This window comes from Streptomyces sp. NPDC031554, from assembly GCF_055580685.1.
In genome coordinates this window covers 1-57,671 of record NZ_JBVIKX010000005.1, presented here as the reverse complement: position 1 = coordinate 57,671, position 57,671 = coordinate 1, and the positions used below count along the sequence as shown (strand labels likewise).

The following is a 57,671-nucleotide window of genomic DNA, read 5'->3' as shown; positions in this document are numbered from 1 at the left end:
CGAGGCGGCCCTTCTCCAGCTCGATGACGCGCTTGCGCATCTGGTCCACGATGTTCTGGTCGTGCGTCGCCATCACCACGGTCGTGCCCGTCCGGTTGATCCGGTCGAGCAGCTTCATGATGCCGACGGAGGTCTGCGGGTCGAGGTTGCCGGTGGGCTCGTCGGCGATCAGCAGTTTGGGGCGGTTGACGAAGGCCCGGGCGATGGCCACGCGCTGCTGCTCACCGCCGGACAGTTCACCGGGCATCCGGTCCTCCTTGCCGCCGAGCCCGACGAGGTCGAGCACCTGCGGCACGGACTTGCGGATCTCGCCGCGGGACTTGCCGATCACCTCCTGCGCGAAGGCGACGTTCTCGGCGACCGTCTTGTTGGGGAGCAGCCGGAAGTCCTGGAAGACCGTGCCCAGCTGGCGGCGCATCTGCGGCACCTTCCAGTTGGAAAGGCGCGCGAGGTCCTTGCCCAGGACGTGCACCTGACCGTGGCTGCACCGCTCCTCGCGGAGGACCAGCCTCAGGAAGGTGGACTTTCCGGAGCCGGAGGATCCCACGAGGAACACGAACTCGCCCTTCTCCACTTCCAGGGAGACGTCCCTGAGTGCGGGGCGGGTCTGCTTGGGGTAGACCTTGGAGACATTGTCGAATCGGATCACGGATGCACCACGGGTCGCCGGGGGTAGATGAGCGTGACCATACGCGAACCGGGGAGGCGTGCGCAGGCGGCGGTCACGGTTGCGTGCGGCTTGTGCGTTTTTGTACGTCCACCGTGGTGTGAGGCAGCTCCTGCCGGGACCCCGCGCTGAATCCCGCGGAACCTGGCAGAGTGGAGGGGAACGTTCGCGGCACGGCGGGCGTTGTCCACGTGGAAACCGGTGCAAGGAGGGCGAGCGCATGACGTACGACCGGCTGGTGTGCGCCAACTGCGCCGCGCCCGTGAGCGAGGGCCGGTGCTCGGTGTGCCGCGCGAACCGCGAGCGGCTGCAGCAGCAGGAGAACTTCTTCGCGGGACTGAACCCGATGGCGTTGATCGCGCTGCTGGCCGTGCTGGTGGCCGCGTTCGCGCTGCTCGCCCACCAGACCGCGTAGCCCGTACGACGCCGAAGGGCCCGGAGCCGGCAGGCTCCGGGCCCTTCACGCGTACGTCATGTGCCCGTGCGGCTACCTGGCGTCAGGCAGCGGCCGCGCCGCGGCCCTCCACGAGGCGCGGGAGCACGCGGAAGCCGACACCGCCGACGATCATCGTGGCGGCACCGATGATCAGGAAGGTGGTCTGCCCGGCACCGGTCTCGGCCAGCTCCTTGCCGCCGCCCTGGGCGGTGGCGTCGGAGGCGGTGTCCGAGGTGTCGGTCAGCGCGGAGCTGCCGACCTCCTGGGCGGCGGTGCCGTCCGGAGTGGTGCCGGTGCCACCGGAAGTGGAGCCGCCACCGGTGGTCGAGCCGCCGGAGGTCGAGCCGCCGGTGGTCGAGCCGCCGCCGGAGGTGGAACCACCGTCGGACGAACCGCCGCCGGTGGAGCCGCCATTGCCGCCGGAGTTGCCGTTGCCGCCGGAGTTGCCGTTCGAACCGCCGTTGCCGGAAGTCCCGTTGCTGGAGTTGCCGTTCGAACCGCCGTCGGTCGAACCACCGTCGGACGAGCCACCGTCGGTCGAACCACCGTCGGTCGAACCGCCGTCGGTCGAACCGCCATCGGTCGAACCACCGTCGGTCGAACCGCCATCGGTCGAACCACCGTCGGTCGAACCGCCATCGGTCGAACCACCGTCGGTCGAACCACCGTCGGTCGAACCACCGTCGGTCGAACCGCCATCGGTCGAACCGCCATCGGTCGAACCACCGTCGGACGAACCGCCGCTCGACTCCTCACAGTCGGGGTTGGCGACGATGTCACAGATCGGGTCGTCGCCCGTCTGCACGGTGACGTCGCCGGACGTCTCCACCAGGCCGCTGAGGCCGTCCTGGTCGCCGGCGGCCGAAGCCACGCCCGCCACCGTCAGCGAGGCACCCGCGGCGATCACTGCGCCCGCGGCTATGCGCGCGATGCGGACGCGCGTCTTCTTGGTCATAAGGTCGCTACCCCCAGTAGCCGAAATCGTCGATGAGGCCGCGTCGGGGCGGTGATCGACGGGGGGAGCCGGAACTGGCGAGGCCCCCCGGTTCACATGCGCCCCAGAGATACGCATGCCACCGTTCACCCTTACGATTTTCCACAGCATCGTCAAGGCCGTTGCGCACGCAATGTCCCACTCAGGGCACTTTGCCGGACACCGAAGATGTGAGTGTGACGTAAAACCCAGGCATGCCGGGAAACGCGGGCAAACGAAAAGGCAACCACCCCCGGGACGGGGGCAGTTGCCTTGTCGACAAAGTTACTTCTCCTGCTGCTTGCGCCAGCGAATGCCGGCCTCCAGGAACCCGTCGATCTCACCGTTGAAGACGGCCTCGGGGTTGCCGACCTCGAACTCGGTGCGCAGGTCCTTGACCATCTGGTACGGGTGCAGGACGTACGAACGCATCTGGTTGCCCCAGGAACTGCCGCCGTCCTTGAGGGCGTCCATCCGGGCCCGCTCCTCCTGGCGCTGACGCTCCAACAGCTTCGCCTGGAGGACGTTCATCGCGGTCGCCTTGTTCTGGATCTGCGACCGCTCGTTCTGGCAGGAGACGACGATGCCGGTGGGCAGGTGGGTGAGGCGCACCGCGGAGTCGGTGGTGTTCACGCCCTGGCCGCCGGGGCCGGAGGAGCGGTAGACGTCCACGCGCAGCTCGGACTCGTCGATCTCGATGTGGTCGGTCTGCTCGACCACCGGGAGGATCTCGACGCCCGCGAAGGACGTCTGGCGGCGCCCCTGGTTGTCGAAGGGCGAGATGCGCACCAGCCGGTGCGTGCCCTGCTCGACGGAGAGGGTGCCGTAGGCGTACGGGACCTGCACGGCGAAGGTGGTCGACTTGATGCCGGCCTCCTCCGCGTACGACGTCTCGTAGACCTCGGTCTTGTAGCCCTTCTGCTCCGCCCACCGCAGGTACATCCGCTGGAGCTTCTCGGCGAAGTCGGCGGCGTCGACGCCACCGGCCTCGGCGCGGATGTTGACCAGCGCCTCACGGGAGTCGTACTCCCCGCTGAGCAGCGTCCGGACCTCCATCTCGTCCAGCGCCTTCTTGACGGCGACCAGCTCGGACTCGGCCTCGGCACGGGTGTCCGGGTCGTCCTCCTCCTCGGCCATCTCGAACAGCACGGAGAGGTCGTCGATCCGGCCGCGCAGGGTGTCGGCCTTCCTGACCTCGGCCTGGAGGTGGGACAGCTTGCTGGTGATCTTCTGCGCCTCGTCCGGGTTGTCCCACAGGGACGGCGCTGCCGCCTGCTCCTCGAGCACGGCGATGTCTGCCCTCAGCTTGTCGAGGTCCAGAACGGCCTCGATCGACTCCATGGTCGAGGAGAGGGACTTGAGCTCTTCGGATACATCGACGACTGCCACCCCTCCAGCGTAACGGCTCCGCCAAGCGGCGAGCGCCGACGGCCGCGCACTCCCGGTCCGTCCGGCGGCGGGCGGGTCGGTGCCGACCGAGGCGTGTCAGCCCGTCCGGCGGGTGCGGACGGGGCCGTCCGGGCCGACGGCGAAAATCCGGAGGGGGCGGTCCCCGGGGTCGGGAAGGCGGGGAAAGGGGCGGCGGGGGCGGGTCCCCCCCGCTCACGGCGACGCCGGCGCCGAGTTCCCCGGCACCCCGGATCCGGGCCCGCCCTCGTCGTCGTCCCCGGAGGTGACCGCCCACGTCCCCACGCCCGCCGCGGCGACCAGCACCACCGCGGCGGCCCCCACGACGATCCTCCGCCGCCGGGTGGCCGCGCGGTTGCGCGCCGACCCCGGACGCGGCGTCCCCGCCGCGCGGGGGACACGTGCCGTCCCGTACGCGCCGCCCGCCAGCTCGTCCGGTGCCGGCACCCGCATCGAGGTGTGCGTGTCCCGGTTGGAGTCCGGCTCGGCGCCGGGCACCAGGGACACCGACCCCCGCCGGGCCCGCCCGCCGGCGTCGGGGGCGGACGGCGGCTGCGGGGTGTCGGCCCGGCTCGTCCCCGGCTCGTCCTGCGCCGCCTCGGCGTCCGGCTCGTCCACGTCCAGCGGCGGCATCCCCGCCAGCGACGGCAGCTGCTCGCGCAGCCGGGCGGCCAGCTCGGAGGCCCGCAGCCGGGAGGCCGGCGCCTTGGCCAGGCACTGCACGATCAGCTGCCACAGCTCGTCGGGGATGCCCGGCAGCGGGGCGACGGACTCGGTGACGTGCCGGCGCAGCACCGCGCCCGGGTGGCCGCCGCCGAACGGCGTGAAGCCCGCGAGCAGCTCGTACAGCACGGTGGCCAGCGCGTAGATGTCGACCGAGGCCCGCGGCGGGAGACCCTCGACGATCTCGGGGGCGAGGTAGTCCGGCGTGCCGATGATCTTCGTGGCGCGGGTCCGCCTGGGGGTGTCGATCAGTTTCGCGACGCCGAAGTCGGTGAGCAGGGCCCGGTGCGAGCCGCCGGGACCGAGCGGGCCCTGCATGTCGAGGAGGATGTTCTCCGGTTTGACGTCCCGGTGGACGATCCCGGCCGCGTGCGCGGCGGCGAGCCCCTCGGCGACGTCCGCGACGATCGCCACCGCGGCCTCGGGCGCGAGCCGGCGGTCCCGGTCGAGACGGGTCCGCAGATCCGTGCCGCGCACCAGGTCCATGACGAGCGCCAGGTCGCTGCCGTCGACCACCAGGTCCCGTACGGAGACCACGTGCGGGTGTTCCAGACCGAGCAGGGCGGTGCGCTCCTGCACGAAGCGGCCCACCAGTTCCTCGTCGGAGGCGAGGTCCTCGCGCAGCAGCTTGACTGCGACGGGACCGTCCGGTCCCTCGCCCAGCCACACCGTGCCGGCACTGCCCCGCCCCAGGATCTGGTGGGCGGTGTACCGGCTGCCGATCTTCCGTGCCAAGGCTGCTCCTACAGACGCGTGGTGCCGACGCTGCGCCGTCCGGGAGCACTGACGTCGGCGGCCGGGCCGCGGGCCCCCGGCCCTCCGGCCGCCCAACCTACGCGCCCCGCGGGGCGATCCTCACCTCGGGGACGGAAATCACCCTCCAGGAGTCGACAAATCGCCGGACCCGTCGTCGACTCCCCCTGGCCCCCGCGGATCGCCCGGGTCTCCTCGGGTTCCCCGCGGGTTCCCTCGGGCAGGTCCGTCCGCCGGACCCCGTCGTCGGGCCCCGTCGTCGGACCTCACCGACAGACCCCGCGGTCAGACCCCGCGGTCAGACCCCGCCTTCGGAGTTCGCGCCGAGGTCGCCGACCCAGGTGCTCACGCTGTCGAACCAGTCGCCGAGCTGCTGCCAGTAGCCCTTGCCGGTGCCGATCCAGTCCTGGAGCGGGGTCAGTTCCCAGATCAGCCAGCTGGCCACGACGAGGATGACGATCGTGAACAGGCAGCCCTTGAGGCAGCCGAGCCCGGGGATCTTCATCGGGTTGGCGCTTCGCTGCCTCGGCTCGCGCGGCTCACGCGGCTGCCGGGGCTCCGGCGCGGGCCGCTGGGGCTGGGGCTGCTGCTGAGGCTGCGGGGTGTACCGCCGCGGCTGGGGCTGCTGCTGCGGGGCGTACTGCTGCGGCTGCTGCTGCCGGGGCCGGCCGTAGCCCTGCTGGGGCTGCTGGGGCGGCTGTTGCGGGCGGGGCTGCTGCTGCGGGCGGGCGACCTGCCGCTGGGGGCGGCGGCGCAGCGGGTCCTCGTTCGGGTCGAGGTACTGGACCTGGGTCTGTTCGTTGCGGTCGCGGGCGGCGCGCAGCTGGTTCTGCCAGGGGTGCGGCTCCTCCGGCCGCTGTCCCTGCGGACCCTGTCCGCCGCTCTGGTGCGGCGGCACCGGCGGCAGGACGGCCGTCGGGTCGGCGGCACCCGCCGGACCGCCGGTGTGCGGCAGGACGGCGGTCGGGTCGGCGGCGCCCGCCGGACCACCGGGTCCGGTGGTGTGCGGCAGCACGCTGGTCGCGGCGTTCGGGTCGTACCCGCCGGCGGGCGCGCCGGGCACGGGCGCGGGCGCCGGGTCGGGCGCGAGGAGGTGGCCCACGCCCTCGGCGGCGGCGATCTGCATCGAGTCGGCGTGCACGCCGACGCCCTCGGCGACGACGCGCAGTGCGCGCGCGAGGTTCTCGGCGCCGGGACGTTCGTCGGGGTTCTTGCGCAGGCAGCGCTCTATCACCGTCCACAGCGGTTCGGGCACCGTGGAGGGGCGGCGCGGTTCGGCGCTCAGATGCTGGTGGAGGACCTCCAGGGCCGAACTGCCGGAGAACGGCGGGCGGCCGGTGACCAGTTCGTACAGCAGGATGCCGGCGCCGTAGATGTCGACGGCGGAGGTCTGCGGACGGCCCTCGGCGGACTCCGGCGCGACGTACGCGGGCGTGCCGACGAACTCGCTGGTGCGGGTGAGCCCCGGGGAGTCGGCGAGGCGCGCGATGCCGAAGTCGGTGAGCAGCGGGTGCATCTGCCCGCCGTTCTGCAGGAGCAGGACGTTGGCCGGCTTCAGGTCGCGGTGGACCACGCCGTCGGCGTGGCTCGCGGCGAGGGCGTCGGCGATCTGCGCCGTGAGCAGGGCGGCGGCGACGGGCGTGAAGGGGCCGTTCTCGCGCAGGTAGCGGTGCAGGTCGGGGCCTTCGACGAGGTCCATGACCAGGGCCAGCAGATCGCCCTCGACGACCAGGTCGCGGACCCGGACGATGTTGGGGTGGGTCAGCCGGAGCAGCACGGAGCGCTCCCGCAGGAAACGCATCACGATGTCGGGGTCGCTCGCGAGCTCTTCCTTGAGGACCTTGATGGCCACGGTCTCGCCGGGCTGGCCGGCCACGGCCGCCTCGGCGCCCGCGGTCTCGCGCTGGCGGGCTCGCCAGACGGTGCCCGTGGCGCCGCGTCCGAGCGGCTCCTCGAGCAGGTACTTGCTGCCGACTGGCCGCACGTCACGCGCTCCCTGCTGCTTGTTTTCCTCTGTTCCGACTGTTCCGACCCACTGTAGTGCCGCACTCCCGGCGAAGGACCGTCGTCCTCCCACCGTCCCGCGGTCCTTCCGTACGCCCTCGCGTACGGTCGCGCGCCCCTCTCCGCACATGTTCGAAGGAAAGACGCTCACCCCGGTCCGTCGGTTGCCGGAGGCGGACGTGACCGATCTCAAGCGGTCATCCGCGAGTCATCGGCCAGGCATTTTTGCGGGCAGAGCCGACCAATCAAGATCACTTGTCCCTCGATGGCGGGCACATTGTCGGTGACAGGTGCGAGGATGCCTGGAGTACTGGCCGACGCGCTCGTGCGGGGTGGGGGAAGTCCGCGCCCGGGCAGAAGGGATCGCTGACGGCGATGCAGATCCGGCTGACCGTCGTAGACCCGCAGGGCCCGTCCGGGGAGACACGGGGCCGCGCCGCGCGCTGCGACGTGCTGGTCACGGCACCCGGCGGCACGGCTCTGGCCGCGGTGGCGTCCGCCCTGGCCGCAGCGGTCTCCGGGGAGGGGGGCACTGCTCCTTCCGGGGGAGCGCAGCCCGTGCTCTACGCGGGCGCGCAGCGGCTCGACGCCCAGCGCTGCACCCTCGGCGAGCCGCCCCTGATCGACGGCGCCGTGCTCTGCCTCGGCGTCCCGGCCGACCCCGAGCCGCATCCGGAGGTCGACGACGCCCCGGCCCGGCTGCACGTGGTGGCGGGCCCGGACGCGGGCGGGGTCCACCTGCTGCACGGCGGCCGGGTCCGCGTCGGCCGCTCCTCCGAGGCCGACGTCCCGCTCGACGACCCCGACGTCTCCCGCCTGCACTGCGCGGTGACGCTCTCCGCCGACGGCCGGGTCACCGTCGCCGACCTCGGCTCCACCAACGGCACCACCCTGGACGGCACGCGCGTGCAGAGCCGTCCGCTCCGGTTCGCGCCGGGCGCCCTGCTGCGCGTCGGCGAGTCGGCCCTGCGGCTGGCGCCGCCCGGCGGTCCGGGCGCCCGGGTGGCCACCACCCCCGACGGGGAGGGCCACGTCCGGGTGCCGTGCGCCGGCCCGCGGCCCGAGGCCGGCCCCACGCGCGGGCTCCCCGGCCCCACCGGCGGGGCCGGCACCCCCACCGGTCCCACCGGCCACGCGCACGGCACGGTCGCCCGGCACGGCTCCGCGCCCGCCCGCGGCGGGCAGGCGCCGATCTCCCTGGTGCCGGGCCAGGGCGGCGCACCGACCGTCGAAAGCCACGACGCCACCCACGGCGGCCGCTCGGGCCTCGGCGCCTTCGTCGGCCCCTCGGGCACCGACCCCGCGGGAGCAGGTCTCCCGGGGCCGGACGGCCCCCACCGGCCCTTCCCGCACGAGGAGGGCGCGGGCAGCTCCCGCAAGGGCACTCCCCTGCGCGGCACCGAGGTGCCGCAGGGGCTGCGCAGGCGCGGCGGCCTGTCCGCCTGGGCCCGCCGGCTGGGCGGCGGCCGGGGCGGCCCGCAGCAGCCGGACGACCCGACGGCGTACGACGACCGGCCGGCCGTGACGGAGCCGCGGCCGGCCGCCGGGCCGCCGTCCGCCCCGGACACCTGGCCGGACCCGGCCGCCCTGCTGCTGACCGCGCTGGGCCCCGGCCCGCGCCTGTGGGAGCGCGGACCGGGGCACTCCGAGACGCTCGCCGTCCGGCTGGGCACGGCCGACCGGGTGGCGCCCGACGGGTCGCTGCTGCCGGCCGTACCGGTGACGGCGGGTCTGCGCGAGGTCGGCGCCCTGGGCCTGGCCGGACCGCGCCCGAGGCTGGCCGGGCTGGCCCGCGCGGTGCTGGCGCAGCTCGCCGCGCTGCACTCCCCGGACCTGCTGGAGATCGTGCTGATCAGCACGGACCGCGCGCGTCCCGAGCGGGAGCGGGTCGCCGAGTGGTCCTGGCTCGGCTGGCTGCCGCACCTGCGCCCCGGACACGGCCAGGACTGCCGTCTCCTCCTCGCCCACGACCCCGACCAGGCCACCGCCCGCGTCGACGAACTGCTGCGCCGCCTGGACGACCGCCCGGGGGACCGTCCGACGGACGGCGTCGCGGCGCCCGTGCCCGCCCCGGGCGGTACGCCACGGCGCCCCTCGTGGGCGGTGACGGACGGCGCCGGGGACGGCTTCCCGGGCCCGTACACGGTCCTCGTCGTGGACGGCGACCCCGGCGGTGCCGCGCTGCGCGAGGCGACGGCCCGGCTGGCGACGGCCGGCCCACGGGCCGGCATCCACGTCCTCTGCCTGGCCGAGACGGCCGCCGCCTCCCCCGCCGCGCCGGTCACCGACGTGTACGAGGCGGCCTGCGCGGCGGCGCCCGCCTTCCGCGCGTGCGGGGCGGTGGCGCTGCTCAGCGGCGACGTGGCGACCGCGCTGCGGCTGCTGCGGGTCGCCCCCGCCGGGTCGCGGTCCGAGCGGCCGGGCCCGGTCGGCCACGGCACGGTCGGCGCCGTCGACGCGGTCTCCGCCGCCTGGGCGGAGCGGTTCGCGCGGGCCCTCGCGCCCCTGCGCCCGGAGACCGCCGCCGACGGCGATGACCGCCCCGCGCGCGTGTCCGCCCCGCTGCCTCCGTCGGCCCGCCTCCTCGACGAGCTGGGGCTGGCCCGCGCCACCCCGGCCTCCCTGATGGCCCGCTGGGCCGACGCGGCCGACGACGCCGAGGCGCTCGGCGGCCGGACCTCGGCCGTGCTGGGCGCGGGCCCGCGCGGCCCGGTCCCGGTGGACCTGACCGCCGAGGGCCCGCACCTGCTGATAGAGGGGCCGCCCGGCAGCGGACGTACGGAGCTGCTGCGGGCGGTCGTCGCCTCGCTGGCCGCGGCCGAGCGCCCCGACCGGCTCGGCATCGTCCTGCTGGACGGCCGGGACACCGCCGGCAAGGCGGGCGCAGGCCACGGCGAGGGTCTGCGGGTCTGCACGGACGTACCGCACGTCACCACGCACCTCACCGCCAACGACCCGGTGCGCATGCGGGAGTTCGCGCAGTCGCTGGCCGCCGAGCTGAAGCGGCGCGCGGAGCTGCTCGGGCGGTCCGACTTCGCCGAGTGGCACACGCACCGGGCGGTGGCCGGCCGTATCGTCCCGCAGCGCCGCCCGGCCGGCGGCGCGACCGGCGCCGCGGACCTCGACTCCCCGCCCAGCTCGACCCTGCGGCTGCGCCCCGGCGCGGCGGCCCGCCGCCGGGCGGAGGCGGCCCCGCCGCTGCCCCGCCTGGTCGTCGTGGTGGACGACCTGGACGCCCTGGTCTCGCCCGCGCTCGGTTCCCCGGGCCGCCCCGCCGCCGGTTCGGTGATGCGCGCGCTGGAGGCGGTGGCCCGCGAGGGCGAGCGGCTCGGCGTGCACCTGGTGGCCGCCACCGGTCCGGGCGGCCGTACGGCGGAGTCCGAGCCCGCCCGGCGGGCCGGCCTGCGGATCGTCCTCGACGCGCCGGGCTCGGGCCCCGACGAACCGGCCCCCGGCCGCGGCCGGCTCAGGAGCGCGGACGGCCGGCTCACCCCCTTCCAGGGCGGCCGGGTCACCGGCCGCATCCCCCGCACCGCGACCCTGCGCCCCACGGTCGTCCCGCTGGAGTGGCAGCGCATGGGCGACCCGCCGGCCCGCAGACCCGTCCGCGAACTGGGCAACGGCCCCACCGACCTCGCCCTCCTGGCCAGCGCCCTGGAGCGGGCGGCCCGCGAGGTCTCGGCGGCGGAGGTGCCCTCGCTGCTCTGAGCGGTGCTCCCGCCGTTCCCGGGGTGCTCCCGCCCCGATCGGGCCCGTCCGACGTTTGGGAGGGGCGTCACGAGGCGGTCACGATCGTCCGCTTGACACGGCAGGCGTACTTGCCGACCCACGGCGCCCGGCGTAGACCAGTGCAACGGGACAGCGCTCAACGTTCGACGAGGAACGAAGAACGGGGCAGTGATGCGCAGCACGAGCAGCACCATCCGCACACGCAGGACCGTGAAGGCGGCCGCCGGCATCCTCGCGGGAGCACTCGCGCTCTCGCTCACCGCGTGCGGCGGCGACGACGACAAGGGCGACGGTGGCGAGGGCACCGCCACCGGGACGTCCGGCAGCACCCTCACCCTCCCGAAGCTGAACGGCACGACGCTGGAGGTCGCGGCCGTCTGGACGGGCCCGGAGCAGGCCAACTTCAAGAAGGTGCTGGCCGAGTTCGAGAAGCGCACCGGCGCGAAGGTCACCTTCGTGCCGGCGCAGGACCCGATCGTCAACTTCCTCGGGTCGAAGATCGCGGGCGGCCAGCCCCCGGACGTGGCGATGCTGCCGCAGCCGGGCGCCATCAAGCAGGCCGTCGAGAAGAAGTGGGCCAAGCCGCTGGGCGCCGAGGCCCTGAAGGAGCTGAGGAAGAACTACTCGCAGGGCTGGCAGGACATCGGCAAGGTCGGCACGGAGCAGTACGGCGTCTACTACAAGGCCGCCAACAAGTCCCTGGTCTGGTACAACGCCCAGGTCTTCGAGAACGCGGGCGCGAGCGAGCCCAAGACCTGGGACGAGCTGCTGACGACCGCTCAGACCGTCTACGACTCCGGCGTCACCCCGTTCTCGATCCCCGGCGCGGACGGCTGGCCGCTGACCGACTGGTTCGAGAACGTGTACCTCTCCCAGGCGGGCCCGGAGAAGTACGACCAGCTGGCCAAGCACGAGATCAAGTGGACGGACCCTTCCGTGAAGGAGGCGCTGACCACGCTCGCGCAGATCTGGGGCAAGAAGGACTACGTGGCGGGCGGCGCCGACGGCGCCCTCCAGACGCAGTTCCCGAACTCCGTCACCCAGACCTTCACCGGCGGCGACCAGCCCAAGGCCGCGATGGTCTACGAGGGCGACTTCGTGCAGGTCAACATCGCGCAGACGGACGCGAAGATCGGCACGGACGCGAAGGTGTTCCCGTTCCCCAAGGTCGGCGACACCGCCCCGGTGGTCTCCGGCGGCGACGCGGCGGTCGTCCTGAAGGACTCGAAGGGCGCGCAGGCGCTGGCGACCTTCCTGGCCTCGCCGGACGCGGCGGAGATCCAGGCGAAGCTGGGCGGCTACCTCTCGCCGAACAAGAACGTCGACCCGGCGGCGTACCCGAACGACGTGCAGCGCAAGATCGCCGAGGCGCTGGTCGCGGCGGGGGACGACTTCCGGTTCGACATGTCCGACCAGGCCCCGCAGGCGTTCGGCGGCACGCCCGGCAAGGGCGAGTGGAAGGACCTCCAGGACTTCCTGAAGAACCCGACGGACGTGGCCGGCATCCAGGCGAAACTGGAGTCGGACGCGGCGGCGGCGTACGGGAACTGAGCCGGTCATGGCATCGGCCGGTGCGGCGGGGGCTCCCGGAGCCCCCGCCCCTCCTCGTTCGCGTCGCAGCGTGACCGGCACCCGCAGGACGGTGGCAGCCCTCTTCCTGCTGCCCGCCCTGCTGCTGCTGGGCGCGCTCGTGGTCTACCCGATCGGGTACTCGCTCGTGCGCAGTTTCTCCGACCAGTCCGGCGACGGGTTCGCCGGCATCGACAACTACCGGGCCCTCTTCACCGACGACGGCATCCGCACGGCGCTGAGGAACAACGTCCTGTGGGTGGTGTTCGCGCCGACCGTGGCGACCGCCCTCGGGCTGGTCTTCGCGGTGCTGACCGAACGCGTCCGCTGGGGAACGGCGTTCAAGCTCGTCGTCTTCATGCCGATGGCGATCTCGATGCTCGCCGCCGGCATCATCTTCCGCCTGGTGTACGACCAGGACCCGGACAAGGGCGTGGCGAACGCGGTGTGGGTCGGCGTGCACGACACGTTCGCGCAGTCGTCGGCGTTCCCCAAGGCCCACCCGGGCCGGCAGTCTCCGCTGGAGCCCGCCGAGGGCGGCGCGTTCCTGACCCGGGAGCCGGTCCGGGCGGGCGTTCCGGTCCTCCTGCCGCTGGTCGGCGTGGCCCCGGACCGGATGCCGGGCGGCGCGCGGAAGGCCGTGCCGGCCGCGCCCGAACCGGGCGAGGTCACCGGCACGACCTGGCAGGACTTCACCCGCGGCAAGGGCGTCGGCACGCTCGGCGCCCCCGACCCGTCCGAACTGGGCTACGCCGGGATGCGGATCGAGGCCGTCAAGGACGGCGAGGTCGTGGCGTCGGCCACCGCGGCCGGCGACGGCACCTTCACCCTGCCCGCGGCGGCCGACGGGGCACGGCTGCGGCTGCCCGCGAGCAACTTCGCGGAGGCCTACAACGGCCTGGACTGGCTCGGCCCGTCCCTGGTCACCCCGGCCGTCATCGGGTCGTACATCTGGATGTGGGCGGGCTTCGCGATGGTGCTGATCGCGGCCGGGCTGGCGAGCGTGCCGCGGGAGCTGATGGAGGCGGCGCGGGTGGACGGGGCGAACGAGTGGCAGGTGTTCCGCAGGGTCACCGTGCCGCTGCTCGCGCCGGTCCTCGCGGTGGTCGCCGTCACCCTGATGATCAACGTCCTGAAGGTGTTCGACCTGGTCTTCATCATCGCCCCCGGCTCCTCCCAGGACGACGCGAACGTGCTCGCCCTGGAGCTGTACCGCAAGGGCTTCTCCGAGGACCAGCCGGGCATCGCCAGCGCCATCGCGGTGTTCCTGCTGCTGCTGGTGATCCCGGTGATGTGGTTCAACGTGCGACGGCTGCGGCGGGAGGTACGACGATGAAGACACCCGTCGAGACGGCCGGGGCCCCCGTCGGGACCGTGCGGGCGAGGCGTTCGCCGGCCGCGCGGATCGTGGAGAAGCTGGGCGGCGGCGCCGTGCGGGTCTGTCTGGTCCTGGTCGGCCTGTTCTGGCTGGTGCCCACCATCGGTCTGCTGATCTCCTCGCTGCGCGCCCCCGAGGACATGAGCGCGAGCGGCTGGTGGAAGGTGTTCGCCGAGCCCTCGCAGCTCACCGTGGACAGCTACCGCAAGCTGCTGGAGAACGGCGACATCACCGACTCGCTGCTCAACACGGTGCTGATCACCGTCCCGGCGACGGTCCTGGTGGTGGTCATCGGCTCGCTCGCCGGATATGCGTTCGCGTGGATGGAGTTCCCGGGCCGGGACTGGTGGTTCCTGGCGGTGGTCGGCCTGCTGGTGGTGCCCGTGCAGGTGGCGCTGATCCCGATCGCCGAACTGTTCGGCAAGGTCGGCCTGTTCGGCTCCGTCCTCGGCGTGGTCCTCTTCCACGTGGGCTTCGGTCTGCCGTTCGCGGTGTTCCTGCTGCGGAACTTCTTCGCGGAGATCCCCCGTGAGCTGCTGGAGGCGGCCCGCCTGGACGGCGCCGGTGAACTGCGTCTGTTCACCCGGGTGGTGATGCCGCTGGGCGGGCCGGCGATCGCGAGCCTCGGCATCTTCCAGTTCCTGTGGGTGTGGAACGACATGCTGGTGGCACTGGTGTTCACCGACGCCGACAGCCAGCCGATCACGGTCGCCCTCCAGACCCAGGTGCGGCAGTTCGGCAACAACATCGACGTGCTGGCACCCGGCGCGTTCATCTCGATGGTGATCCCGCTGGCCGTGTTCTTCGCCTTCCAGCGGCAGTTCGTGTCCGGCGTGATGGCCGGCGCGGTCAAGTAGGCGCTGCGGAGAGGGGGGTGGGCCGCACCGGCCCGCCCCCCCCGTTCACCCGGTGTCCCCCGGATGCCGTAGGGATACGTAACCAAGTCGCTCCGTCGGCCGTTGCCGGACCAGGCCCTGTCGTCCGCGCCGACCCATGGATGTCCCTTGCCCAGGTTCAGTGTCATCGTCCCCGCGTACAAGGTTCAGGCGTACCTGCACGAGTGCCTCGAATCCGTGCTCTCCCAGTCGTACACCGATCTGGAGCTGATCGCCGTCGACGACCGTTCGCCGGACGCGTGCGGCGAGATCATCGACGAGTTCGCGGCCCGCGACCCCCGCGTGCGGGCCCTGCACCTGCCGGAGAACGCCGGCCTGGGCGGCGCGCGCAACGCGGGCATCGCCCGGGCCCGCGGCGACTACCTGCTGTTCCTCGACTCCGACGACACCCTCACCCCGGGCGCGCTGCGCGCGATCGCCGACCGGCTGGAGGACACCGGCGAGCCGGACGTGCTGGTGTACGACCACGCCACCGCGTTCTGGACGGGCGAGACCGAGCGCAGCGGGTCCGCCGGGCACCTCACCGAGCAGGGCCCGGCGCCCTTCCGGCTGGAGGACCGGCCGGGGCTGCTCAGGGTGCTGATGGTCGCCTGGAACAAGGCCCACCGGCGGGATTTCGTCGAGCGGACCGGTCTGACCTTCCCGCCCGGCTACTATGAGGACACCCCCTGGACCTACCCGGCGCTGATGTCCGCGGGGTCGATCGCGACGCTGGACCGGGTCTGCGTCCACTACCGGCGGCGGCGCACCGGCAACATCCTGTCCACCACCGGCCGCCGCCACTTCGACGTCTTCGACCAGTACGACCGGGTGTTCGCGTTCATCGACCGGCGGCCCGAACTCGCGCACTGGCGGCCGCTGCTGTTCCGCCGCATGATCGACCACCTGACGACCGTGTTCACCCGGCCGGACCGGCTGCCGCGCGGTTCCCGCGGCGAGTTCCTGCGCCGGGCCCGCGCCCACCACCGCCGGCACCGCGCGCCCGGCGCGCCGGTCCCGCCGCGCTCGCGGCTGCGCCACGGCCTGGTCCGCTTCGGCCTGCACCGCACCTACCGCGTGCTCCAGGCCGCCATGATCCTGCGCCGCCGCGCCCGCAGTCTGGCCGCACGACTGGCCCGCGTGCTGCGGGCCGCCTGCCTCCAGGCCCACTACCGCATCCAGCTGCGGCTGCCGCTGCGCGCCGACCGGGCCGTCTTCGCCGCCTACTGGGGCCGCGGTCACGGCTGCAACCCGGGCGCCCTGGAGAGCGCGTTCCGCACCTTCGCCCCGCAGGTGCGCACGGCGTGGATCGCCCGCCCCGAGCACCTGCACACCGTCCCGCCCGGGACGCGGGCGCTGCGTCCCGGCACGGCCGCCTACTGGACGGCCCTGGCGCGCTCCACGTACCTGGTGAACAACGTCAACTTCGACCGCCGGCTGGTCAAGCGCCCCGGCCAGGTCTTCGTGCAGACCCAGCACGGCACCCCGCTCAAGCACATGGGCCTCGACCTGCAGGAGCGTCCCGCGGCGGCCCGCGGCACGGACTTCGCGGAGCTGCTGCGGGGCGTCGACAAGTGGGACTACGTCCTGTCCGCCAACCGCCACACCACCCTCACCTGGGAGCGCGTCTACCCCGGCGGCTACACCACGCTGGAGTACGGCTACCCCCGCAACGACGTCTTCCAGCGGGCCGACGCCGCGGACGTGGCCCGGCTGCGCGAGGAGCTCGGCGTCCCCCGCGACACGGTGGCCGTCCTGTACGCCCCCACCCACCGCGACTACCGCCGCACCCAGCGGCCCGGACTCGACCTGGAACGGTTCCTGGACCGGCTGGGTCCGCGCTTCGTGGTCCTGGCCCGCGCCCACTACGGGCAGCCCGTCGCCCTGCCCGCGCACGGCCGGATCGTCGACGTCAGCGACCACCCGAGCGTGGAGTCCCTCTGCCTGGCCTCGGACGTCCTGGTCACCGACTACTCGTCGATCATGTTCGACTACGCCGACCTGGACCGCCCGATCGTCGTCCACGCCGGCGACTGGGAGGCCTACGAGGCGGCCCGCGGCACCTACTTCGACGTGCGCGCCTTCCCGCCGGGCGCGGTCGCCCGCACCGAGGACGAACTGGCCGACGTCTTCACGACCGGCCGCTGGTGCGACGCCCGTTCGGCCGGGCTGCGCGCCGCGTTCCGCGAGCGGTTCTGCCCCCACGGCGACGGACGCGCCGCCGAGCGCGTCGTACGGCGGGTCGTGCTGGGCGAGACGGAGCTGCCGCCCGTCGTGCCGCTCGCCGAGCGGCGGCCCGTGCCGTCGGCGGCCGGGGCGCACCCGCGGCCCGCGCTGACCACCGTGCCGCAGCCGTCGAGCCCTCGCGTCACCAGCCACTAGCAGCCGGCCGTCGGCGCCGGGACCCCGCCGTCGGCGGCCGGCGCCGACGAGCCAGACACGGAAAGAGCAGCATGCCCCGCTTCAGCATCATCGTCGCGTCCCACGGGACGGCCGGCCGGCTGTCCCTGGCGCTGGACTCCGTCCTCGGCCAGTCGTTCGGCGACTTCGAGCTGATCCCGGTCTGCGACGCGCCCGACGCCCCGGCCGCGGCCGTCGCCGCCGGGTACGCCGGACGGGACGACCGGGTGACGCCGGTGTTCTCACCGCCCGGGGCGGGGCTCGCGGGAGCGCGCAACACCGGCCTGCGGGCGGCCCGCGGCGCGTACCTGCTGTTCCTCGACGGTGACGACACGCTCGCGCCGGGCGCGCTGGACGCGCTGGAGGACCGGCTGGCCGAGACGGGCGAGGTCGACGTCCTGTACGCCGAGCACGAGCGCGTCCCGTGGTGGGAGGGCGAGCCGGCCAACCCGGCGGCCCCGCTGTTCGCCGGGGCGCCCCGCGGCGCCTTCGGCCCCGGCGAGGCCCCCGAGGTGACCGGCGTGCGGCTGCCCGTGTGGAGCGCCGCGCACCGGCGCGACTTCCTCACCGCGCACCGGCTCGTCTTCCCCGAGGGGCACTTCACGGACCTCGGCTTCGGCGGCCTGGCCACCGTGCACGCCGAGCGGGTCGCGGTGCTGCGCCGCGTCGTCGTGCGCCATCTGCTGCGGCGCCAGGGCAGCCGGCTCAACCTGCCGGGCGGGCACCACGCCGACCTGCTGGACCAGACGGACCTGGTGCTCACCGCGGCCGCCGCGCACGGCTCGTGCGGTGCCCTGTTCGCCCAGCTCTTCGCCGTCGTCCTGAGGACGGCCGCCCACCCCGACCGGCTGCCCGCGCCGGGGCGCCGCGCGTTCTTCCGCCGGGCGGCCGCACTCCACCGGCGGCACCGGCCGGCCGGGTTCCGCCTGCCGGGCGGGAGCCTCGGTGTGCAGCACCGGCTGCTGGCGGCGGGCGCGTACACGGCGTTCCGCGCGCTGCGGGGCGCCAACCGGAAGGTGTCGGGCGCCCTTCAGCGCGTCCCGCGCCCCCGCGGACTGCGCACCCGGCTGTACTACCGCCTCCAGCTGCGCCGCCCCCTCGATCCCCACCTGGCGGTGTACTGCGCCTACTGGGGCCGGGGGTACGCGTGCAACCCGGCCGCGATCCACGCCAAGGCCGCCGAACTCGCCCCGCACATCCGCTCGGTGTTCCTCGTCGAGCCCGGCCAGGAGCACGCCGTGCCGCCGGGCGTCGACCACGCCGTGCTCGGCACCCGGCGCGCCTGGCGGCTCCTGGCGCGCGCCACGTACCTCGTCAACAACGCCAACTTCGCGGACGGCGTGGTCAAGCGCGAGGGCAGCGTGCACCTGCAGACGCAGCACGGCACCCCGCTGAAGAAGATGGGCGTCGACCAGGCGACGTACCCGGTGGTGGCGGCGGCGACCGGCAGCTTCACCAAGCTGCTGGGCCGCGTCGACCGCTGGGACTACAACCTCTCCTCCAACACCCACTCCACCCAGACGTGGGAGCGCGCCTTCCCCGGCTCCTACGAGCAGCTGGAGTACGGCTATCCGCGCAACGACGTCCTCTGCACGGCGACCGCCGAGGACGTCGCCCGCGTCCGGCGCGAGCTGGGCGTCCCGGAGGGGAGCACGGCCGTGCTGTACGCGCCCACCCACCGCGACCACCTCGGCGGCTTCGACCCCGGCCTGGACCTGGAGGCGTTCTGCGAGGCGGCCGGCGAGGACGTCGTCGTCCTGCTGCGGGCGCACTACTTCTACGACCGGGGCGCGCGCCGGGGCTCCGGCCGGGTCATCGACGTGACCGCGCACCGCTCCTCCGAGGAGGTGTGCCTGGCCGCCGACGCGCTGGTCACCGACTACTCGTCGATCATGTTCGACTACGCCAACCTGGACCGCCCGATCGTGGTGTACGCCGACGACTGGGACGTCTACACCGAGACCCGGGGCGTGTACTTCGACCTGCTCGCGGCCCCGCCGGGTCCGGTCGCCCGCACGCCCGGGGAACTGGCCCGCGTCTTCGCCGACGGCTCCTACGCCTCGGAGGGGTCCCGCTCGCTCAGGAACCTCTTCCGGGCCCGCTTCTGCGAGTTCGACGACGGCCGGGCCGCCGAGCGCGTGGTGCGCCGGGTGCTGCTCGGCGAGCCGGCGGAGGCGCTTCCGCCCGTGCGGCCGCTCGCCGAGCGCGTCCCGGCCCCCGCCGCCTCCCCCCTCGTAAGGAGCTGACCCCCGCAGTGCCCCGCTTCAGCATCATCGTCCCCTGCTTCAAGGTGCAGGGCTTCCTGCGCGAGTGCCTCGACTCGGTCCTGGAGCAGTCGTACCGGGATCTCGAGGTGATCGCCGTCGACGACCGCTCCCCCGACGGCTGCGGCGCGATCCTCGACGAGTACGCGGCCCGCGACGACCGGGTGCGGGTCCTGCACCTGCCGGAGAACGTGGGTCTCGGCCGGGCCCGCAACGCGGGTCTGCCGCTCGCGGGCGGCGACTACCTGTTCTTCCTGGACAGCGACGACACCCTCACCCCGGGCGCCCTGCGCGCCATGGCCGACCGTCTCGACGAGGCCGACGGGCCGGAGGTGCTGGTCTTCGACTACGCCCGCACCCACTGGTGGGGCGGCACCCGCCGCAACGCCCTCGCGCACGTCCTCGCCGCGTGCGGGGACGCCCCGTTCACCGCCGCCGAGCACCCGGAGATCCTCGACCTGCTGATGGTGGTGTGGAACAAGGTGTACCGGCGGGACTTCGTCGAGGCAGGCGGGTTCCGCTTCCCGCCCGGCTACTACGAGGACACCCCCTGGACCTTCCCGGTCATGCTCAGCGCGCGGCGGATCGCCACGCTCGACCGGATCTGCCTGAACTACCGCCAGCGCCGCCAGGGCAACATCCTGTCCACCACCAGCCGCAAGCACTTCGACGTCCACGACCAGTACGAGCGGGTATTCGCCTTCGTCGACTCCCGCCCGGAACTGGCGGGCTGGCGGCCCTACCTGCACCGCAAGATGGGCGAGCACTGTCTGGACATCCTCGCCAAGCCGGACCGGCTGCCCCCGTCCGACCGGCGCGAGTTCTTCCGCCGGACGGCCGAGATGTCCGCCCGGCACCGTCCGGCGGGCGAACCGGTGCCCGCCGGGCTGCGCGTGCTGCAGGGGCCGTACGCCGCCTACGCGGCCCGGCGTCAGGGCGCGCGGGCCGGGCGGGAACTCGTGCGGCGGGCCGCGCAGGCGCGCGGGGCGGCCGCGGAGCGCGTCCGCCGGGGCGCGGGGGCCGTGCGGGCCCGGCGCCCGCTCGACCCGCGGCTGGTGGTGTACTCGGCGTTCTCGCACCGGGGCGTCCTCGGCGACCCGGGCGCCGTGTACCGCAAGGCGCGCGAGATCGCCCCGCAGCTGCGCGGGGTGTGGGTCGTGCGCGACGAGGAGACGGCGGCCCGGCTCCCGGAGGGGGTCGAGCACGTGCTGCTGGACTCCCCCGCCTACCGCCGGGTGACCGCGCGGGCCGGCTTCTTCGTCAACAACGTCAACTGGCCCGGCACCCTCGTCAAGCGCCCGGGCAGCGTCCACGTCCACACCCACCAGGGCACCCCGCTCAAGTACATGGGGGCCGACCTGCTGGACCGGCCCGGCGCCCGGTTCGGCGTGGACGTGCCGCAGATGCTGCGCCGCGCCGACCGCTGGGACCACAGCCTGGTCGCCAACCCGCACTCCGAACTGGTGTGGGAGCGGGCCTACCCCTGCCACTTCGCCTCCGCGCGCACCGGCAGTCCGCGCAACGACGTGCTGGTGGGCGCCGACGCGCAGGCCGGGCAGCGGGCCCGCGCCCGCCTCGGCCTCCCCGCGGACCGCACGGTGGTGCTGTACGCGCCGACCCGCCGGGAGTACGTCCGCGGCGGCCACGCGGACCGGATCGACCTGGCCCGGTTCGCCGCCGACCTCGGCGAGGGGCACACCCTGGTGGTGCGGCTGCACCCGTCCCTGGCGACCGGGCACGCGCGCGGTGCGGGCCTGTCGGACCTGCACCGGCGCGGCGTCGTCGTCGACGCGACGGACGTGCCGGACGTCGAGGACGTGATGCTCGCCTCCGACGTCCTGGTCACCGACTACTCGGCCCTGATGTTCGACTACGCCCACCTGGACCGGCCGATCGTGGTGCACGCCGACGACTGGGCCGCGTACCGCGCGAGCCGGGGCACCTACTTCGACATCACCGCCGAGGCGCCGGGCCACGTCTCGCGCGACTACCGGGAGCTGGTCTCCCTGCTGGCCTCGGGGAGCTGGCGCGACGAGGAGTCGGCGCGGCTGCGGGCCGGTTTCCGGGAGCGGTTCTGCGTGTTCGACGACGGGCTGGCCGCCGAACGGGTCGTGCGGACACTGCTGCTGGGCGAGGAGATGACCGGCCCCGCGACGGCCCGGGTGCCCGCCCAGGCCGTCGCGGGTGACGTGCCGGCGTCCAGGTGAGGTCGCGCCCGCGCCCCTGGGTGCTCGTCCTGGCCGTGGTGTACGCGCTGTTCCAGCTCGCCGACGTCACCGGCCGGGGCACCCCGGACAGCAAGAACTACCTGTCGTACGCGCTGAGTCTGCGCGGGGACGGCAGGCACGAGGCGGCCGCGGCGACGATCGACTGGGCGTGCGGGGGCGAGGCCTCGGTCGCGGCCCGGCGGCAGAGCGTGGACGTGGTGCGGTTCCACCGCGCCGACCCGGGCGCCGAGGTGTTCGACCGGTGCCGGGAGCGGGAGTGGCGCGCCGTCGGGGCGCGGTTGTCGGCGGGGCGGACCGGCGGGCACACGGTGCCGTTCATGCCGGACCGCTTCATGCGGATCTTCGAGGCCCGGCCGGGTTATCCGCTGTTCCTCGTGCCGTTCCTCGCCCTGTTCGGCGTGACCTGGGGGATGTGGGCGGCGGGGGTCACGGTGGCGGTGGCGGGCGGGGTGCTGGTCTTCCTGGTCCTGCGCACCCTGCGGGCACCGGCCGGGATCTGTCTGACCGGGCAGGCCCTGTACTACGTCCTGCCGGTCGGCACGACCGCGATGCGCCCGATGGCCGAGGGCCTGATGCTGGCGCTGACCCTGGTGGCGGTGTGGGGCGGCGCGCTGGCCCTGGACGGGCGGGTACGGGCGGGGGTGTGGGCGGTGGGGGGCGCGCTGGCGGCCCTGTTCGCGGTCAAGCACTCGCAGGCCCTGTTCCTCGGGCTGGCCCTGGCGGCCGCGGGCGCGCTGATCGCCGTACGGCGCCGGCGGCGGGGGCGGCCGGCGGGGCGCGGGGCGGTGGCGGTGGCCGTGGCGGGCGCGGGCGGGGCGGCGGGGACGCTGCTGCTCGCGGGGCTGCTGCGGTATCCGTCGGAGTCGGAGAGCCTCCAGGACCTGCTGACCCACCACTTCACGCGGCCGGACCGGGAGCGGCCCTGGCCGGAGTTCTGGCAGTTGCAGCAGCGGTTCTGGCCGGAGTGGCTGCGCCGGCAGCTGGGGGAGCCGCTGTTCGCGGCGGCGCTGGCGGCCGGGGCGTGGGGGGCGCTGCGCGGGCCGCGGCGGGCGTTCGGCGTGCTCGTGGTCGCGGCGGCGGCCACCGGGTTCCTCACCCAGGCCGGCCACCCCGACATCGCCATCTGGGGCGGGCGGCTGATCGTGCTGGCCTGGCTGCTGCCGGTGCTGGGGCTGCCGCTGCTGCTGGAGCGGCTGGTGCGGGACCGGGTGGCGCTGCCGGTGCAGGAACGGCCCGACCGGGCTCACTCGATGAGGTGACAAACGCGAGGTCGTTGACGTGGACGGGAACATACCGCCAATGCCCCTCTTTGTTCCGGTCCGATGAGCGTCGGCGTCCTGACCCGGCGTCCCGTGCGCGGCGCGACGGCGCTGTACGGCCGGCGCGGTCCGCGTCCGACGCCGTACCAGGTCCTCGGGTTCGCGTTCTGGCTGGTGATGTCGCTGGCGTACTGGCGGGTGCCGCTGTGCTGCGACGCCGGGCAGCACGCGGCGGTCGTCGAACGGCTGCGGGCCGACCTGTTCGCGCCGCGCCATCCGACGGGCGACCTGCCGGGCGCGGGCAGCCCGTACTACTCGCCGTACGCGGTGGCGCAGGGGGTGTTCGCGCGGCTGACCGGGTTGTCGGGCCGGGACGTGCTGCGGGTGGCCGGGCCGGTCAACCTGGTGGTGCTGCTGACCGGCGTCGGCCGCCTCACGCGCGTGCTCACGCCGCGGCCGTGGGCGCCGGTGCTGGCGCTGGCGGCGACGACCCTGCTGTGGGGCACCGAACGGGCCTGGTGGAGCGGTTACCTCGGCCTGATGTCGATGACCGGCAACCTGGGCTATCCGTCGACCTTCGCCATCGGGCTGGCGTTCTGGGCCTGGGCGTGGACCGCCACGCGCGCGTGCGACGCGCGGGCCGTGCGGTTCGTGGGCCCGAGCGGGCTGCGCGGCTTCGCCGGGTACGCGGCGCTGGGCTGCCTGTACGGGGTGGTCCTGCTGGTGCACCCGATCACGGCGGTGGCGGCGGTGACCGGGGGCGTGGCCTTCGTGGCGGGCCGGCGGCGCGGCCGGCGTCCGGGGATGGTGCCGCGCTGGGTCCTCACGGGCGCGGCGGCCCTGTCGGTCGCCGCCGCGTGGCCGTACTTCGACGTGTTCGCGCTGGCCGGCGACGGCAGCGTCGACGCGATGCACCGGCGGCTGTACGAGGGGCTCGCCGGGCACTTCTGGCTGGCGCTGGCGGGTGTGCCGGCGCTGTGGCTGCGGGGCCGCCGCACCGGCGCGCGCGATCCGCTGGTGCTGATGTTCGCCCTGGACTGCCTGGTGGTGGCGTACGGCTGGGTCAGCGGCCACTACACCTACGGGCGGATCCTCGGGCTCACGCTCGTGCCGCTGCAGTTCGCGCTCGCGGTGGAACTGGCGGCGCCCCGGCCGTGGGGCACGGGGCGGCGGGTGCTGGGGGCGGTGGCGGCGGCCGCGGCCTGCACCGGTTTCCTCACCGTGCAGGCGGGGGCGGTCGTCCCGCGCGCGGTGGACCCGGTCGGCTTCGCGCAGCCGCCGCGCTGGCCGTCGTACGACTGGGCCGCCCGGTACATGGCGCCCGGCGAGGTGGTGATCGCGGACGGCTACTACGCCGTCCACATGATCGCCGGGTACGGGCCGAACCTGGCCGCCCCCGCCTGGCCGGACGCGGCCCTGGACGAACGGGAGCGGCTGCGGCGGCTCGCGGACGTGCGCGCCTACCTCGCCCCGGGGACGACCCGCGCCGAACGGTCGGCGATCGTCCGCCGGCACCGCGTCCGCTGGCTGCTGCTCACGCGCTGGCACCGGGTGCCCGAGGAGGCCGTGGTGGTGGCGTGGAGCCGGGAGACGGGCGAGGTGCTGGCGCGGGTCGCTCCGTGAGGCGGTCGCCCGGTCACTCGATGACGAGGTCGACCTCGATGTTGCCGCGGGTGGCGTTGGAGTAGGGGCAGACCTGGTGGGCCTGCTCGACCAGCTTGCGGCCGGTCGCCTCGTCCACGCTGTCCGGCAGCTCGACGCGCAGGGCGACCTTGAGGCCGAAGCCCTCGCCCTGCTTGCCGATGCCGACCTCGGCGGTCACGGCGGCGTCCGCCAGATCGACCTTCGCCTGCCGGCCGACCAGGCCGAGGGCGCTGCCGAAGCAGGCCGCGTAACCGGCGGCGAAGAGCTGCTCGGGGTTGGTGCCCTGGCCGTCGCCGCCCAGCTCCACCGGCATGGCCAGGCCGAGGTCGATCCGGCCGTCGGAGGAGACGGTGCGGCCCTCGCGGCCGTGGGTGGCGGTGGCGACTGCGGTGTAGATCGCGTCCATGGATGAACCATCCCTCTCGGAAGTCTGTGGTCGTGAGGTGGCCCGCCCCCCGCGCCGTTCGCGTCCGGGCGGCCCCACGACCACAAGTAGAGCACACAATTAAGTTGGGCACAACCAAATAGCCCGCAAGAGCTACTCTGGGGGCATGACCCCGATGTCGACCCCTGACGCCGCCGCCACCGCCGCCACCGCTGCCGCCGACGCAGCCGGCCCGACGGAGAACTGGCTCCGCCTGGACAGCCAGATCTGCTTCTCCCTCCAGGCGGCCTCGCGCGCCTTCAACGGCGTCTACCGCGTGATCCTGAAGGACCTCGGGCTGACCTACCCGCAGTACCTGGTGATGCTCGTGCTCTGGGAGCGGGGCGAACTGCCCGTCAAGAAGCTGGGCGAGCACCTGCGCCTGGACTCCGGCACGCTCTCGCCGCTGCTGAAGCGGCTGGAGGCGGCCGGGCTGGTGCGGCGCGAGCGCAGCACCCGCGACGAGCGCTCGGTGGAGGTCCGGCCGACCGAGGAGGGCACCGCCCTGCGCGCGCGGGCGGTGCGGGTGCCGGCCCGGATCGCCGCCGCGACGGGCCTGGAACTGCGGGAGATCGCCGACCTGCGCGAACGCCTCGACCGGCTCACCACCGCCCTGGACGGGGCCGCCCACCAGGAGGAACCCGGCGACGCGGACTGAGCGGGGCCGACCGGAGGCGCCCTGCGGGCCGGAGATGCGGGCGGCGACCAGGGACATGAGCGACCGCCGGGAACGCCGGCGGCGGCCGGAGACGTGAGCGGCGACCCGGGACGCCGGCGGCGGCCGGGGATCGAGGGGCCGCGGGGCGCGGGGGCCCGCTTCACCACGGGCCGGCCCTCCACGGGGAGGGAGTCTCCGTCCGCGGGCCGATCGACCGCGTCGACGCCGTCACCGGCCACGGCCGGCCCTCACGATCACCCCGCGCCACCCCCGGCGCCCCGGCCCGGCCCGGCGTGGTCGCCTCCGCCGAGCGCGCCGCCGCGCAGCCGGGCCGGAGAACCGGGCCCGGCGTCCGGGACGTGGCCACCTCGACCCGGGAGGGCCGGATGCGGCCGCGCCCCGGGGCCGCGCGGGCGCGGTGGCTCCGCGGCCGGGCGGCGGACCCCGCCCCCGAACCCCGTCCCCGGGCGTGCCGGGGAACCGCTCAGAGCGCCTTGACCCCCTCCGCGGTGGCCCGCGCCAGCGCCCCCAGGTACCCCTTGGGCAGCTTCGGACTGCGGATCACCACCGAGCGCCAGTAGAGCGGGCCGGAGATGAGGTCGAGCGCCAGCTCGTCGTCCAGGTCCCCGCGCACCTCACCGCGCCGGGCGGCCGCCGCCACGATCTTCAGGGCGACGCCCTCCTGTCCGTCCCGCAGCGCCTTCTGCAGGGCCTCGGCGATCTCCGGGTTGCGGGCCGCCTCGGCCTGGAGGTCCGGGATGATCTGCGAGGCCACGGGATGCCGCAGCGCCCGTGACGTCACCTCGTACAGCACCCGGAGATCACCTTCGAGGCTGCCCGTCTCCGGTGCCGGCAGGCCCTGCACCGCGATCGCCGAGACGATGTCCAGGACGAGGTGCAGCTTGGAGCGCCAGCGCCGGTACACGGCCGTCTTGCCCACTCCGGCGCGGCGGGCGATGCCCTCGATGGACATCCGCGCGTAGCCGACGGTCGCGAGCTCCTCGAACACGGCCGCCCGGATGGCCTCCGTCACGTCCTCGCGGAGCACGGCCGCCCCCGCGGGGGCCCGGCGGCGAGGACGCGTCTGGGGCCCGTCGGCGTTCGTCGTCATGCGGACCAGCATAGGGCGTCACGACGATACGGGTCCGTCCCTACGCAAAGCGCCGTGGCGTCACGACGCGACGGTGCCGTCGTCACGGGAACCCGGCCGCGCACCGGCCGCGGGACACCCGCGCCGGCGTCGCGCCGCGCCCGTGCCGGCGTCGCGGCGCGGCGGTCTCGTCCCGGCGACGGATCCGTCTCGTCCCGGCGTCGCCCCGGTCTCGTTGTCGCGTCGGAACGGTCTCACCCCCGCAACGGGCTCCCGCCCCCGTGACGACGATACGGTTGCGTTCCGACGCCGGTTCGGCCTACGCTCACGTTGCGACGATACGGTGCCGTCCCGACGTAAGAAAACGCGATGAGAAGCGTGGGAAAACGCCGGGCGACCCACGGACAGCCGGACGCGCGCATCCCACCCCCCGAGTGAAAGCAGCGGATGTGAGTCAGGTCCTCCACACACCGCCCCCGGCGCGGACCGAGGCCGGTGAAGACCTCGCGGCCCTCGCGGCCCGGCACGGCCTCTCGGTCAGCGGCGCCCGCCCCTCCCTGCCCGAGTACGTCCGCCAACTGTGGGCGCGCCGGCACTTCATCACCGCGTTCGCCACGGCCAAGCTCACCTCGCAGTACAGCCAGGCGAAGCTGGGCCAGGTCTGGCAGGTGATGACCCCGCTGCTGAACGCGGCCGTCTACTACTTCATCTTCGGGGTCCTCCTGCAGACCAAGAAGGGCGTCCCGGACTACGTCGCCTTCCTGATCACGGGGGTGTTCATCTGGACGTTCACGCAGAGTTCGATCATGGCGGGCACCAAGGCGATCTCGGGCAACATCGGCCTGGTGCGGGCGCTGCACTTCCCCCGGGCGGCGCTGCCGATCTCGTTCTGCCTCCAGCAGCTGCAGCAGTTGCTGTTCTCGATGGCCGCCCTGGTGCTGATCCTGCTCGCCGTGGGGGTGCCGCCGGCCTTCTCCTGGCTGCTCGCGATCCCCGCGCTGACGCTCCAGTTCACCTTCAACGCGGGCATGTCGATGATCCTGGCGCGTCTGGGCGCGAAGACCCCGGACATCGCCCAGCTGATGCCGTTCGTGCTGCGCACCTGGATGTACGTCTCGGGCGTGATGTGGAGCATCGACGTCCTGCTCACCCAGCACGGCGACCTGCCGTCCTGGGTCGCCGACGTGCTGCGGGCCAACCCGACGGCCGTCTACATCGACCTGATGCGGTTCGCGCTGATCGACAGTTTCCACGCCGACAGCCTCCCGCCGCACGTGTGGGCCTGGGCGGTCGGCTGGGCGCTGCTGGCGGGCGTCGGCGGCTTCATCTACTTCTGGAAGGCTGAGGAGACGTACGGCCGTGGCTGACAACACGACACCCCCCGACAACACCGACACCGGCACCGGCAGCACCGCCGAGCGCGTCCCCACCGTCATCGCCGACGGCGTCGACATCGTCTACCGCGTCAACGGCACCGCCGGGGGCCGCGGTTCCGCCACCGCCGCCCTGAACCGCATCGTGCGCCGCAAAAAGGCCGAGAAGGCGTCGGGCGTCCGCACCGTGCACGCCGTCAGGAACGTCTCCTTCGTGGCGTACAAGGGCGAGGCGATCGGCCTGATCGGCACCAACGGCTCGGGCAAGTCCACACTGCTCAAAGCGGTCGCGGGCCTGCTGCCGGTGGAGCGGGGCAGGATCTACACCGACGGCCAGCCCTCCCTCCTCGGCGTCAACGCGGCCCTGATGGGCGACCTGACCGGCGAACGCAACGTCCACCTGGGCGGCCTGGCCATGGGCATGACGCGGGAGCAGATCAAGGAACGCTACCAGGAGATCGTCGACTTCTCCGGCATCAACGAGAAGGGCGACTTCATCTCCCTGCCGATGCGCACGTACTCCTCCGGCATGGGCTCGCGGCTGCGGTTCTCCATCGCCGCCGCCAAGGACCACGACGTCCTCCTCATCGACGAGGCGCTGGCCACCGGCGACGCGAAGTTCCGGCGGCGCTCGGCGGACCGCATCCGCGCGATGCGCGAGCACGCCGGCACGGTCTTCCTGGTCAGCCACAGCAACAGCTCGATCCGCGAGACCTGCGAGCGGGTGCTGTGGCTGGAGCGCGGCGAGCTGCGCATGGACGGCCCGACCGAGGAGGTCCTCAAGGAGTACGAGGCCTTCACCGAGCCGAAGAAGAAGCGCCCGGCCGCCGCGAAGTCCTGACACCCGCGCACACCGGCCGTGAAAGGGGGGTGCCCCCGAGCCTCGCGAGGCTCGGGGGCACCCCCCTTTCGGCCCGTCCTACGAATGCGTCCGCAGCAGCGTCCGCATGGTCCGCATCGCCACCGACAGGTTGGCGAGGTCGAAGGTCTCCGAGCCCTGGATCTCCTCCAGCGTGGTGCGCGCCCGGCCCAGGATCGCCGTGTTCTTCTCCTCCCACGCCGTGAACCGCTGCTCGGGCGTCGAGGTGCCGTTGCCGACGGCCAGGACGTCCGCGGTGAGCGCCGCGTGGGCCGCGTACAGGTCCTCGCGGATGGAGGCGCGGGCCATGGACTGCCAGCGGTCGGCGCGCGGCAGCTCGATGATGCGGTCCATCAGCTGGGTGATGCGCAGCCGGTCGGCGAGGTCGTAGTACACCTCGGCGACGTCCAGCGGGTCCCGGCCCATGCGGTCGGCCACCGACACGATGTCGAGGGCGGGGAAGGCGGACGAGAACCCGGCGACCCGGGTGGCGACCTCGTCGGGCACGCCGGCGCCGGTCAGCTCGTCGTGGATCTGCTGCCACCACTCCAGGTCCGCGCCGCGCAGCAGTTTCGTCAGCTGCCCCCAGACCTGCTCGACGCGGTCGGCGAAGAAGTCGACGGTCTCGGCGAGCTGCACCGGCTGGGGCCGGTTGTTGAGCAGCCAGCGGGTGCCGCGTTCGACCAGGCGGCGCGAGTGCAGCCGGATGCGGGTCTGGACGGCGGCCTCGACCCGGTTGTCGAGGTCCTCGACCGCGTCCCACACCGGTGCCGAGCAGAAGATCGCGCGGGCCGCGGTCTGCGCCCGCACGATCTCCTCCAGCGAGGCGCCGGTCTCCTCCCGCAGCCGGTGCAGGTAGGTCGTACCGCCGGTGTTGACGGTGTCGTTGACCAGGACCGTCGTGGTGATCTCGCGGCGCAGCGGGTGGTTGTCGATCTGCTCGGCGAACCGCTCGCGCAGCGCGGTCGGGAAGTACGAGTACAGCAGTCCGCGCAGGTAGGGGTCCTCGGGCAGCGAGGTGCGCAGCAGCTCGTCCGAGACCGTGATCTTCGTGTACGCCATGAGGACGGCCGTCTCGGGCCCGGTCAGGCCGTGGCCGGCGGAGAGCCGCTCACGGATCTGCCGGTCGGTGGGCAGGAACTCCAGCGCCCGGTCGAGGTGGCCCTCGCGCGCCAGGTGGCGCATGAAGCGCTGCTGGGCGTGGAGCATGTCCTTGGACTGGGCGAGGGCGTTCGCGATCGCGGTGTTCTGCGCGTAGTTGTTGCGCAGCACGAGGGCGCCGACCTCGTCGGTCATCTCGGCGAGCAGCTTGTTGCGCTGCTTGACCGTCATGTCGCCCTCGGTGACCAGGCCGTTGAGCAGGATCTTGATGTTCACCTCGTGGTCGGAGGTGTCCACGCCCGCGCTGTTGTCGATGGCGTCGGTGTTGATCTTGCCGCCGCCGCGCGCGTACTCGATCCGGCCGAGCTGGGTCAGGCCCAGGTTGCCGCCCTCACCGACGACGCTCGCGCGCAGGTCGGCGCCGTCGACGCGGATGACGTCGTTGGCCTTGTCGCCGACGTCGGCGTTCGACTCCGCCGACGACTTCACGTACGTGCCGATGCCGCCGTTCCACAGCAGGTCCACCGGCGCCTTGAGGACGGCCTTCATCAGGTCGGCCGGGGTCATCTTGGTGACCTTGTCCTCGATGCCGAGGGCCGCCCGGATGTGCGCGTTGACGGGGATCGCCTTCGCCGTGCGGGGGAAGACGCCGCCGCCCGCCGACAGCAGCGAGGTGTCGTAGTCGGCCCAGCTGGAGCGCGGCAGCTCGAACAGGCGGCGGCGCTCGGCGTAGGAGGTGGCCGCGTCGGGCTCGGGGTCGATGAAGATGTGCCGGTGGTCGAAGGCGGCCACGAGCCGGATGTGCTCGGAGAGCAGCATGCCGTTGCCGAACACGTCACCGGACATGTCCCCGATGCCGACGACGGTGAAGTCCTCGACCTGCGTGTTCACGCCCAGCTCGCGGAAGTGCCGCTTCACCGACTCCCAGGCGCCGCGGGCGGTGATGCCCATCGCCTTGTGGTCGTAGCCCGCGGAGCCGCCGGAGGCGAAGGCGTCACCGAGCCAGAAGTCGTAGGACTGCGCGACCTCGTTGGCGATGTCGGAGAACGTCGCCGTGCCCTTGTCGGCGGCGACCACCAGGTAGGTGTCGTCCTCGTCGTGCCGGACGACGTCGGCCGGCGGCACGACCTCCCCGGCGACCATGTTGTCGGTGATGTCGAGGAGCGCCGAGATGAAGGTCCGGTAGCTGGCGATGCCCTCGGCGAGCCACGCGTCCCGGTCGACGGCCGGGTCCGGCAGCTGCTTGGCGACGAAGCCGCCCTTGGCGCCGACCGGCACGATGACGGTGTTCTTCACCATCTGCGCCTTGACCAGGCCGAGGACCTCGGTGCGGAAGTCCTCGCGCCGGTCGGACCAGCGCAGGCCGCCGCGCGCGACCTTCCCGAACCGCAGGTGCACGCCCTCGACCTGCGGCGAGTAGACCCAGATCTCGAACGCGGGGCGCGGCGCCGGAAGGTCGGGGATCGCCTGCGGGTCGAACTTCATCGACACGTAGTCGTGCCAGGCGCCGTCCGCGGTGCGCTGGAAGAAGTTCGTGCGCAGGGTCGCCTTGATGACGGTGAGGAAGGACCGCAGGATCCGGTCCTCGTCGAGGGAGGCCACCTGGTCGAGGGCGGCGTCCAGCTCCTCCAGCAGCGCGTCGACGATCTCGCGGCCGGCGCCCTGCCGGTCGGGCGACATCCGCGCCTCGAACAGCGAGACGAGCAGCCGGGTGGTGTGGACGTTCGTGCGGAGGGTGTCCTCCATGTAGTCCTGGCTGAAGGTGGAGCCGGCCTGCCGCAGGTACTTCGCGTACGCCCGCAGCACCATCGCCTGCCGCCAGTCGATCCCGGCGCTCAGCACGAGGGCGTTGAAGCTGTCGTTCTCCGCCTTGCCGGTCCAGGTGGCGGCGAACGCCTCCTGGAACCGCTCGCGCCCGTCGTCGCCGAGCTGGTCGCCGGCGCCCGGCTGCTTGGGCAGCCTGAGGCCGAAGTCGTAGATCCAGGCGACGCTGCGGTCGGAGCAGCGCAGTTCGTGGGGCCGCTCGTCGACGACCTCGACGCCGAGGCGGTTGAGCACCGGCAGCACCGCCGACAGGGAGACCGAGTCGCCCTTGCGGTAGATCTTGAAGCGGCGCTCGTCGGGGGCGGCGCCCACCGGCTCGTACAGGCTGAGCGAGAAGTTCCGCTCCTCCGTGAGCCGTTCGATGTGCACGAGGTCGGCGACCGCGGAGCGCGGGGTGTGGTCGGCCTTGTAGCCCTCGGGGAAGGCGTTGCCGTAGCGGCGCAGCAGCTCCGCCGTCCGCTCCTCGCCGAGTTCGGCGTTGAGCGCGTCCTGGAAGGCGTCCTCCCAGGAGCGGGCCGCCTCGACGAGCCGCGCCTCGATGCGCTCCTTGTCGCCTTCGGACAGCTGCGGCAGCTCGGTGCCCTGCGGGACCCGCACCACGAAGTGCAGGCGGGACAGGATCGACTCGGTGTTCCAGGCGGTGAAGTCGACGCTGGTGCCGCCCAGTTCCTCCTTGAGGATGTCGATGATGCGCAGCCGTACGGCGGTGGTGTAGCGGTCGCGGGGCAGGTAGACGAGGGCCGAGTAGTAGCGGCCGTACTCGTCCTGGCGCAGGTAGAGCCGCAGCCGGCGGCGCTCCTGGAGGTAGAGCACGGACGTGACGATGGCGCGCAGTTCGTCGACCGGCGTCTGGAACAGCTCGTCGCGCGGGTAGGTCTCCATGATCTGGAGCAGGTCGCGTCCGTCGTGGCTGTTGGGCGAGAAACCGGCGCCCTTCAGCACGCTGTCGACCTTGCGCCGCACGACCGGGACCCGCAGCACGGACTCGGTGTAGGCGGCGGAGGAGAACAGCCCGAGGAAGCGGCGCTCACCGACGACGTTTCCCTCGGCGTCGAACTTCTTGACGCCGATGTAGTCCAGGTAGGAGGGCCGGTGCACGGTGGCCCGGCTGTTGGCCTTGGTCAGGATGAGCAGCTTGTGCTCGCGCGCCTTGGCGCGGGCGTCGGCCGGGAGCCGCTCGAAGGAGGGGCTGACGGGGTGGTCGTCGCCCTCGGCATGGTGCGGGTCGGAGCGCAGGATGCCGAGCCCGGTGCCGGGGACGGCCGCGAGGGAGTCGTCGGCGCGCAGCTGGTACTCGCGGTAGCCGAGGAAGGTGAAGTGGTTGTCGGCCAGCCAGCGCAGCAGCTCGCGGGCCTCCGCCACGTCGGGCGAGGCCAGGTCGCCGGGGACGGGCTCGGCCTGCAGGTCGTCGGCGATCCGCAGGGCGGCCTCGCGCATCTTCTCCCAGTCCTCGACGGCCTCGCGGACGTCGGACAGGACGCGCAGCAGGTCGGCGGTGATCTGCTTGAGGTCGGCGCGGTCGGTCTCGCGGTCCGTCTCGACGTGGATCCAGGACTCGATGTGCGCGTCGTGCGGCAGGTCGGCGGCCGGGGACGCCTCGAGCACCTCGATGAGCCGGCCGGTGACGTCCCTGCGGACGACGACCTGCGGGTGGATGACGAGGTGGATCCCGCGGCCCTGGCGGGTCAGCTCGTTCGTCACGGAGTCCACGAGGAAGGGCATGTCGTCGGTGACGACCTCGACGACGGAGTGGCTGCACGTCCAGCCGTTCTCCTCGACGGTCGGCGTGTGGACGCGTACGTTCGCGGTGCCCTGGGGGCGGTTCTCCGCCAGCCGGTAGTGCGAGAAGGCGGCTCCGAAGACGTCGACCGGGTCGCGGTCGGTCAGGTCCTCGGGGGCGGTGTGCAGGTAGTAGCGCTGGAGGAACGACAGGACGGACGCGTGGTCCGGCGTGCCCGGGATCCCCGGACCGCCCTCGCCCGTCGTCCCAGTCGGTAGGTGCCCCCCGACCGGGCTGTTCTCAGCGACCCGGGCCGCCCGTTCGAGCAGCTCGGCCTTGGCTTCGTCCAGCTTGGTCTGCATTGTCCTCTGGCTCCTGTCGCGCGCCGTTGCGTGACGTAGAAGGAAGTACGGTCTCTTCCCCTGCGGCTCGACGCCACGGCCCGGGGTCTCCGGGCTGCTCCGACGCTATGCCGCGGGAGGAGAGGAGCGGGGGTTTATCGGCCATTCCCGACGCGCCCCACAGGTGTGACGCTGCTCTCCGCGCCGCCTGCTCATGGGGTGTGTACGGCGTCCTGGGGGCCCTGGTGGCCCCGTCCCGCCCGCGAGGACCAGCGACTGGCGCCCGGCCGCGGATGTCCTCCGCGCGCACCGGGCGCGGGGCAGGGGCCAACGCACCCCCGCGAACTATCGCGCTGATCACGCCACCAGGCTATCGCTCCCCACCGGGGGCCCGTCATGAGCCGTATGTGTACAAAACCGGGGGTGGAAGTTTGACGTTCTGCACAGGGGTGCAACGCGCGACGATGTGTGAAGGGACGGCCCCGCCCCCACCCTCGACCACTGGAACCGGACGGACGGGCGGGGCGGGTGACACGGCAGATGCGGGTGACGCGGCCGGTGCGGGTGACGCGGCTGGGCGCGAGGCGGGAGGCCGCAGGCGGCGAGGCGGGAGGCCGCAGGCGGCGAGGCGGCGAGGCGGGAAAGCGGTGCAGGGGAGAAGGAGTGGGGCCGGAAAAGTCGACGCCGGCATCGGCCCCGGGCACTCTGAGAGCGACCCACCTCTTGGCGAGGCCGCGCCCAGGAGGCAGGTTGCCCGAGGAGAGCACCCGCCCGAGAGGAGCCGCCCGACATGACCACGAAGATCCTCATCGTCACCGGCGACGCAGCGGAGTCCCTGGAAGTCCTCTACCCCTACCAGCGCCTGCGCGAGGAGGGCTACGAGGTCCACATCGCCGCCCCCACCCGCAAGCAGCTCCGCTTCGTCGTCCACGACTTCGAACCCGGCTTCGACACCTACACCGAGAAGCCCGGCTACACCTGGCCCGCCGACCTCGCCTTCTCCGAGGTCGACCCCGGCGCGTACGCCGCCGTCGTGATCCCCGGCGGACGCGCCCCCGAGTACCTGCGCAACGACCCCGAGCTGCGCAAGATCCTCAAGTCGTTCTTCGACACGGACAAGCCGGTCGCCCAGATCTGCCACGGGCCGCTGCTGACCGCCGCGGTGGACGGGCTGTCGGGCCGCCGCGTCACGGCGTACCCGGCCCTGGAACTCGACATGCAGAGTGCCGGGGCGACCTTCCAGGACACCGAGGCCGTCGTCGACGGCACGCTGGTCTCCTCCCGGGCCTGGCCGGACCACCCCGCGTGGATGCGCGAGTTCCTGAAGGTGCTGCGCACCAAGGCACCGGCGACCTGACGGCCCGCGCCGCGCGGATCACGCCGTGCCGCCCGGTGGGGTGCCCGCGGGTGCGGCGCCGCGCCGCGCGGGCCACCCCGTCAGGCGGCCATCCGCTCCACCGTCTCGACGGCCTCCCGGAGGGTGTCCACCACGGGCACGCCGACCCCCTCCAGGCTGGCCCGGCTGTGCGACCCCCCGGTGTACAGCACGGCCCGCGCGCCCACGTGCAGCGCCGCCACCGCGTCGTCGGCGGCGTCCCCGATGACCACGGTGCGCTCCACGTCGACCTCGGCCAGGGTCTCCAGGTGGCGCACCATGTGCTCGGCCTTGCTGCCGCCGGACGGCCCGGTGCGCCCGTCGACGCGGACGAAGTACGGCTCGATCCCGAATCCCCTGACCAGCGGGACCAGCTCGTCGTGCACGTACATGCTCAGCAGCGACTGGCTGCGGCCCGCCGAGCTCCACCCGGCGAGCAGTTCCGCCGCCCCGGTGGTCAGCCCGCACCGCACCCGGTGCTCGGCGTAGTACCGGTGGAAGACCTCGTCCATGACCTGCCACTCGGCGTCGGTGGGCAGTCTGCCCAGCAGCCGTTCGTAGAACTTGGGCACCGGTACGCAGTACAGCGCCCGGTACCGCTCGAGCGTGATCGGCTCCAGCCCCAGCTCGACGAACGCCGCGTTCGTGGCTCCGATGATGGCGTCGTTGTCGTGGAACAGCGTCCCGTTCCAGTCCCATACGATGTGCGCCCCGGCCTGCTTCCCCATACCCGCAAACGTACCCGCCCCCACCGACAGCCGGGGAGGCGGTGGCCCGCGCCGCGGGGACACCGGGCCCGGGCCCCTCGGCCCGCGGCCCGCGGCCCGTGATCCGGTCCCGCCGGTCCTGCCGACCCCTGCCGGACCCGCCGGACCCGCCTCAGCGGCCGGATTCCACCAGGTCGGCGATCTCCTGCGCGGCGAACCACAGCAGTTCGTGGTCCTCGGCGCCGTCGACCACGGACCGGGCGTCGTCGTCCCCGGCGTCCGCCGCCGGCAGCGCCTCGACCGCGGCGCTCACGTCCGTCTCCGCGTCGTCGGCGTCGACGTGCACGGCGGCCGCCTCGGCCGACCGCACGGGCCCGGTCACCCGGACCTCGCCGAGCGCCGCCGGGTCCGGGGCGCGGTCGGGGTCCGACGCGGCCGCGCCGTCCGGCACGTCGACGGCGACCACCACGCGGCGCCGCGGTGCCGCGGGGTCCGCCGCCAGCAGCCGCAGCGAGGCGAGCGCGGCCCGGCCGAGGGCCGCGTACTCCAGCTCCTCGATGTCGTCGGAGGCGTACCACTCGCGCAGTCCGGGCGTGACGGCGTAGGCGACGAGCGGCCCGGACGACCCCAGCTCCCCCGTCGTGTGCGCCTCGGCGAGACCGGGGAGGGTCAGGGGGACGTAGACGCGCATGATGGGCCGCTCTCTCGTGGTCGAAGGCTCCGCTCGGTGCCCCCCGCATCCGTGGAGGGCCTCCAGGATACGTGCGGACGCCCCCTTTCGAGTCCCTGTCCCCGGCCTCCCGGACGTCCACCCCAGGCCTCGAAATTCACCCTGCGCACCACTCCCACCTGCGCTTACCTCTTCCCACACCACCCTGACGAGTGAAACCACCCACCCCTGCGACACCACTCTGCGCTACTTGCCGTCACGCACCGCGACCGAGTACAAGATCCCCAGCGCAAGTTACCGCCCGGTAGACGCTGTCGGCCGGGCCCAGCGAACGGGGACCACCATGAACAAGGTCATGACGAGGACGCAGCGCACCCCCGGCGGCCGCCCGCCCGGCCGCGGCGACACCCGCCGTCCCGCCGGCACTCCGCCCCGGGTCCCGAGCGGCGGCACCCGCCCGGCCCCCGCCGGTGGCCGCCCGCCCGGCTCACCCGGCCCCCTCCCCACCGCCCGCACCCGCCCCGCCGACAACCGCCCCGCGCCCACCGCCGGCGCCCCTCGCGCCACCACACCGCTCACCCCGACGACACGCACGACGCCCACGACGCCCACCATCCCCGTCCGGAGCCCTCGCGGGCCCCTCGCCGAGCCCGGACAGCCCCGCCCCACCGACCTCTTCGCCGACCGTCTCCTCGCCGTCCTCAGCGGCCGCCGCCCCGTCCACTCGATGCTCCGCCACACCGTCGGCCGCGCCTACGACGACCTGGCGCACCTTGCCGAGAGCGGTCCCCTGCGCACCACCCGCGGCACCCATCCCGTCGTACGCGACATCGGCTACTACGTCGCCCGTCCCGGCGCCCTGGAGGTCTTCGCCCGCATCGGCGCGGGCGACCGGCTGCGCGCGATGGCGTTCCGCCTGGAGCGCGGCACGGACCGCCGCTGGCGGTGCACGGCGGTGGAACTCGGCGGCCCGCGCAGCCCCCGCACCGACGACTGAGCGGGCCTTCCCCACCGCGCCGGGAGAACCGGGCGGGCGGCGCACCACCCCATGAACGCCGACGGGCCGGACCACCCTCAGGTGATCCGGCCCGCGACGACCTTCCGCGGCTACGTGCCGCGACTACTTCTTACGACGCCGCCCGGCCTTCGCCTGCTTGCGCCGCTCCGCGCGCGTCAGGCCGTCCGCCTCCGAACGCACGGGCTCCTCGTCGCTCTCGAAGTCGCCCTCGACGGTGCCGCCCTCGCCGTCCACGGTCGGCGCCGAGAAGTGCAGGTTCCGCCGCTGCGGGGCGTCCAGACCCTTGGCGCGGATCTCCGGACGGGCCTGCGCCGGCACCACGTCCTGCTTGTCCATGTCGACCGGCACCGCGTCCTCGACCGGCACCTCCTCGACCTGCTGCTCGACCTGGACCTCCAGGTTGAACAGGTAGCCGACGGACTCCTCCTTGATGCCGTCCATCATCGCGGAGAACATGTCGAAGCCCTCGCGCTGGTACTCGACCAGCGGGTCCTTCTGCGCCATCGCGCGCAGGCCGATGCCCTCCTGGAGGTAGTCCATCTCGTAGAGGTGCTCGCGCCACTTGCGGTCCAGGACCGACAGCACGACCCGCCGCTCCAGCTCACGCATGATCTCGGAGCCGAGCTGCTTCTCCCGCGACTCGTACTGCTCGCGGATGTCGTCCTTGATGGAATCGGCGATGAACTCGGCGGTCAGCCCCGCACGGTCGCCGGCCGCCTCCTCCAGCTCGTCCACGGTGATCTTCACCGGGTACAGCTGCTTGAAGGCGCCCCAGAGCCGGTCCAGGTCCCAGTCCTCGGCGAAGCCCTCCGCGGTCTCCGCCGACACGTACGCGTCGATCGTGTCGTCCATGAAGTGGTGGATCTGCTCCTGGAGGTCCTCGCCCTCCAGGACGCGACGCCGCTCGCCGTAGATGACCTCGCGCTGCCGGTTGAGGACCTCGTCGTACTTCAGGACGTTCTTGCGCGTCTCGAAGTTCTGCTGCTCGACCTGCGACTGCGCGGACGCGATGGCCCGCGTGACCATCTTGTTCTCGATCGGCACGTCGTCCGGCACGTTCGCCATGGACATCACGCGCTCCACCATCTGCGCCTTGAACAGACGCATCAGGTCGTCGCCCAGCGACAGGTAGAAACGGGACTCGCCCGGGTCGCCCTGACGGCCGGAACGACCCCGCAGCTGGTTGTCGATACGCCGCGACTCGTGCCGCTCGGTGCCCAGCACGTACAGCCCGCCGAGCTCCTCGACCTGCTCCTTCTCCGCCCTGACGGCCTGCTCGGCCTTCTCCAGGGCGGCCGGCAGCGCCGCGGCCCACTCCTCGATGTGCTCCTCCGGGTCGAGACCGCGCTGGCGCAGCTCCGCCTCGGCGAGGTCCTCCGGGTTGCCGCCCAGCTTGATGTCCGTACCACGACCGGCCATGTTCGTGGCCACCGTCACGGCGCCCCTGCGGCCCGCCTGGGCGACGATCTGCGCCTCACGGTCGTGCTGCTTGGCGTTCAGCACCTCGTGCTGGATGCCCCGCTTGCTGAGCTGCTGCGAGAGGTACTCGGACTTCTCGACCGACGTCGTGCCGACGAGGATCGGCTGGCCCTTCTCGTGCTTCTCGGCGATGTCGTCGACGACCGCCTCGAACTTCGCGACCTCGGTACGGTAGATGAGGTCCGACTGGTCCTTGCGGACCATCGGCCTGTTCGTCGGGATCGGCACCACGCCGAGCTTGTAGATCTGGTGGAACTCGGCGGCCTCGGTCATCGCCGTACCGGTCATGCCGGACAGGCCGGGCAGTTCCTTGCCGTTGTGGTCGTGGCGCTTGTAGAGGCGGAAGAAGTTCTGCAGGGTGATCGTCGCGAGCGTCTGGTTCTCGTCCTTGATGTCCACCCCTTCCTTCGCCTCGATCGCCTGGTGCATGCCCTCGTTGTAACGGCGACCCGCGAGGATACGACCGGTGTGCTCGTCGACGATCATGACCTCGCCGTCGATGACGACGTAGTCCTTGTCCTTCTTGAAGAGCTCCTTCGCCTTGATGGCGTTGTTCAGGTAGCCCACCAGAGGCGTGTTCACCGACTCGTAGAGGTTGTCGATGCCCAGCCAGTCCTCGACCTTCGCGACACCGGCCTCGTGGATGGCGACCGTGCGCTTCTTCTCGTCGACCTCGTAGTCGCCGGTCTCCTCGATGCCCTTGAGCGGGTTGCCCGCCTCGCCGCGCTTGAGGCGCAGGACCAGCTTGGCGAAATCGCCGTACCACTTCGTCGCCTGGTCCGCCGGACCCGAGATGATCAGCGGCGTACGCGCCTCGTCGACCAGGATGGAGTCGACCTCGTCGACGATCGCGAAGTTGTGGCCGCGCTGGACGAGCTCGTCCTGGGACCACGCCATGTTGTCGCGCAGGTAGTCGAAGCCGAACTCGTTGTTCGTGCCGTACGTGATGTCGCAGGCGTACATCTCGCGGCGCTGGGCCGGCGTCATGTTGGCCATGATGCAACCGACCGACAGACCGAGGAACTTGTGGACGCGCCCCATCATCTCGGAGTCGCGCTCGGCCAGGTAGTCGTTGACCGTGATCAGGTGGACGCCCTCACCCGACAGGGCGTTCAGATACGCGGGCAGCGTGCCCACCAGGGTCTTGCCCTCACCGGTCTTCATCTCGGCGACATAGCCGAGGTGCAGGGCGGCACCACCCATGATCTGCACGTCGTAGTGACGCTGGCCCAGCGCGCGCTTGGCGGCCTCGCGCACCGTGGCGAACGCCTCCGGCAGCAGGTCGTCCAGCGTCTCGCCGTCGGCGTACCGCTGCTTGTACTCATCGGTGAGGGCCCGCAGCTCGGCGTCGGAGAGGTCGACGAAGTCCTCTTCGATGGAGTTGACCTGGTCCGCGATGCGGTGCAGCTTGCGCAGGATCTTGCCTTCGCCTGCACGCATGATCTTCGAGAGGACGGACACGGGGGTTGGTCTCCTTGCCGGTCGGGCCTGGGACGGTCGGTTTCATGTGACTCACTGAGCAACGGCCATCGTATGCGAGGACCCCGCCACGCCGGGAGGCCTGCCGTGACGCGGACCGCACACCACCTCACGGCGGCGCCGGGTTCCCCCGTCACAGGCACAACGGACGGGCACCGCCGATGGTGCCGCACCCACCGGACGAATTACGCGAAAAGTGACCACCCGCTCACCCACCGCGAAAAGATGGCGCCCGTACCGGCGCCACGCGCAGAATCAGCCGATGGAACCCGTCACCCTCACCACCGACCGCCTCGTCCTGCGCCCGGTCGGCCCCCGGGACACCGACGCGGTCCACGCCGCCGCCCAGGACCCCGACATCCAGCGCTGGACCACCATCCCCTCCCCCTACCTCCCCGAACACGCCCGCAGCTTCACCGAGCAGCTCGCCCCCGAAGGCTGGGCCGGCCGCTCGATGTTCACCTTCGGCGTCTTCCTCCCCGACGGCAGCCTCACCGGCCTCCTCAGCCTCACCACACGCTCCCTCGGCACCGCCGAGATCGGCTTCTGGACCAGCAGGGAACACCGCGGCCACGGCTACACCACCGAGGCCACCGTCACCGCCTCCCGCTGGGCCTTCACCCACCTCGCCGTCGACCGCGTCGAATGGCGCGCGGAAGTCGGCAACAGCGCTTCCCTCGCCGTCGCCCGACACGCCGGTTTCACCCTGGAGGGCACCCTGCGCTCCGCGATCAACAACAAGGGCGTACGACGCGACTGCTGGGTGGCCTCCCTGCTCCCCTCGGACCTCGGCCTGCCCTCGACGGCCCCCTACCTCCCCGCACCGCCCCACCCCTCCGCCCCCGGCCCCGCCTGAGCACGGGCGGACCCGCGGCCCGGCACAGGCTGTCAGACCCACCCCCTATCGTGCGCACCATGACGACCCCGCCCCCCGCCACCGAAATCTCCGCGGACGAGGCCCGCCGCATCGCCCTGCGCGCCCAGGGCCTCCTCGGCGCCCCCGACCGCGGAGCCGGCGTCCGCGGCGTCCTGCGCCACCTCGGCGCCGTCCAGCTCGACACCATCTCCGTCCTCGCCCGCTCCCACGAGCTCATCCCCTACGCCCGCCTGGGCGCCGTCGGCCGCACCACCGTCGAGGACGCCTACTGGAACCCCACCCCCGGCGCACCCGACGCCCGGCCCCACGCCTTCGAGTACTGGTCCCACGCCGCGTGCATCCTCCCCATCGAGGAGTGGCCCCACTTCGCCTTCCGCCGCCGCGCCTACCGCAACCGCCCGCACTGGAACCACGCCCTCCCCGACGGCACCTACGAGCAGGTCATCGAGCAACTGCGCACCGAGGGCCCCCTCACCGCCACCGAACTGGGCGGCGCTAAGAAGACCAGCGAGTGGTGGGACTGGTCCGGCACCAAGGTCGCCGTCGAACGCGCCCTGATGTACGGCGAGGTCGTCTGCGTCGAACGCCGCGGCTGGAAGCGGGTCTACGACCTCGCCGAACGCGCCGTCCCCGCCGACCTGCTGCACGACGAACTCGACGACACCGAGTGCCTGCGCCGCCTGGTCGGCCTCGCCGGCCGCTCCCTGGGCGTCGGCACGCGCGCGGACATCGCCGACTACCACCGCCTCAAGGGCGAACAGGTCGACGCGGTGATCGCCGACTCCGGTCTGGTCCCGGTCACCGTCGCCGGCTGGGGAAAACCGGCCTGGGCCGACCCGGCGGCCCTGGCGACGACGCCCCGCGGCCGCCACCGCACGACGCTGCTGTCCCCCTTCGACTCCCTCGTCTGGGAACGGGCCCGCACCGAGCGCGTCTTCGGCTTCACCCACCGCCTGGAGGCCTACGTGCCCAAATCCCGGCGGATCCACGGTTACTTCGCGATGCCGGTGCTCGCCGGCGGCCGGCTCGTCGGCCGCGTCGACCCCGCCCGCGAGGGCCGCACCCTCGTCGCCCGACAGATCACCCTGGACGGCCCCAAGGCCGTACCCGCCGTCGCGCAGGCCCTGACGGAGGCGGCGAGCTGGGTGGACTGCACAGACGTACGAGTGGAACGGGTCGACGCACCCGAACTGCGCGCCCCCCTCACCCGGGAACTCGCCCGGGCCCTCGCCTGACCGCCACCGCGCGGGACCACCGCGCACCACCACACCGGGGCCGACGCACGGGAACCACCGGAGCTACCGGAACTACCGGATCTCGAGGATCTTCTCCCGCATCGCGTACACCACCGCTTCCATCCTGGAGTGCAGCTGCAACTTCTCCAGAATGTTCCGCACATGGTTCTTCACGGTGTTCTCGGAGATGAACAACTCCTTGGCGATGTCGCGGTTGTTCATCCCCGTCGCGACCAGCTTGAGCACTTCCAGCTCACGGTCCGTCAACCGCGGCGCGGGCACCAGCCTGCGCTCGTCGGTGCGCTGGATCATCGATTTGAACTCGGTCAGCAGTTTCGACGCCATCGAGGGACTGATCTGCGACTGCCCGTCCGCCACCGCCCGAATGGCCGTGGCCACCTCGTCGGTGGAGATCTCCTTCAGGAGATAACCCGTCGCACCCGCCTTGATCGCCTCATAGAGATCGGCCTCCTCGTCGCTGATCGTCAACATGATGATCTTCGCACTGGGAGCCACCTCCTTGATCGAGGTGCACGCCTCGATCCCCCCGCGCTTCGGCATCCGTACGTCCATCAGCACGATGTCGGGCAGCAGATCGGCCGCCTTGTCCACGGCCTCCGCCCCGTCCCCCGCCTCACCGACGACCTGGATGTCCTCCTCCGCGGCGAGCACGATCTCCAGCCCACGGCGGAACAGGGCGTGATCGTCCACCACCAGGACCCTGATCGGCTCCTTGCGGGGAGCGCCCCCGTCCGGGCCCATGCCGACGACGCCCCCGACGGCATCCCCGTCATGCATCGGTCCGAAGCTGTCCGCCATCGTTCCTCCCCCTGAAGGCTGTGGCCGTGGTCCAGTGCCATCGCCAACGCAAGGCAACGACCCACCGGTTGAGCCGTTGCCGCCATGATTCCATGCCCGGACGACAACCCGGTGACGGAGCGATGCCCGAAGGGGCGCACACGGATGCCCCTGGGGGCGCACACGCGCTCCAGGGGCACCTGCTCGGCTGTCACCGGGACGGGGTCAGCCGCCCAGTGCGCCGCCCGCCTCGGGGGCCGGAGCCTGAGCGACCATCGGGTCCGTGCTGAGGTGGATCACGCCGTAGTCGTAAGCGTGCCGCCGGTAGACGACGCTCGGCTCCTTCGTCTCGGAGTCGACGAAGAGATAGAAGTCGTGCCCGACCAGCTCCATCTCGTAAAGAGCCTGGTCGAGAGTCATGGGGGCGGCCACATGGGTCTTCTCGCGCACCACGAGCGGGCCGTCGCCCTGCACCTCCAGCGACCCGATCTTCTTCGTCGGCACGCTGTCGGACTCTTCGGACGGGACGGGGTGGCCATTGCTGCCGAGGGTCGCGACGCCCGGTACGTGGTCGGCGACCTCCGCCGCCGAGATCCGCTGCGCGCCGCGCCGGGTGTAACGCTTGTCGTGCTGCTTGCGCAGCTGGGCGTCCAGCTTCTCCGCCGCCAGGTCGAGTGCCGCGTACGGGTCGCTGGCCGCTGCCTCCGCACGGATCACCGGGCCGCGGGAGCGGAGCGTGATCTCCACCCGGTCGCACCGGTCGGCCTGTCGGGGGTTCGGCTCCTTGGACACCTCGACGTCGAGGCTCATCACCTTGCCGTCGAGCTTCTGGATCTTCTCCAGGTTCAGCTTCTCGGCCACGTGCTTGCGGAACCGCTCGGGCACCTCGGTCTTGCGGCCCTTGACGACGATGTCCACGCAGAACTCCGTTCCCGGATCGCCCCGCATCAGCGGCGGAGCATCTCCCTTTTGCACCAGGTTCCGGTGGACACCGGAACCTCGGACTCGGTGACTTCCACCTCCTCCTCCCCCATGGGCGAGATCTCCACCCCAGATGCCGCGATGATTACCTCAAAGCGCGGCACGGCATTCGGATTCGAGAGGTGTGGCCTGCGGCTTTCCCTCACAACCGAACATATCTCGCCCGGACGGATGTCGTCACCCTCTACTGCCGCGTACCCCCGTTCAGGTGAATTGGTCCTCTCAATATCTGCAACGAAACCGGTCCTCGGTCAGTTCCGGTCCCTTTCGAAAGCGCCCGGTGGTGCCGCGACGACGGCCGCGCACAGCGGACCGGCGAACCGGGTCCCGTCCGGCGGCCGCACCTGCCCCGAGACCGGCATCGACACCGGGTCCGTTCCTCCCTTCCGCGCTCCGGACGGTCGTACTCCACTGCCTTCCCGGCGAACGCCGCCGTACACGGCGACCACACCCTCTTCACCCGCTCCCCGGCCGGCCGTCCCGGTCCGGCGGGTGTCCGTCACCGCCGGGGCGCCGCCCCCGGCGGCCCGGTGCGTCACCGTCGCCTCCCGCACGGCACGCGCGGCCTCGGCGAGGGAGGCACCGGTCGTCACCAGGTCGTCGACGAGCACCACCGCGTCCGCACCGCACAGCAGCCGCGCGCCGCCGGCCGCCACCGTCAGCGCGCCGAGCAGATTGTCCAGCCGCTGCCGCGAGTTGAGCCCCGTCTGGTCGGCCACCACCCGGCGCTGACGCAGCACCGCGGCCACCCGCACCGGCACCCCGGCCGCCCGCAGCTCGGCCGCCGCGGCCAGCGCGATCCGCCGGGCCGGATCATGCCCCCGGGAACGGGTGGCCCGGCGCGCGGAGGGGACGGGGACGAGGAGCACGGTTCGCGAGGGGGGCGGGGGCCCCTCCCCCTCCCCGCCCCCCGCCTCCCCCGACCCCAATCCCACCCGCACCGCCCCCGCCAGTGCGGTCCCCAGCGGCCGTGTCAGTGCCAGCGCGCCGCGTTCCTTGTGGGCCAGCAGCACGGCCCGTACCTCGTCCGCGTACCGGGCGGCCGCGTGCACGGCGGGCAGCCCGGGCGGTTCGGGGTCCGGCCGGACGCGGCGGGGCGTGTTGCCGTGGAGCGCGGCGCGGCACCGGTGGCAGAGCACAGTGCGTGCCGTGCCGCAGCCGCCGCACTCGGCCGGGAGCACCAGGCCGGAGAAGTCCTGCCACCACCGCCGGACGCTTTCCACGCCGATCACTGTGCCAAGTCGGGGGAGGGCCTGCCACCCCTGTGGAAAAGGCCTGGCGCGGGCCTGTGGAAAAGCCCCGCAAGGCCCGAAGGACCAGGCTGGGCCGGGCCGGGCCGGGCCGGGCCGGGCTGGGCCGGGCCGGGCTGGGCCGGGCCGGGCTGGGCCGGGCTGGGCTGGGCCGGGCTGGGCTGGGCTGGGCTGGGACGAACGGGAGGGCCGAGCCGGACGAGGAGCAGGCCGTCCGGACGTGCCGGCCTGCTCCCGTCAGGACGCGGTCGTCCTCACCCCGGGTAGAACGCGGCGGAGCCGGTCTCCTTCAGCGTCCGCCAGCCGCTCCCGCCGGGCAGCCACAGCAGGCCCTCCTTCGAGGCGGCGAAGAGGGGGGCCTCGCTGTCCTCGGAGGCGGCGATGCTCGTGACCTCGGTGAGGCCGGGGAGCGTGCCAGTCTCGGGGATGGAGCCGTCGCTCTGGACGTACTGGACCTGTTCGACTCCGCCGGCTTCGCGGCCGACGACGACGAGCCTGTTGTCCCCGGCCCACGACATGGCGGTGACCTGTTCGAGGTCGGGGGTCGCGGAGCGCAGTTCCTGGACGGCGACGGTGGGCCGTTCGCCGCTCCTGTCGCGTTCGATCCGTCCGATGAGCAGGGACTGCTTGCCACCCTGGTCGACGACGAGCGCGATCCGTACGCCGTCGGCGGCGACCCGTACGGTGTCGATCCGTCCGTCGAGGCCGGGGACGAGTACCGGCAGGGGTTCGCCGCCGCCCTTCTCCAGGAGGAGCAGGCGCGGGTCGGCGGGGTCGCGGTCGGCGACCCACAGGTCGCCCTGGGCGTCCCAGCTGGGGGTGGTGAGCCGGTCGGTCTCGGTCTTGCCCTTGCTCAGGAGGACGGGCTCGCCGAGTGAGTTGCCGGCGACGGTGGAGGTGACGTAGAGCGCCTTGCCGTCGAGGGCGACGCCGGCCGCGCTGTGTTCGTCGCGGGAGACGGCGACCGAGCGCAGGGCCTGGGTGCCGTCGCCGAGTGCGCCGGGCACGGCTTCGGAGCTGGCGCTGTCGCCGGCGTTCGTCCTGCGCATCAGGCGGTGGCGGGCGTCGATGAAGTACAGGTATTCGGGTCGGCGTTCCGCTCCGCGTTCGGCGACGGCGGCGGCCCGGTCCTCGGTGAGGGAGCAGAGCTGGTTTCCGCCGGCGCGTATTTCGACCTCGTCGACGGTGGGGTTGAGGCCCTGGAGGGTGAACAGCAGTTGCGCGGCCATCTCGTCGCACTTGCCGTGCCCGACACGGGCCGCCTTGTCGTTGAGCGGCACGGTGAGTTTGTTCTGGTCGTCGGGCGCCAGGGAGGTGACGCCGGCGGTGAGTGCGGTGCCGGTGGGGAAGCCGGAGCGGACGACGGGGCGCAGCCAGCCGGTGGGCCCGTTGAGCAGGGAGCGCACCGTCTCGGTCATGGGGTCGACGCGTTCGCGGACGTAGACGGGGTCGGCGACGGCCATGGGTTGTCCGGAGCCGGCGGACGTAGTGTGGGAGGCGAAGTAGTACTTGTTGAGCGACATGTAGTTGCGCTGGAAGTCGGACTTGCCCATGACGACGCCTTCGGGGAGCGCGTCGATGCGCCAGTGTCCGGTCTTCTTGTCGCGCGTGAGGTGCACGGTCCGGTCGTAGTCGCCGGAGGCGGGGGTGTAGGACTGCTGGGCGTCGATGGTGGCGACGCGGGTGCCGGTCAGCCGGAAGGCGAAGTCGTCGCCGTTCTCCCTGCTGCCGGAGCGGTCGGCCTGGGTGCCCGGTCCGTCGGCGAGGACGGTGGTGGAGCGTTCGGGTCTCCACTGCTTCGCGGCGTCGGGGGTGAGGTATTGGCGTGCGGTGGAGTAGCCGGGGTCGTCGCTGGTCAGGGCTTCGAGGAAGCCCTGGACGATCTCGGCGGGCGGAGCGTCGTCGCGGGGCGGCATGGCGAAGACCCGGACCTGTGTCTCCTGGCGGGGGGTGGATTCGACGTCGCGCAGGTCGCCGCTGTCGGGCATCGAGGCGCATCCCGTCAGCAGGACGACTCCGCACATGGCGTACGCCGCTCCGCGCACCGGCGTGCGCCGGCGGCCCCCCTCGCGGTCAGCGCCCACGGAATGCCTCCCCTTGCTCGTTCGCACCGTCGGTTTCCCTGTCCGTCCGGCTCGTCCGGTCGGGTGCCTCACCGTGTGCCCCGTTCCTGGTGGGCGGGTCCGGTGGGCGGGTATCGGTGGCGGGCCGGGGCACGACGCGCGCGCCGTTGCCGGGCAGCGCCGTCGGGTCGGCGGTGGCGGCCACGGTGCCCTGGCGGGGTGCCAGGGGGGCCCGTCCGGGCCGGCGCTGCTCGCGGGCGGGCTGGAGGGGCACGGTGGCGCTCTTCTCGCTTCCGCCGCGCGGCAGGCCTGCTTCGTTGAGTCCGCGGTTGCGGCGGGAGTCCTTGGGTTCCAGGGGTATCGGTGAGCCCCGCAGGGGTTCGTCCGCGGTCCTGGGCAGGGTGAGCCGGAACTGTGAGCCGCCTCCGGGTTCGCCCCAGGCCTGGAGCCAGCCGCCGTGCAGGCGGGCGTCCTCCAGGGCGATGGACAGTCCGAGGCCGGTGCCTCCGGTGGTGCGCGCGCGTGCCGGGTCGGCGCGCCAGAAGCGGCTGAAGACGCGGGTGGCCTCGCCGGGCTTGAGTCCGACGCCGTAGTCGCGGACGGCGATGGCGACGGCTCCGCCGGCGCTGGCGAGTCTGACGACGACGTCCTTGCCGTCGCCGTGTTCGACGGCGTTGACGACGAGGTTGCGCAGGACGCGTTCCACCCGGCGGGCGTCGGCCTCGGCGACGACGGGCTGCTGGTCGCCGCGGACGCGTATGGAGGTGCCCTTGCGTTCGGCGAGCGGCGCGGCCCCGCTGACGACGCGGCGTACGACGTCGCGCAGGTCGACGGGTTCGGCCTCGAGGGCGGCGGCGCCCGCGTCGAAGCGGCTGATCTCGAGGAGGTCGGCGAGGAGGGACTCAAAGCGGTCGAGCTGGTCGGCGAGGAGTTCGGCCGAGCGGGCGGTGACGGGGTCGAAGTCCTCGCGGGCCTCGTGGATGACGTCGGCGGCCATCCGTACGGTCGTCAGGGGGGTGCGCAGTTCGTGCGACACGTCGGAGACGAACCGTCGCTGCATCCGTGACAGGTCCTCCAGCTGCTGGATCTTGAGCTGGAGGTTCTGCGCCATCTTGTTGAAGGCCTCGCCGAGTCGTGCGATGTCGTCCTCGCCGGTGACCTTCATGCGTTCCTGGAGGTGTCCGGCGGAGAGCCGTTCGGCGATCCCGGCGGCCATCCGCACGGGGGTGACGACCTGCCGTACGACGAGCCAGGCGATGGCTCCGAGGAGGACGACGACGAAGAGTCCGGCGGTGGCGAGGGTGCCCCGGACGAGGCTGAGGGACTTCTCCTCCTGGGTGAGGGGGAAGAGGTAGTACAGCTCGTAGGGGTCGCCGTTGGGGTCGTTGACGCGTTTGCCGATGACGAGGGCCGGCTGGGACTCCTGGTCGCTGAGGTAGACGATGCGGGAGTACCTCTGGACGGCGCCGGTGCTGCTGTTGACGCGTTCGCGCAGGACGTCGGGGACGCTCTTGTTGGGGTCGACGGAGCCGGAGGCCCGTGGTCCGCGGCCGCCGCCGGGGGGCAGGGTGACCACGTCGAAGGCGCCCTGGCCGCCGCTGGACAGCGACAGCACGAGTTCGCTCATCCATTCGATGACGTTCTGGGAGGCGTGGCCGTCCGGGTTGTTGCCGTCGTCGGCGGCCGCGCCGGCCGCTTCGTCGGCCTTCTGCTTGGCCACGGCGAAGCCGCCGGTGGCCTGGCTCTGGGAGGCCTTGACCTTGGCGTCGAGCAGCCCGTTGCGCACCTGTCCGATGACGACGAAGCCGAGCAGCAGGACGACGCCCAGCGACATCAGCAGGGTCGTGGCGACGACCTTGAGCTGGATGTTGCGCCGCCACAGCCGCATGACGGGCAGCAGCGGCCGGCGTATCCAGCGCAGCAGGAGCCGCAGGACGGGGCTGTTGCGCACACCGCCCTGGAGGAGTCCGCCGACGAAGAGGCGGGCGAAGCGTGATCCCGTCTGCCGCGGGCCGACAGGCCGCTCCGGACGGGCCCCGGACCGGCCGGGGGCCGAAGCGGCACTGTCCTTGGACATGTCAGCTCGGTCCGGCCTTGTAACCGACGCCACGGACGGTCACCACGATCTCCGGCCGCTCCGGGTCCTTCTCGACCTTGGAGCGCAGCCGCTGTACGTGCACGTTGACCAGGCGGGTGTCGGCGGCGTGCCGGTAGCCCCACACCTGCTCGAGCAGCACTTCCCGCGTGAACACCTGCCAGGGTTTGCGGGCCAGTGCGACCAGCAGGTCGAACTCCAGCGGGGTCAGCGCGATCGACTGCCCGTCGCGTTTCACCGAGTGGCCGGCCACGTCGATGACGAGGTCGCCGATGGTGAGCTGCTCGGGAGCGGGCTCCTCGGACCTGCGCAGCCGCGCCCGGATCCGGGCGACCAGCTCCTTCGGCTTGAACGGCTTCACGATGTAGTCGTCGGCGCCCGATTCGAGGCCCACGACGACGTCGACGGTGTCGCTCTTGGCCGTGAGCATGACGATCGGCACTCCGGACTCCGCCCTGATCAGGCGGCACACCTCGATGCCGTCCCGTCCGGGCAGCATCAGGTCCAGCAGCACCAGGTCGGGCTTCGCCTCACGGAAAGCGGCCAGCGCCTTGTCGCCGTCGGCTACGAAAGACGGCTCAAAACCTTCACCACGCAACACGATGCCGAGCATCTCGGCCAGTGCGGTGTCGTCGTCGACGACAAGGACTCGTCCCTTCATAAACGACATCATCCCATTCTCATAACAGTGACAGTGGCGCTGGTGAGCAGGGTCACTGGCCCGTGACGATAGTCGTAGGGAACGGTCACTGTCTGCCCCGGCCCCCGGCAACGCCCCCGGCGCCCGTCCGGAGGCCGCCGACAGCCCCGTGGGACAAGGAATCGGGGGGCCGCCCCGAGGGGCGGCCGCCTCCTCAGTCGGTGCTCGCGCGCCGTGCCCCGGCGCACAGCTCCGCCAGCCCTTCGGCCGTCACCGGCGAGACGACGCCCTCCTCCGTGACGATCGCCGTGACCAGCTCGGGCGGCGTCACGTCGAACGCCGGGTTGTACGCCTGCGTCCCCAGGGGCGCCACCGGGATCCCTCCCCCCGCTCCCGACATCGGCGCCTGCGGCGCGGCCATCTCCGTCACCTCGAACCCGGGCCGCTGCTCGACCTCGATGGACGCCCCGTCGGCGGTGCCCGGGTCGACCGTCGTCAACGGCGCCACCACGATGAACGGCACGTGGTGGTACCGGGCGAGCACCGCGAGCGGATAGCTCCCCACCTTGTTGGCCACGGACCCGTCGGCCGCGATGCGGTCGGCCCCGATCAGCACGGCGTCGACCTCGCCGGCCGCGAACAGCGACCCCGCCGCGTTGTCGGTGAGCAGGGTGCAGGCCATGCCGCTGCGCGCGGCCTCGTACGCCGTCAGCCGGGCGCCCTGGAGCAGCGGACGGGTCTCGTCCATCCACAGCCGTCGCAGTCGGCCCGCCCGGTGCGCCGCGAGGGCCACCGCGAACGCGGTCCCCTCGCCGCCCGACACCAGCGAACCGGTGTTGCAGTGCGTGAGGATCCGGTGCCCGCCGCCGGGCAGCAGCTCGTCGAGGAGCGTCAGCCCGTGCTCGGCCATCCGGGCACTGGCCTCGGCATCCTCCCGGTGCAGTTGCCGCGCCGCGGCCAGGGCGGCCCGGGCTCCCTGCTCCGGGCTGCCGCCCCGGGCGACCTCCGCCTGGTAGGCGTCGCGGGCGCGGTGCACACCGACGGAGAGGTTCACCGCGGTGGGACGGGCGCCCGCGAGCGCGTTCGCCGCCTCGTCCACGTCGAAGCCGCGCACGGCGGCGAGCGCGACCCCGTACGCCCCGGCGATCCCGAGCAGCGGCGCCCCGCGCACGGCGAGCGAACCGATCGCCTCCACCAGCGCCGACGCGTCCGTACAGACCAGCTCCACCTCCTCGGCCGGCAGCCTCGTCTGGTCGAGAAGCACCAGCACGGGCCCTTCGGGTGGTTCCTCCCAGCGGATCGCCGGTACCTCGGTGGGCCGCTTGTCATCGCCGGGTCGCGCGTACTGATCAGCCATGCCGTCAGTGTGCCCGTTATCGGCCGGACAATCGAAGGTGCGCAGCCCGGACCGCGGCCGATCCGCCGTCGACCACCCCATGGCACGATGGCTCCCAACCTGCCGCCGCGACCGCGGACGGGCACCGTGAAGGAGCGACGATGAACGACACTCCGGGCTGGGCCTCGCCCGGATCCGCCCCGTCCGACGGACAGGAGCCCGGGACGTCCACGCCTCCCGAGCCCGCCGACCGGCCCGGCGGCGCACAGCCCGACGACCGGCCGGCCCCGAACCCTCAGGGCCCCGGCGCCCAGTGGTCCCCGCAGCAGCCGCCACCAGGCCGGTGGTCCGCGCCGACCGGCGCCCAGAACCCGGGCCAGGCCCCTCCACCACCGCCCCCGGCCCCCGGCACCGCCTGGGGCCCCCGCCCGCCCGCCGGCCCCGGTGGTCACGGCGGATACGGCGGATACGGCACTCCCGGTGGTTGGGGCGGCGGCTGGGGCGGCCCTCCGCCCGCGGCCAAGCCGGGCGTCATCCCGCTGCGCCCGCTCGGCGTGGGAGAAATCCTCGACGGAGCCGTCTCCACCATGCGCACCTACTGGCGCACGGTCCTCGGCATCTCCCTGACGGTCGCCGTCGTCGTGGAGGTCGTCGTCGTCCTCCTGCGGGGCCTGGTCCTGGACGAGTCCACGGGCACGGCCGCGCTCGGCGACACGAGCGCCACGGTCGACGAACAACTCGACGCCCTGGGGTCCGCCCTGCTCGATTCCGGTGTCGTCTTCCTCGTCAGCCTGGTCGGCACCATCACGGCGACCGCGCTCCTGACCGCCGTCACCAGCCGCGCCGTCCTCGGCAAGCCGGTCACCAGCGGCGAGGCGTGGCGCGACGCCCGCCCCCGACTGCTGAAACTGTTCGGCCTGATCCTCCTGCTGCTGCTGACGGTGACCGCTGTCGCCGTCGTCTGCGTCCTGCCGGGCGCCCTCCTCGGCGGCGCGGCGGGCGACGCCCTCACCGCCATGGGCAGCCTCGGGTCGTTCGTCCTCGCGGTGGCGCTGCTGGTCCGCTTCTCCCTCGCCTCGCCGGCCCTGATGCTGGAGAAGCAGGGCATCAGGAAGGCCCTGGCCCGGTCCGCGAAACTCGTCCGCGGATCCTGGTGGCGGGTCTTCGGCATCCAGGTGCTCTCCCTGATCATCGCGAACCTCGTCGCCATGATCATCGCCGTGCCCTTCGCCCTGGTCGGCGCCGCCCTCAGCCCCGGCGGTCTCAGCGCCTTCACGGACACCGACACCGAGCTGGGCTGGACCTACCTCATCGTCAGCGGCATCGGCTCGGTCATCGGCTCCCTCATCACGTTCCCGATCACGGCGGGCGTCGCCGTGCTCCTCTACATCGACCAGCGCATCCGCCGCGAGGCCCTCGACCTCGACCTGGCGCGCGCCGCCGGCGTCCAGGGCTACGGAACCCCCGCCCCCGGCGCCTCCCCCGGGAGTTGATGCGGTGAGGCTTGCGGGGGGAGTTCTCACGGCGGCACCGGCAGGCCCGCCCACGACGGCACCGCCCGGCCCGGTCCGCCCGATCCTGTCGGACGCCGTCGGCCGCGCCGGGCACCCCTTGCTGCGGGCGGCCGACGGCCCGCGGCTGTCGTGGGCGCGCTCGGACGGCGAACCCCCGGTGACCGTCCCCCGCGACCCCGCACGCGAGGCGGCCCGCCGCGAACTGTCCGAGCGGCTGTACCACGAGAACGATCCCGGCCTGTTCGAACGCGCCCTGAACACCTTCTGGGACTGGCTCGACGCCCTGTTCGGCGCCGCCTCGACGGCCACCCCGGGAGGAGTGACCGGCCTGGTGGTCCTCGTCCTGGCCGTCGCCGCCGTGGTGGCCGCGCTGTGGTGGCGCCTCGGCTCCTCCGGCCGCCGGCCCGCCCCCGCGACGACCCTGTTCGACGACCGCCCCCGCAGCGCCGCCGACCACCGTGCGGCCGCCGAGGCACATGCCGCCCAGGGCCACTGGAACCAGGCCGTCCAGGAACGCATGCGCGCCGTCGTCCGCTCCCTGGAGGAACGCGCGCTCCTCGACGCGCGCCCCGGCCGCACCGCCGACGAGGCCGCCGCGGAAGCCGGCCGCACCCTCCCCGCGCACGCCGGCCGGCTCCGCTCCGCCGCCCGCGACTTCGACGACGTCGCGTACGGCGGCCGCACCACCACCGAGCAGGCGTACGCCCGCATCGCCGGCCTCGACCGCGACCTGGCCGGCACCACGCCCCACCTCACGCACGACAGCGCCCCCACCGCGGCCCAGCACACCCGCCGGGGCGCCGAATGACCACCGCGGTCACACCCCCGGCCACATCGGTCTCGCCCACCGCCCGCCAGGTGTGGACCCGCTCGCGGGGCGTCGTCCTCGCCCTCGTGCTCCTCCTGGCCGGTGCGGCGGTCCTCGCCACCTTGCGCTCCGACGCCCGCCACGGCGCCCTCGACCCCCGCTCCGCGGCCCCCTACGGCAGCCGCGCCGTCGCCGAACTCCTCGCCGACCACGGTGTCTCGACCCGCGTCGTCACCACCTCGGCCGGGGCCCGCGCCGCGACGGGTCCCGACACCACTCTCCTGGTCGCCACCCCCGACCTGCTGCCGGAAGACCTCCGGCGGGAACTGCGTTCGGCGACAGCCGGCTCCGGCGGCCGCACCGTCCTCGTCGCCCCCGGGGCCCGGTCCGTCGAAGCCCTCGCCCCCGGTGTCACCGCGGACCCCGCCACCAGCCGCACCTCCACCCTCGCCCCCGCCTGCGCGCTGCCCGCCGCGCAGCGCGCGGGCAGCGCCGACACCGGCGGCATCCGCTACACCACCACCCGGCGCGACGCGGACGAGTGCTACCCCAGCAACCGCCTGGCCACCCTGGTACGGGTTCCGGACGCCACCGGCGGCGGCGACACCGTCGTCCTCGGCGCGCCCGACATCTTCCACAACGACCGCCTCGACGAACAGGGCAACGCCTCCCTCGCCCTGCAACTCCTCGGCTCCCGCACCCATCTGGTCTGGTACCTCCCCTCGCTCTCCGACACCTCCGCCGCCGACCGGGACGAGGCCGAGAGCTTCTTCGACCTGGTCCCCTCCGGCTGGCTCTGGGGCACCCTGCAACTCCTCGTCGCGGCGGCCCTCGCAGCCCTCTGGCGGGCACGCAGGTTCGGCCCCCTCGTCCCCGAGGAACTCCCCGTCGCGGTCCGCGCCTCCGAAACCGTCGAAGGCCGCGCCCGCCTCTACCGCAGGGCCGACGCGCGCGACCGCGCGGCCACCGCTCTTCGCTCCGCAACCCGCACCCGCCTCGCCCCTCTCGCAGGCGTCCCCGCCGCCCAGGCCCACACACCCGAAACACTCGTCCCCGCCCTGTCCACCCACCTCGACGGCGACAGACAGTCCCTGCACTTCCTCCTCTTCGGCCCGCCACCCGCCGACGACACGGGCCTGATCGCCCTCACCGACCGACTCGACGCCCTCGAAAGAGAGGTACGCCGTCCATGACGGAGCCGACCACCGACAACGCCGGGACCACCGGGGACGCGGGCAGTGCCCGCGCCTCGCTGGAAGCCCTGCGCACCGAGATCGCGAAGGCCGTGGTCGGCCAGGACCCCGCCGTGACCGGCCTCGTCGTCGCCCTCCTCTGCCGCGGACACGTCCTCCTCGAAGGAGTCCCCGGAGTGGCCAAGACGCTGCTCGTCCGCGCCCTCGCCTCCGCACTGGAACTCGACACCAAGCGCGTCCAGTTCACCCCCGACCTCATGCCGAGCGACGTCACCGGCTCCCTCGTCTACGACAGCCGCAGCGCCGAGTTCTCCTTCCAGCCGGGCCCGGTCTTCACCAACCTCCTTCTCGCCGACGAAATCAACCGCACCCCGCCGAAAACGCAGTCCTCCCTGCTCGAGGCCATGGAGGAACGCCAGGTCACCGTCGACGGCACCGCCCGCCCCCTCCCCGACCCGTTCCTGGTCGCCGCGACCCAGAACCCGGTCGAGTACGAAGGCACCTATCCCCTCCCCGAAGCCCAGCTGGACCGCTTCCTCCTCAAACTCACCGTCCCCCTCCCCTCCCGCCAGGACGAGATCGACGTCCTCACCCGCCACGCCGAGGGCTTCGACCCCCGTGACCTGCGCGCCGCCGGCGTCCGCCCGGTGGCCGGCGCCGCGGACCTCGAGGCCGCCCGTGCCGCCGTCGCGGGCACCACCGTCTCACCCGAGATCACGGCCTACGTCGTCGACATCTGCCGGGCCACCCGCACATCCCCCTCCCTCACCCTCGGCGCGTCCCCCCGCGGCGCAACGGCTCTCCTCGCCACCGCCCGCGCCTGGGCCTGGCTGACCGGCCGCGACTACGTCATCCCCGACGACGTCAAAGCCCTCGCCCTCCCGACTCTCCGGCACCGCGTCCAACTCCGCCCGGAGGCCGAAATGGAAGGCGTCACCGCCGACTCGGTCCTCACCGCGGTCCTCGCCCACGTCCCCGTCCCCCGCTGATGGCACTCACCGGACGCACCGCCCTCCTGGCGGCCCTGGGCTCCCTCCCCGTCGGTATCTGGGCACCCGGCTGGACAGGCCTCCTCGCCGTCAACGCCCCCCTGGCCATCGCCTGCGCCTGCGACTTCGCCCTCGCCGCCCCCGTGCGCCGCCTGCGCCTGACACGCTCCGGCGACACCTCCGTACGCCTGGGCGACACAGCTGACGTCACCCTCACCCTCACCAACCCCTCCCGCCGTCCGCTGCGCGCCCACATCCGTGACGCCTGGCCGCCCAGCAGCTGGCAGCCCGGCAGCGGCATCGCCGCTTCCCGCCACGAGACCACCGTCCCCGCCGGAGAGCGCCGCCGTATCACCACCCGCCTGAGCCCCACCCGCCGCGGCGACCGCCACGCCGACCGCGTCACCATCCGCTCCTACGGCCCCCTGCGTCTCTTCTCCCGCCAGGGCACACACAGAATTCCCTGGTCCGTACGGGTTCTGCCCGCCTTCACCAGCCGCAAGCACCTGCCCGCGAAACTCGCTCGTCTGCGTGAACTCGACGGCCGCACCAGCGTCCTGACCCGCGGCGAAGGCACAGAATTCGACAGTCTGCGCGAATATGTGCCCGGTGACGACACCCGGTCCATCGACTGGCGCGCCACAGCCCGGCAGACCACCGTCGCCGTCCGCACCTGGCGTCCCGAACGCGACCGCCACGTCCTCCTTGTCCTCGACACCGGCCGCACCTCCGCAGGCCGGGTGGACGACGTACCCCGCCTCGACGCTTCGATGGACGCGGCCCTGCTCCTGGCCGCCCTGGCATCCCGCGCCGGCGACCGCGTCGACCTCCTCGCTTACGACCGCCGCGTACGCGCCCTCGTCCAAGGCCGCACAGCTGGAGAAACCCTCCCCTCCATGGTGAACGCCCTGGCCCTTCTCGAACCGGAACTGGTCGAGACGGACACTCGTGGTCTCACCGCCACAGCACTGCGAACGGCCCCCCGCAGCTCACTGATCGTCCTGCTGACCACGCTCGACCCCGCGCCGGTCGAAGAGGGCCTCCTACCGGTCTTCCCCCAGCTCACCCGACGCCACAGCGTCGTGGTGGCCTCGGTGGCCGACCCGCACATCGCCCGTATGGCCGCTGCCCGCGGAACCGTCGAAGCAGTCTACGAAGCAGCGGCCGCGGCCCAGGCACAGTCAGAACGGTCCCGCACCGCAGAGCAACTCCGCCGCTACGGAGTCACGATCGTCGACGCCACTCCGAACGAACTGGCTCCGGCACTGGCCGACGCCTATCTCGCGCTGAAAGCAGCAGGCCGCCTATAACGCAAAAAGGGCTCCTCAAGGGAGCCCGTACAACCGGACGCACACAGCAATAAACGCAGGAGACCCCCGTGCCAGTGGCACGGGGGTCTCCCGGAATGATTGTTCGGCGGCGTCCTACTCTCCCACAGGGTCCCCCCTGCAGTACCATCGGCGCT

At 73.1% G+C, this 57,671-nt stretch carries 40 protein-coding genes (1 of these 40 running past the window's edge); 22 read left to right on the top strand and 18 right to left on the bottom strand.

Annotated elements, in window-relative coordinates; translation table 11 throughout:
- On the bottom strand, nt 1-649 hold the 5' portion of the coding sequence (gene ftsE / locus ACZ5FU_RS15000) for a cell division ATP-binding protein FtsE (protein ID WP_067235911.1). 41 nt of this gene lie to the left of the window's left edge; 649 of the gene's 690 nt are visible here — the first part of the coding sequence; its start codon is at nt 647-649; its stop codon lies off the left edge, out of view.
- A 238-nt stretch (nt 650-887) separates the two neighbouring features.
- On the opposite strand from ftsE, the gene ACZ5FU_RS14995 reads away from it, so the two are divergent.
- The gene (locus tag ACZ5FU_RS14995; RefSeq protein ID WP_451529904.1) at nt 888-1,082 is read left to right on the top strand and encodes a hypothetical protein; all 195 of its coding nucleotides are present in this window, start codon (nt 888-890) and stop codon (nt 1,080-1,082) included.
- A gap of 82 nt (nt 1,083-1,164) precedes the next feature.
- On the opposite strand, the gene ACZ5FU_RS14990 is transcribed toward ACZ5FU_RS14995, so the two are convergent.
- From ACZ5FU_RS14990 to ACZ5FU_RS14975, 4 genes are all read right to left on the bottom strand, one after another.
- Complete coding sequence (locus tag ACZ5FU_RS14990; protein ID WP_469045508.1) at nt 1,165-2,058, bottom strand: hypothetical protein; 894 nt, start codon at nt 2,056-2,058, stop codon at nt 1,165-1,167.
- Nucleotides 2,059-2,361: 303 nt separating this feature from the next.
- Nucleotides 2,362-3,465 (bottom strand): peptide chain release factor 2, encoded by a 1,104-nt coding sequence (gene prfB, locus ACZ5FU_RS14985; protein WP_451529906.1) that lies wholly within the window; start codon nt 3,463-3,465, stop codon nt 2,362-2,364.
- Between the two features lie 213 nt (nt 3,466-3,678).
- Nucleotides 3,679-4,941, bottom strand: coding sequence for a serine/threonine-protein kinase (locus ACZ5FU_RS14980; RefSeq protein ID WP_451529907.1), 1,263 nt, complete (start codon nt 4,939-4,941; stop codon nt 3,679-3,681).
- A 316-nt stretch (nt 4,942-5,257) separates the two neighbouring features.
- Nucleotides 5,258-6,943 (bottom strand): serine/threonine-protein kinase, encoded by a 1,686-nt coding sequence (locus ACZ5FU_RS14975; RefSeq protein WP_469045420.1) that lies wholly within the window; start codon nt 6,941-6,943, stop codon nt 5,258-5,260.
- 395 nt (nt 6,944-7,338) lie between these two features.
- Here ACZ5FU_RS14975 and ACZ5FU_RS14970 point away from each other — a divergent pair, with 395 nt between their 5' ends.
- The 9 genes from ACZ5FU_RS14970 to ACZ5FU_RS14930 all read left to right on the top strand — a co-directional run bounded on the left by ACZ5FU_RS14970 (nt 7,339) and on the right by ACZ5FU_RS14930 (nt 24,288).
- Nucleotides 7,339-10,671, top strand: a complete 3,333-nt coding sequence (locus tag ACZ5FU_RS14970) for an FHA domain-containing protein (RefSeq protein WP_469045419.1) — start codon at nt 7,339-7,341, stop codon at nt 10,669-10,671.
- 192 nt (nt 10,672-10,863) lie between these two features.
- Nucleotides 10,864-12,243, top strand: a complete 1,380-nt coding sequence (locus ACZ5FU_RS14965; protein ID WP_451529910.1) for an ABC transporter substrate-binding protein — start codon at nt 10,864-10,866, stop codon at nt 12,241-12,243.
- Between the two features lie 7 nt (nt 12,244-12,250).
- Nucleotides 12,251-13,597 carry a carbohydrate ABC transporter permease gene (locus ACZ5FU_RS14960; protein ID WP_451781425.1) on the top strand — a complete coding sequence of 449 codons (1,347 nt, stop codon included), beginning with the start codon at nt 12,251-12,253 and terminating at the stop codon, nt 13,595-13,597.
- Nucleotides 13,594-14,496 carry a carbohydrate ABC transporter permease gene (locus ACZ5FU_RS14955; RefSeq protein WP_451781423.1) on the top strand — a complete coding sequence of 301 codons (903 nt, stop codon included), beginning with the start codon at nt 13,594-13,596 and terminating at the stop codon, nt 14,494-14,496. Before ACZ5FU_RS14960 ends, ACZ5FU_RS14955 begins: the two co-directional genes overlap by 4 nt.
- A 147-nt stretch (nt 14,497-14,643) precedes the next feature.
- Nucleotides 14,644-16,896: a bifunctional glycosyltransferase/CDP-glycerol:glycerophosphate glycerophosphotransferase gene (locus ACZ5FU_RS14950; RefSeq protein WP_468835518.1), complete on the top strand. Its 2,253-nt coding sequence runs from the start codon at nt 14,644-14,646 to the stop codon at nt 16,894-16,896.
- A gap of 71 nt (nt 16,897-16,967) precedes the next feature.
- Entirely contained in the window at nt 16,968-19,160 is a 2,193-nt protein-coding gene (locus ACZ5FU_RS14945) for a bifunctional glycosyltransferase family 2 protein/CDP-glycerol:glycerophosphate glycerophosphotransferase (RefSeq protein ID WP_469045418.1), read from the top strand.
- A gap of 8 nt (nt 19,161-19,168) precedes the next feature.
- Nucleotides 19,169-21,385, top strand: coding sequence for a bifunctional glycosyltransferase/CDP-glycerol:glycerophosphate glycerophosphotransferase (locus ACZ5FU_RS14940; protein WP_468835524.1), 2,217 nt, complete (start codon nt 19,169-19,171; stop codon nt 21,383-21,385).
- Nucleotides 21,382-22,665 (top strand): hypothetical protein, encoded by a 1,284-nt coding sequence (locus tag ACZ5FU_RS14935; protein ID WP_469045417.1) that lies wholly within the window; start codon nt 21,382-21,384, stop codon nt 22,663-22,665. The genes ACZ5FU_RS14940 and ACZ5FU_RS14935 overlap by 4 nt, the downstream gene beginning before the upstream one ends.
- 63 nt (nt 22,666-22,728) lie before the next feature.
- Entirely contained in the window at nt 22,729-24,288 is a 1,560-nt protein-coding gene (locus ACZ5FU_RS14930) for a hypothetical protein (protein ID WP_451781418.1), read from the top strand.
- Between the two features lie 13 nt (nt 24,289-24,301).
- Here the strand turns inward: ACZ5FU_RS14930 and ACZ5FU_RS14925 are convergent, their stop codons facing one another.
- Nucleotides 24,302-24,715: an organic hydroperoxide resistance protein gene (locus ACZ5FU_RS14925; protein WP_451529918.1), complete on the bottom strand. Its 414-nt coding sequence runs from the start codon at nt 24,713-24,715 to the stop codon at nt 24,302-24,304.
- A gap of 154 nt (nt 24,716-24,869) precedes the next feature.
- On the opposite strand from ACZ5FU_RS14925, the gene ACZ5FU_RS14920 reads away from it, so the two are divergent.
- Nucleotides 24,870-25,391 (top strand): MarR family winged helix-turn-helix transcriptional regulator, encoded by a 522-nt coding sequence (locus tag ACZ5FU_RS14920; protein ID WP_469045507.1) that lies wholly within the window; start codon nt 24,870-24,872, stop codon nt 25,389-25,391.
- Between the two features lie 484 nt (nt 25,392-25,875).
- On the opposite strand, the gene ACZ5FU_RS14915 is transcribed toward ACZ5FU_RS14920, so the two are convergent.
- The gene (locus ACZ5FU_RS14915) at nt 25,876-26,502 is read right to left on the bottom strand and encodes a TetR/AcrR family transcriptional regulator (RefSeq protein WP_451529919.1); all 627 of its coding nucleotides are present in this window, start codon (nt 26,500-26,502) and stop codon (nt 25,876-25,878) included.
- A gap of 428 nt (nt 26,503-26,930) precedes the next feature.
- On the opposite strand from ACZ5FU_RS14915, the gene ACZ5FU_RS14910 reads away from it, so the two are divergent.
- Together ACZ5FU_RS14910 and ACZ5FU_RS14905 are read left to right on the top strand one after the other, a co-directional pair.
- A complete protein-coding gene (locus tag ACZ5FU_RS14910; protein WP_451529920.1) occupies nt 26,931-27,848 on the top strand; it encodes an ABC transporter permease in 918 nt (305 codons plus the stop codon).
- The gene (locus tag ACZ5FU_RS14905; protein WP_469045416.1) at nt 27,841-28,695 is read left to right on the top strand and encodes an ABC transporter ATP-binding protein; all 855 of its coding nucleotides are present in this window, start codon (nt 27,841-27,843) and stop codon (nt 28,693-28,695) included. The genes ACZ5FU_RS14910 and ACZ5FU_RS14905 overlap by 8 nt, the downstream gene beginning before the upstream one ends.
- A gap of 78 nt (nt 28,696-28,773) precedes the next feature.
- Here the strand turns inward: ACZ5FU_RS14905 and ACZ5FU_RS14900 are convergent, their stop codons facing one another.
- On the bottom strand, nt 28,774-33,720 hold the full coding sequence (locus tag ACZ5FU_RS14900; RefSeq protein WP_469045415.1) for an NAD-glutamate dehydrogenase: 4,947 nt from the start codon (nt 33,718-33,720) through the stop codon (nt 28,774-28,776).
- A 769-nt stretch (nt 33,721-34,489) separates the two neighbouring features.
- Here ACZ5FU_RS14900 and ACZ5FU_RS14895 point away from each other — a divergent pair.
- Complete coding sequence (locus tag ACZ5FU_RS14895) at nt 34,490-35,056, top strand: DJ-1/PfpI family protein (protein ID WP_451531036.1); 567 nt, start codon at nt 34,490-34,492, stop codon at nt 35,054-35,056.
- Between the two features lie 80 nt (nt 35,057-35,136).
- On the opposite strand, the gene ACZ5FU_RS14890 is transcribed toward ACZ5FU_RS14895, so the two are convergent.
- Nucleotides 35,137-35,802, bottom strand: a complete 666-nt coding sequence (locus ACZ5FU_RS14890) for an HAD family hydrolase (RefSeq protein WP_468835533.1) — start codon at nt 35,800-35,802, stop codon at nt 35,137-35,139.
- 151 nt (nt 35,803-35,953) lie between these two features.
- Nucleotides 35,954-36,472 carry a DUF6912 family protein gene (locus tag ACZ5FU_RS14885; protein WP_451531034.1) on the bottom strand — a complete coding sequence of 173 codons (519 nt, stop codon included), beginning with the start codon at nt 36,470-36,472 and terminating at the stop codon, nt 35,954-35,956.
- Nucleotides 36,473-36,794: 322 nt separating this feature from the next.
- Here ACZ5FU_RS14885 and ACZ5FU_RS14880 point away from each other — a divergent pair, with 322 nt between their 5' ends.
- Nucleotides 36,795-37,448, top strand: coding sequence for an Rv3235 family protein (locus ACZ5FU_RS14880; RefSeq protein WP_451531033.1), 654 nt, complete (start codon nt 36,795-36,797; stop codon nt 37,446-37,448).
- A gap of 123 nt (nt 37,449-37,571) precedes the next feature.
- Here ACZ5FU_RS14880 and secA read toward each other — a convergent pair whose 3' ends face one another.
- Nucleotides 37,572-40,409: a preprotein translocase subunit SecA gene (gene secA, locus ACZ5FU_RS14875; protein WP_451531032.1), complete on the bottom strand. Its 2,838-nt coding sequence runs from the start codon at nt 40,407-40,409 to the stop codon at nt 37,572-37,574.
- Between the two features lie 280 nt (nt 40,410-40,689).
- Here secA and ACZ5FU_RS14870 point away from each other — a divergent pair, with 280 nt between their 5' ends.
- Nucleotides 40,690-41,283 carry a GNAT family N-acetyltransferase gene (locus tag ACZ5FU_RS14870; protein WP_451781407.1) on the top strand — a complete coding sequence of 198 codons (594 nt, stop codon included), beginning with the start codon at nt 40,690-40,692 and terminating at the stop codon, nt 41,281-41,283.
- A gap of 59 nt (nt 41,284-41,342) precedes the next feature.
- Nucleotides 41,343-42,539 carry a winged helix-turn-helix domain-containing protein gene (locus ACZ5FU_RS14865; RefSeq protein WP_451531030.1) on the top strand — a complete coding sequence of 399 codons (1,197 nt, stop codon included), beginning with the start codon at nt 41,343-41,345 and terminating at the stop codon, nt 42,537-42,539.
- Between the two features lie 72 nt (nt 42,540-42,611).
- Here ACZ5FU_RS14865 and ACZ5FU_RS14860 read toward each other — a convergent pair whose 3' ends face one another.
- From ACZ5FU_RS14860 to mtnA, 7 genes are all read right to left on the bottom strand, one after another.
- A complete protein-coding gene (locus ACZ5FU_RS14860; protein WP_356569457.1) occupies nt 42,612-43,358 on the bottom strand; it encodes a response regulator transcription factor in 747 nt (248 codons plus the stop codon).
- A 204-nt stretch (nt 43,359-43,562) separates the two neighbouring features.
- A complete protein-coding gene (gene hpf, locus ACZ5FU_RS14855) occupies nt 43,563-44,255 on the bottom strand; it encodes a ribosome hibernation-promoting factor, HPF/YfiA family (RefSeq protein ID WP_451531029.1) in 693 nt (230 codons plus the stop codon).
- 314 nt (nt 44,256-44,569) lie between these two features.
- Nucleotides 44,570-45,541, bottom strand: coding sequence for a ComF family protein (locus tag ACZ5FU_RS14850; RefSeq protein ID WP_469045414.1), 972 nt, complete (start codon nt 45,539-45,541; stop codon nt 44,570-44,572).
- 281 nt (nt 45,542-45,822) lie between these two features.
- Complete coding sequence (locus tag ACZ5FU_RS14845; protein WP_469045413.1) at nt 45,823-47,652, bottom strand: LpqB family beta-propeller domain-containing protein; 1,830 nt, start codon at nt 47,650-47,652, stop codon at nt 45,823-45,825.
- Complete coding sequence (mtrB, locus tag ACZ5FU_RS14840) at nt 47,642-49,708, bottom strand: MtrAB system histidine kinase MtrB (protein WP_451531026.1); 2,067 nt, start codon at nt 49,706-49,708, stop codon at nt 47,642-47,644. Before mtrB ends, ACZ5FU_RS14845 begins: the two co-directional genes overlap by 11 nt.
- A 1-nt stretch (nt 49,709) precedes the next feature.
- Nucleotides 49,710-50,399, bottom strand: coding sequence for a two-component system response regulator MtrA (mtrA, locus tag ACZ5FU_RS14835; RefSeq protein ID WP_005316841.1), 690 nt, complete (start codon nt 50,397-50,399; stop codon nt 49,710-49,712).
- Between the two features lie 181 nt (nt 50,400-50,580).
- Complete coding sequence (mtnA, locus tag ACZ5FU_RS14830) at nt 50,581-51,723, bottom strand: S-methyl-5-thioribose-1-phosphate isomerase (RefSeq protein WP_451531025.1); 1,143 nt, start codon at nt 51,721-51,723, stop codon at nt 50,581-50,583.
- Between the two features lie 140 nt (nt 51,724-51,863).
- Here mtnA and ACZ5FU_RS14825 point away from each other — a divergent pair, with 140 nt between their 5' ends.
- The 5 genes from ACZ5FU_RS14825 to ACZ5FU_RS14805 are packed head-to-tail and all read left to right on the top strand — an operon-like array spanning nt 51,864 to nt 57,516.
- Complete coding sequence (locus ACZ5FU_RS14825; RefSeq protein ID WP_469045412.1) at nt 51,864-53,195, top strand: DUF7847 domain-containing protein; 1,332 nt, start codon at nt 51,864-51,866, stop codon at nt 53,193-53,195.
- Nucleotides 53,196-53,199: 4 nt separating this feature from the next.
- Nucleotides 53,200-54,024 carry a DUF4129 domain-containing protein gene (locus ACZ5FU_RS14820; protein ID WP_469045411.1) on the top strand — a complete coding sequence of 275 codons (825 nt, stop codon included), beginning with the start codon at nt 53,200-53,202 and terminating at the stop codon, nt 54,022-54,024.
- Nucleotides 54,021-55,217, top strand: a complete 1,197-nt coding sequence (locus ACZ5FU_RS14815) for a DUF4350 domain-containing protein (protein ID WP_469045410.1) — start codon at nt 54,021-54,023, stop codon at nt 55,215-55,217. Before ACZ5FU_RS14820 ends, ACZ5FU_RS14815 begins: the two co-directional genes overlap by 4 nt.
- Nucleotides 55,214-56,206 (top strand): AAA family ATPase, encoded by a 993-nt coding sequence (locus ACZ5FU_RS14810; RefSeq protein ID WP_451531021.1) that lies wholly within the window; start codon nt 55,214-55,216, stop codon nt 56,204-56,206. The genes ACZ5FU_RS14815 and ACZ5FU_RS14810 overlap by 4 nt, the downstream gene beginning before the upstream one ends.
- Nucleotides 56,206-57,516 (top strand): DUF58 domain-containing protein, encoded by a 1,311-nt coding sequence (locus ACZ5FU_RS14805; protein WP_469045409.1) that lies wholly within the window; start codon nt 56,206-56,208, stop codon nt 57,514-57,516. Before ACZ5FU_RS14810 ends, ACZ5FU_RS14805 begins: the two co-directional genes overlap by 1 nt.
- Nucleotides 57,517-57,671: the final 155 nt, after the last annotated feature.

Coding starts and splice junctions, on each gene's coding strand:
- mtrB (WP_451531026.1), bottom strand. CDS start 49,708: ATGTCCAAGGACAGTGCCGCTTCGGCCCCCGGCCGGTCCGGGGCCCGT.
- ACZ5FU_RS14805 (WP_469045409.1), top strand. CDS start 56,206: ATGGCACTCACCGGACGCACCGCCCTCCTGGCGGCCCTGGGCTCCCTC.
- ACZ5FU_RS14870 (WP_451781407.1), top strand. CDS start 40,690: ATGGAACCCGTCACCCTCACCACCGACCGCCTCGTCCTGCGCCCGGTC.
- ACZ5FU_RS14885 (WP_451531034.1), bottom strand. CDS start 36,472: ATGCGCGTCTACGTCCCCCTGACCCTCCCCGGTCTCGCCGAGGCGCAC.
- mtnA (WP_451531025.1), bottom strand. CDS start 51,723: ATGGCTGATCAGTACGCGCGACCCGGCGATGACAAGCGGCCCACCGAG.
- ACZ5FU_RS14945 (WP_469045418.1), top strand. CDS start 16,968: ATGCCCCGCTTCAGCATCATCGTCGCGTCCCACGGGACGGCCGGCCGG.
- ACZ5FU_RS14930 (WP_451781418.1), top strand. CDS start 22,729: ATGAGCGTCGGCGTCCTGACCCGGCGTCCCGTGCGCGGCGCGACGGCG.
- ACZ5FU_RS14970 (WP_469045419.1), top strand. CDS start 7,339: ATGCAGATCCGGCTGACCGTCGTAGACCCGCAGGGCCCGTCCGGGGAG.
- ACZ5FU_RS14890 (WP_468835533.1), bottom strand. CDS start 35,802: ATGGGGAAGCAGGCCGGGGCGCACATCGTATGGGACTGGAACGGGACG.
- ACZ5FU_RS14860 (WP_356569457.1), bottom strand. CDS start 43,358: ATGGCGGACAGCTTCGGACCGATGCATGACGGGGATGCCGTCGGGGGC.
- ACZ5FU_RS14825 (WP_469045412.1), top strand. CDS start 51,864: ATGAACGACACTCCGGGCTGGGCCTCGCCCGGATCCGCCCCGTCCGAC.
- ACZ5FU_RS14895 (WP_451531036.1), top strand. CDS start 34,490: ATGACCACGAAGATCCTCATCGTCACCGGCGACGCAGCGGAGTCCCTG.
- ACZ5FU_RS14960 (WP_451781425.1), top strand. CDS start 12,251: ATGGCATCGGCCGGTGCGGCGGGGGCTCCCGGAGCCCCCGCCCCTCCT.
- ACZ5FU_RS14925 (WP_451529918.1), bottom strand. CDS start 24,715: ATGGACGCGATCTACACCGCAGTCGCCACCGCCACCCACGGCCGCGAG.
- ACZ5FU_RS14955 (WP_451781423.1), top strand. CDS start 13,594: ATGAAGACACCCGTCGAGACGGCCGGGGCCCCCGTCGGGACCGTGCGG.
- ACZ5FU_RS14915 (WP_451529919.1), bottom strand. CDS start 26,502: ATGACGACGAACGCCGACGGGCCCCAGACGCGTCCTCGCCGCCGGGCC.
- ACZ5FU_RS14815 (WP_469045410.1), top strand. CDS start 54,021: ATGACCACCGCGGTCACACCCCCGGCCACATCGGTCTCGCCCACCGCC.
- ACZ5FU_RS14900 (WP_469045415.1), bottom strand. CDS start 33,720: ATGCAGACCAAGCTGGACGAAGCCAAGGCCGAGCTGCTCGAACGGGCG.
- ACZ5FU_RS14880 (WP_451531033.1), top strand. CDS start 36,795: ATGAACAAGGTCATGACGAGGACGCAGCGCACCCCCGGCGGCCGCCCG.
- ACZ5FU_RS14920 (WP_469045507.1), top strand. CDS start 24,870: ATGTCGACCCCTGACGCCGCCGCCACCGCCGCCACCGCTGCCGCCGAC.
- ACZ5FU_RS14965 (WP_451529910.1), top strand. CDS start 10,864: ATGCGCAGCACGAGCAGCACCATCCGCACACGCAGGACCGTGAAGGCG.
- mtrA (WP_005316841.1), bottom strand. CDS start 50,399: ATGATGTCGTTTATGAAGGGACGAGTCCTTGTCGTCGACGACGACACC.
- ACZ5FU_RS14990 (WP_469045508.1), bottom strand. CDS start 2,058: ATGACCAAGAAGACGCGCGTCCGCATCGCGCGCATAGCCGCGGGCGCA.
- ACZ5FU_RS14810 (WP_451531021.1), top strand. CDS start 55,214: ATGACGGAGCCGACCACCGACAACGCCGGGACCACCGGGGACGCGGGC.
- ACZ5FU_RS14995 (WP_451529904.1), top strand. CDS start 888: ATGACGTACGACCGGCTGGTGTGCGCCAACTGCGCCGCGCCCGTGAGC.
- ACZ5FU_RS14865 (WP_451531030.1), top strand. CDS start 41,343: ATGACGACCCCGCCCCCCGCCACCGAAATCTCCGCGGACGAGGCCCGC.